Annotated in this window: 54 protein-coding genes and 1 CRISPR repeat array; of the genes, 29 read left to right on the top strand and 25 right to left on the bottom strand. The window is 37.5% G+C overall.

The features are described 5' to 3' along the window. Positions 1–45: 45 nt before the first annotated feature. A CRISPR array of direct repeats spans positions 46–1,213; the repeat unit is 25 nt; unit sequence CTTTCTACTCCCTTTTGGGAGTTTC. 293 nt (positions 1,214–1,506) lie between these two features. The 4 genes from cas4a to cas4 are packed head-to-tail and all read left to right on the top strand — an operon-like array spanning position 1,507 to position 4,134. Further along, complete coding sequence (gene cas4a / locus QPL79_RS08500) at positions 1,507–2,295, top strand: type I-A CRISPR-associated protein Cas4/Csa1 (protein ID WP_285274388.1); 789 nt, start codon at positions 1,507–1,509, stop codon at positions 2,293–2,295. Then, the gene (gene cas1 / locus QPL79_RS08505) at positions 2,292–3,284 is read left to right on the top strand and encodes a CRISPR-associated endonuclease Cas1 (protein WP_285274389.1); all 993 of its coding nucleotides are present in this window, start codon (positions 2,292–2,294) and stop codon (positions 3,282–3,284) included. The genes cas4a and cas1 overlap by 4 nt, the downstream gene beginning before the upstream one ends. Then, entirely contained in the window at positions 3,281–3,565 is a 285-nt protein-coding gene (cas2, locus tag QPL79_RS08510; RefSeq protein WP_285274390.1) for a CRISPR-associated endonuclease Cas2, read from the top strand. The genes cas1 and cas2 overlap by 4 nt, the downstream gene beginning before the upstream one ends. A gap of 14 nt (positions 3,566–3,579) precedes the next feature. Continuing rightward, positions 3,580–4,134 (top strand): CRISPR-associated protein Cas4, encoded by a 555-nt coding sequence (cas4, locus tag QPL79_RS08515; RefSeq protein WP_285274439.1) that lies wholly within the window; start codon positions 3,580–3,582, stop codon positions 4,132–4,134. Between the two features lie 4 nt (positions 4,135–4,138). Here cas4 and QPL79_RS08520 read toward each other — a convergent pair whose 3' ends face one another. From QPL79_RS08520 to QPL79_RS08555, 8 genes are read right to left on the bottom strand one after another with little or no spacing between them, the layout of a single operon-like run. After that, on the bottom strand, positions 4,139–4,714 hold the full coding sequence (locus tag QPL79_RS08520; RefSeq protein WP_285274391.1) for a helix-turn-helix transcriptional regulator: 576 nt from the start codon (positions 4,712–4,714) through the stop codon (positions 4,139–4,141). Positions 4,715–4,719: 5 nt separating this feature from the next. After that, the gene (gene cas6 / locus QPL79_RS08525; RefSeq protein WP_285274392.1) at positions 4,720–5,529 is read right to left on the bottom strand and encodes a CRISPR system precrRNA processing endoribonuclease RAMP protein Cas6; all 810 of its coding nucleotides are present in this window, start codon (positions 5,527–5,529) and stop codon (positions 4,720–4,722) included. Positions 5,530–5,537: 8 nt separating this feature from the next. Beyond that, positions 5,538–6,320: a CRISPR-associated endonuclease Cas3'' gene (locus tag QPL79_RS08530; protein WP_285274393.1), complete on the bottom strand. Its 783-nt coding sequence runs from the start codon at positions 6,318–6,320 to the stop codon at positions 5,538–5,540. A gap of 9 nt (positions 6,321–6,329) precedes the next feature. After that, positions 6,330–8,051 (bottom strand): CRISPR-associated helicase Cas3', encoded by a 1,722-nt coding sequence (gene cas3, locus QPL79_RS08535; protein WP_285274394.1) that lies wholly within the window; start codon positions 8,049–8,051, stop codon positions 6,330–6,332. Between the two features lie 49 nt (positions 8,052–8,100). Beyond that, positions 8,101–9,204, bottom strand: a complete 1,104-nt coding sequence (locus QPL79_RS08540) for a hypothetical protein (protein ID WP_285274395.1) — start codon at positions 9,202–9,204, stop codon at positions 8,101–8,103. Positions 9,205–9,217: 13 nt separating this feature from the next. After that, positions 9,218–10,000 carry a type I-A CRISPR-associated protein Cas5a gene (cas5a, locus tag QPL79_RS08545; RefSeq protein WP_285274396.1) on the bottom strand — a complete coding sequence of 261 codons (783 nt, stop codon included), beginning with the start codon at positions 9,998–10,000 and terminating at the stop codon, positions 9,218–9,220. 2 nt (positions 10,001–10,002) lie between these two features. Beyond that, positions 10,003–10,974, bottom strand: a complete 972-nt coding sequence (locus tag QPL79_RS08550) for a DevR family CRISPR-associated autoregulator (protein ID WP_285274397.1) — start codon at positions 10,972–10,974, stop codon at positions 10,003–10,005. Between the two features lie 10 nt (positions 10,975–10,984). Then, positions 10,985–11,296, bottom strand: coding sequence for a hypothetical protein (locus QPL79_RS08555; protein ID WP_285274398.1), 312 nt, complete (start codon positions 11,294–11,296; stop codon positions 10,985–10,987). Positions 11,297–11,462: 166 nt separating this feature from the next. On the opposite strand from QPL79_RS08555, the gene QPL79_RS08560 reads away from it, so the two are divergent. The 3 genes from QPL79_RS08560 (at position 11,463) to QPL79_RS08570 (ending at position 14,469) form a co-directional block, all read left to right on the top strand. Beyond that, entirely contained in the window at positions 11,463–12,098 is a 636-nt protein-coding gene (locus tag QPL79_RS08560; RefSeq protein WP_285274399.1) for a hypothetical protein, read from the top strand. A 168-nt stretch (positions 12,099–12,266) separates the two neighbouring features. Beyond that, positions 12,267–12,971 carry a biotin--[acetyl-CoA-carboxylase] ligase gene (locus QPL79_RS08565; protein WP_285274400.1) on the top strand — a complete coding sequence of 235 codons (705 nt, stop codon included), beginning with the start codon at positions 12,267–12,269 and terminating at the stop codon, positions 12,969–12,971. Positions 12,972–13,065: 94 nt separating this feature from the next. After that, complete coding sequence (locus QPL79_RS08570; protein WP_285274401.1) at positions 13,066–14,469, top strand: L-fucose/L-arabinose isomerase family protein; 1,404 nt, start codon at positions 13,066–13,068, stop codon at positions 14,467–14,469. Between the two features lie 57 nt (positions 14,470–14,526). On the opposite strand, the gene QPL79_RS08575 is transcribed toward QPL79_RS08570, so the two are convergent. Continuing rightward, positions 14,527–14,931 (bottom strand): transcriptional regulator, encoded by a 405-nt coding sequence (locus QPL79_RS08575; protein ID WP_285274402.1) that lies wholly within the window; start codon positions 14,929–14,931, stop codon positions 14,527–14,529. 1 nt (position 14,932) lies between these two features. Next, the gene (locus tag QPL79_RS08580; protein WP_285274403.1) at positions 14,933–16,258 is read right to left on the bottom strand and encodes a DUF438 domain-containing protein; all 1,326 of its coding nucleotides are present in this window, start codon (positions 16,256–16,258) and stop codon (positions 14,933–14,935) included. Positions 16,259–16,512: 254 nt separating this feature from the next. Between QPL79_RS08580 and QPL79_RS08585 the strand changes: the two genes are divergently transcribed. After that, complete coding sequence (locus tag QPL79_RS08585; RefSeq protein WP_285274404.1) at positions 16,513–16,848, top strand: rubredoxin-like domain-containing protein; 336 nt, start codon at positions 16,513–16,515, stop codon at positions 16,846–16,848. Positions 16,849–16,958: 110 nt separating this feature from the next. On the opposite strand, the gene QPL79_RS08590 is transcribed toward QPL79_RS08585, so the two are convergent. The 4 genes from QPL79_RS08590 to QPL79_RS08605 all read right to left on the bottom strand — a co-directional run bounded on the left by QPL79_RS08590 (position 16,959) and on the right by QPL79_RS08605 (position 20,776). After that, entirely contained in the window at positions 16,959–17,822 is an 864-nt protein-coding gene (locus QPL79_RS08590) for an SPFH domain-containing protein (RefSeq protein ID WP_285274405.1), read from the bottom strand. A 37-nt stretch (positions 17,823–17,859) separates the two neighbouring features. Continuing rightward, positions 17,860–19,104 (bottom strand): NfeD family protein, encoded by a 1,245-nt coding sequence (locus tag QPL79_RS08595; RefSeq protein ID WP_285274406.1) that lies wholly within the window; start codon positions 19,102–19,104, stop codon positions 17,860–17,862. A gap of 143 nt (positions 19,105–19,247) precedes the next feature. Continuing rightward, a complete protein-coding gene (locus tag QPL79_RS08600; RefSeq protein ID WP_285274407.1) occupies positions 19,248–20,474 on the bottom strand; it encodes an MFS transporter in 1,227 nt (408 codons plus the stop codon). 107 nt (positions 20,475–20,581) lie between these two features. Then, on the bottom strand, positions 20,582–20,776 hold the full coding sequence (locus tag QPL79_RS08605) for a hypothetical protein (RefSeq protein WP_285274408.1): 195 nt from the start codon (positions 20,774–20,776) through the stop codon (positions 20,582–20,584). 425 nt (positions 20,777–21,201) lie between these two features. On the opposite strand from QPL79_RS08605, the gene QPL79_RS08610 reads away from it, so the two are divergent. After that, positions 21,202–22,206 carry a DUF7343 domain-containing protein gene (locus QPL79_RS08610; RefSeq protein WP_285274409.1) on the top strand — a complete coding sequence of 335 codons (1,005 nt, stop codon included), beginning with the start codon at positions 21,202–21,204 and terminating at the stop codon, positions 22,204–22,206. 126 nt (positions 22,207–22,332) lie between these two features. Continuing rightward, complete coding sequence (locus QPL79_RS08615; RefSeq protein WP_285274410.1) at positions 22,333–23,031, top strand: peroxiredoxin; 699 nt, start codon at positions 22,333–22,335, stop codon at positions 23,029–23,031. Between the two features lie 17 nt (positions 23,032–23,048). Here the strand turns inward: QPL79_RS08615 and QPL79_RS08620 are convergent, their stop codons facing one another. Genes QPL79_RS08620 through QPL79_RS08630 form a run of 3 tightly spaced genes read right to left on the bottom strand, consistent with a single transcriptional unit; the run spans position 23,049 to position 26,926 of the window. After that, on the bottom strand, positions 23,049–24,272 hold the full coding sequence (locus QPL79_RS08620) for an Nre family DNA repair protein (protein WP_285274411.1): 1,224 nt from the start codon (positions 24,270–24,272) through the stop codon (positions 23,049–23,051). Between the two features lie 30 nt (positions 24,273–24,302). Continuing rightward, entirely contained in the window at positions 24,303–25,385 is a 1,083-nt protein-coding gene (locus QPL79_RS08625; protein ID WP_285274412.1) for a radical SAM protein, read from the bottom strand. A 44-nt stretch (positions 25,386–25,429) separates the two neighbouring features. Beyond that, the gene (locus tag QPL79_RS08630) at positions 25,430–26,926 is read right to left on the bottom strand and encodes an alpha-L-fucosidase (RefSeq protein WP_285274413.1); all 1,497 of its coding nucleotides are present in this window, start codon (positions 26,924–26,926) and stop codon (positions 25,430–25,432) included. Between the two features lie 284 nt (positions 26,927–27,210). Here QPL79_RS08630 and QPL79_RS08635 point away from each other — a divergent pair, with 284 nt between their 5' ends. Together QPL79_RS08635 and QPL79_RS08640 are read left to right on the top strand one after the other, a co-directional pair. Further along, positions 27,211–27,555, top strand: coding sequence for an NADH-quinone oxidoreductase subunit B family protein (locus QPL79_RS08635; RefSeq protein WP_285274440.1), 345 nt, complete (start codon positions 27,211–27,213; stop codon positions 27,553–27,555). Continuing rightward, positions 27,548–28,207 carry a proton-conducting transporter transmembrane domain-containing protein gene (locus QPL79_RS08640; RefSeq protein ID WP_285274414.1) on the top strand — a complete coding sequence of 220 codons (660 nt, stop codon included), beginning with the start codon at positions 27,548–27,550 and terminating at the stop codon, positions 28,205–28,207. The genes QPL79_RS08635 and QPL79_RS08640 overlap by 8 nt, the downstream gene beginning before the upstream one ends. Positions 28,208–28,253: 46 nt before the next feature. Here QPL79_RS08640 and QPL79_RS08645 read toward each other — a convergent pair whose 3' ends face one another. Further along, a complete protein-coding gene (locus QPL79_RS08645; RefSeq protein ID WP_285274415.1) occupies positions 28,254–29,120 on the bottom strand; it encodes a DMT family transporter in 867 nt (288 codons plus the stop codon). A 184-nt stretch (positions 29,121–29,304) separates the two neighbouring features. Between QPL79_RS08645 and QPL79_RS08650 the strand changes: the two genes are divergently transcribed. Further along, the gene (locus tag QPL79_RS08650; protein WP_285274416.1) at positions 29,305–30,315 is read left to right on the top strand and encodes a nucleotidyltransferase domain-containing protein; all 1,011 of its coding nucleotides are present in this window, start codon (positions 29,305–29,307) and stop codon (positions 30,313–30,315) included. A gap of 70 nt (positions 30,316–30,385) precedes the next feature. Next, entirely contained in the window at positions 30,386–30,898 is a 513-nt protein-coding gene (fae, locus tag QPL79_RS08655; protein WP_285274417.1) for a formaldehyde-activating enzyme, read from the top strand. Between the two features lie 13 nt (positions 30,899–30,911). Here the strand turns inward: fae and moaC are convergent, their stop codons facing one another. Next, positions 30,912–31,364: a cyclic pyranopterin monophosphate synthase MoaC gene (gene moaC / locus QPL79_RS08660; RefSeq protein ID WP_285274418.1), complete on the bottom strand. Its 453-nt coding sequence runs from the start codon at positions 31,362–31,364 to the stop codon at positions 30,912–30,914. Positions 31,365–31,406: 42 nt separating this feature from the next. Here moaC and QPL79_RS08665 point away from each other — a divergent pair, with 42 nt between their 5' ends. From QPL79_RS08665 to QPL79_RS08680, 4 genes are all read left to right on the top strand, one after another. After that, positions 31,407–31,901 (top strand): hypothetical protein, encoded by a 495-nt coding sequence (locus QPL79_RS08665; RefSeq protein ID WP_285274419.1) that lies wholly within the window; start codon positions 31,407–31,409, stop codon positions 31,899–31,901. Positions 31,902–32,018: 117 nt separating this feature from the next. Then, positions 32,019–32,336, top strand: a complete 318-nt coding sequence (locus QPL79_RS08670; protein ID WP_285274420.1) for a hypothetical protein — start codon at positions 32,019–32,021, stop codon at positions 32,334–32,336. Between the two features lie 302 nt (positions 32,337–32,638). After that, positions 32,639–32,863 (top strand): type II toxin-antitoxin system VapB family antitoxin, encoded by a 225-nt coding sequence (gene vapB / locus QPL79_RS08675; RefSeq protein WP_285274421.1) that lies wholly within the window; start codon positions 32,639–32,641, stop codon positions 32,861–32,863. Then, on the top strand, positions 32,860–33,246 hold the full coding sequence (locus QPL79_RS08680) for a type II toxin-antitoxin system VapC family toxin (protein ID WP_285274422.1): 387 nt from the start codon (positions 32,860–32,862) through the stop codon (positions 33,244–33,246). The genes vapB and QPL79_RS08680 overlap by 4 nt, the downstream gene beginning before the upstream one ends. Before the next feature lie 51 nt (positions 33,247–33,297). On the opposite strand, the gene QPL79_RS08685 is transcribed toward QPL79_RS08680, so the two are convergent. Further along, positions 33,298–33,864: a GNAT family N-acetyltransferase gene (locus tag QPL79_RS08685; RefSeq protein WP_285274423.1), complete on the bottom strand. Its 567-nt coding sequence runs from the start codon at positions 33,862–33,864 to the stop codon at positions 33,298–33,300. Positions 33,865–33,969: 105 nt separating this feature from the next. Between QPL79_RS08685 and QPL79_RS08690 the strand changes: the two genes are divergently transcribed. Together QPL79_RS08690 and QPL79_RS08695 are read left to right on the top strand one after the other, a co-directional pair. Then, positions 33,970–34,953, top strand: a complete 984-nt coding sequence (locus QPL79_RS08690; protein WP_285274424.1) for a DNA double-strand break repair nuclease NurA — start codon at positions 33,970–33,972, stop codon at positions 34,951–34,953. Between the two features lie 8 nt (positions 34,954–34,961). After that, entirely contained in the window at positions 34,962–36,440 is a 1,479-nt protein-coding gene (locus tag QPL79_RS08695) for an ATP-binding protein (protein WP_285274425.1), read from the top strand. Position 36,441: 1 nt separating this feature from the next. On the opposite strand, the gene QPL79_RS08700 is transcribed toward QPL79_RS08695, so the two are convergent. From QPL79_RS08700 to guaA, 3 genes are all read right to left on the bottom strand, one after another. Next, on the bottom strand, positions 36,442–37,071 hold the full coding sequence (locus QPL79_RS08700) for a TATA-box-binding protein (protein ID WP_350309105.1): 630 nt from the start codon (positions 37,069–37,071) through the stop codon (positions 36,442–36,444). Between the two features lie 161 nt (positions 37,072–37,232). Next, entirely contained in the window at positions 37,233–38,000 is a 768-nt protein-coding gene (locus QPL79_RS08705; RefSeq protein WP_285274426.1) for a metallophosphoesterase, read from the bottom strand. Between the two features lie 102 nt (positions 38,001–38,102). After that, positions 38,103–39,665: a glutamine-hydrolyzing GMP synthase gene (gene guaA, locus QPL79_RS08710; RefSeq protein WP_285274427.1), complete on the bottom strand. Its 1,563-nt coding sequence runs from the start codon at positions 39,663–39,665 to the stop codon at positions 38,103–38,105. 327 nt (positions 39,666–39,992) lie between these two features. Between guaA and glnA the strand changes: the two genes are divergently transcribed. Both glnA and QPL79_RS08720 read left to right on the top strand, forming a co-directional pair. Then, positions 39,993–41,378 (top strand): type I glutamate--ammonia ligase, encoded by a 1,386-nt coding sequence (gene glnA / locus QPL79_RS08715; RefSeq protein ID WP_438839358.1) that lies wholly within the window; start codon positions 39,993–39,995, stop codon positions 41,376–41,378. A 105-nt stretch (positions 41,379–41,483) separates the two neighbouring features. Then, the gene (locus QPL79_RS08720; protein WP_285274429.1) at positions 41,484–41,858 is read left to right on the top strand and encodes a glutamate synthase-related protein; all 375 of its coding nucleotides are present in this window, start codon (positions 41,484–41,486) and stop codon (positions 41,856–41,858) included. A 108-nt stretch (positions 41,859–41,966) separates the two neighbouring features. Here QPL79_RS08720 and QPL79_RS08725 read toward each other — a convergent pair whose 3' ends face one another. Beyond that, the gene (locus tag QPL79_RS08725; protein WP_285274430.1) at positions 41,967–42,335 is read right to left on the bottom strand and encodes a hypothetical protein; all 369 of its coding nucleotides are present in this window, start codon (positions 42,333–42,335) and stop codon (positions 41,967–41,969) included. A 57-nt stretch (positions 42,336–42,392) separates the two neighbouring features. On the opposite strand from QPL79_RS08725, the gene QPL79_RS08730 reads away from it, so the two are divergent. Both QPL79_RS08730 and QPL79_RS08735 read left to right on the top strand, forming a co-directional pair. After that, positions 42,393–42,680, top strand: coding sequence for a hypothetical protein (locus QPL79_RS08730; protein WP_285274431.1), 288 nt, complete (start codon positions 42,393–42,395; stop codon positions 42,678–42,680). Between the two features lie 39 nt (positions 42,681–42,719). Continuing rightward, positions 42,720–43,979, top strand: a complete 1,260-nt coding sequence (locus QPL79_RS08735) for an RsmB/NOP family class I SAM-dependent RNA methyltransferase (RefSeq protein ID WP_285274432.1) — start codon at positions 42,720–42,722, stop codon at positions 43,977–43,979. A 34-nt stretch (positions 43,980–44,013) separates the two neighbouring features. Here the strand turns inward: QPL79_RS08735 and QPL79_RS08740 are convergent, their stop codons facing one another. After that, positions 44,014–47,136, bottom strand: coding sequence for a beta-galactosidase (locus QPL79_RS08740; protein ID WP_285274433.1), 3,123 nt, complete (start codon positions 47,134–47,136; stop codon positions 44,014–44,016). A gap of 390 nt (positions 47,137–47,526) precedes the next feature. On the opposite strand from QPL79_RS08740, the gene QPL79_RS08745 reads away from it, so the two are divergent. The 5 genes from QPL79_RS08745 to QPL79_RS08765 all read left to right on the top strand — a co-directional run. Beyond that, complete coding sequence (locus tag QPL79_RS08745) at positions 47,527–48,519, top strand: ABC transporter permease (protein ID WP_285274434.1); 993 nt, start codon at positions 47,527–47,529, stop codon at positions 48,517–48,519. Next, positions 48,516–49,451, top strand: a complete 936-nt coding sequence (locus QPL79_RS08750; RefSeq protein WP_285274435.1) for an ABC transporter permease — start codon at positions 48,516–48,518, stop codon at positions 49,449–49,451. Before QPL79_RS08745 ends, QPL79_RS08750 begins: the two co-directional genes overlap by 4 nt. Further along, on the top strand, positions 49,448–50,422 hold the full coding sequence (locus QPL79_RS08755; RefSeq protein WP_285274436.1) for an ABC transporter ATP-binding protein: 975 nt from the start codon (positions 49,448–49,450) through the stop codon (positions 50,420–50,422). Before QPL79_RS08750 ends, QPL79_RS08755 begins: the two co-directional genes overlap by 4 nt. A 5-nt stretch (positions 50,423–50,427) precedes the next feature. After that, positions 50,428–51,402: an ABC transporter ATP-binding protein gene (locus tag QPL79_RS08760; protein WP_285274437.1), complete on the top strand. Its 975-nt coding sequence runs from the start codon at positions 50,428–50,430 to the stop codon at positions 51,400–51,402. 122 nt (positions 51,403–51,524) lie between these two features. Next, a partial coding sequence (locus QPL79_RS08765; protein ID WP_285274438.1) for an ABC transporter substrate-binding protein occupies positions 51,525–53,696 on the top strand: 2,172 nt, incomplete at its 3' end.

Genomic DNA, 53,696 nt, shown 5'->3' on the forward strand with positions numbered 1-53,696 from the left:
CTAAGGAGCTCAAGGCAGAGGTGGAGGAGGCTGAGGAAAAGTATGCTTTCTACTCCCTTTTGGGAGTTTCCTTTGGTGCTACACCAATTGTTGTGAGCACAGGTTTTAACTTTCTACTCCCTTTTGGGAGTTTCTCATAAAAACTGTGTTGGTGCTTGGCATGGGGATTTAGAGATTTAAATCTTTCTACTCCCTTTTGGGAGTTTCAAGTTTGAGGATGGATGGGTAATTAAGCAGGCTAAGGATGTTGCACTTTCTACTCCCTTTTGGGAGTTTCCTGGAGCAAAGCTTTTTATTCAGCTTAAGCAAATTTTCTAATCTCTTTCTACTCCCTTTTGGGAGTTTCCAAATCATACACAATATTCAAATCGCCTGTGACGGGAAGGATATACCTTATCCCATCTTTCTACTCCCTTTTGGGAGTTTCAGGCGTTTTGCGGGAGTTGATTGGATGACGCTGATTAGCGGAATCTTTCTACTCCCTTTTGGGAGTTTCAAAATAGAGAATGGTCTCCTAAGCGTTTTGCAGCCATGGTGAATTCTACTTTCTACTCCCTTTTGGGAGTTTCTGTGTAGAATGTTCTACAGGTTCCACATCTACCACCTAGCCCCTTTCTACTCCCTTTTGGGAGTTTCTTGAGTATTTAAGGAATTTCATTGAGTCTCACAAGAATGAAATTACTGCTTTCTACTCCCTTTTGGGAGTTTCAACACTATTGCATAATCAGATGATTCATAGTAGAGAACAACATATCTTTCTACTCCCTTTTGGGAGTTTCCAGTAGGTTACATCAGTTGATAGAATTTTTGTTCAACAAAATCTTTCTACTCCCTTTTGGGAGTTTCTTGTTCTACACCTTGACTCGCTTCCAAGTATAAACAAAAGCATTTTTCTCGGGTTTGACCTTTCTACTCCCTTTTGGGAGTTTCTACAAAACAATCAATATGAAGCTAGATGATTACATTGCATCTAGACTTTCTACTCCCTTTTGGGAGTTTCTTTCCAATTCGTGGAGATGACCTTAGAAAAACCTTGAATCAAATAGCTTTCTACTCCCTTTTGGGAGTTTCTTGACAAGTATCATGCCCAGGGGGCTCCTAGGGGTGGTGGTGCAGCTCTTTCTACTCCCTTTTGGGAGTTTCCATATGCAAACAATGCTAATGCAATGCCCCAATCACAGGATCCATCTTTCTACTCCCTTTTGGGAGTTTCTGGTTTTTGCACTATATAAAATATTTATATGTTTTTCTTTAAAAGTTTTGTTGAAATTCTCAAGAACATTTGTGGGAAAAGCAGCAAAATTTTTCTTGAGTGTTCTTATTGAAAAGAGTTGATGTAAAAATCCTGTTCTGAAAAATCTATGAAAAGAATTGAATGGATATGTTCTAAAGAGAATGAATTGAAAACAGCAAAAACAAAGAGTTGAAAGAGAGCAGCGAAACTAAGCAGCAACTCAGCAAAACATCTATAACCCTGTGGTATTACCTTGTTTCTGTGGTGATAATATGCTTCCTAGGTGGATTTGGGATTTTGTAAAGGTTGTTGGTGGTGATGTTGTTGCTGATGTTAGGGGTTGGAGGTTTGATGTTGTTGGGCCTAGGTTTTTGGCTAGACCTAGTATTTCTGATGTTACTAGTCCTTGTCCTGAGAAAAGAGATGTTTGGATTAGAAGGGTTATGAGGATGAAGATTGATTCTGATTTGTTTGTTTTGGGCAGGGCTGTTCACGAGGTTTTTCTTTACCCATTTAGGCGTAGATATGATTCTTTGTGGGATGTTTTAAGGGGTTTTGAAAAGCTCTTGGCATCTTTTGATCCATTGGCTAAGCGTTACAAGGAGCAGTTTGTTAAGCTGTTTAGAAAAAGCTTTGCTTTTGCTCTTTATAGTGTTGAAGAGGGGATACCAATATCTGTTGAGCCCATGATTCCTGCAGCATCTATTGGTTTGTCTGATTTTGTTAAGCCCGATCTCCTCGTTGGGTTCTTGCCTGTAGATATTTCTCTTGCATCTAATGAGAAGAATTTTGAGCGAAAAGAACTTGCCTTAACCGGTTATGCCCTTGCCATAGAGTCTTGGATTGGCCATCCAATAGACTTTGGTGTTGCAATCTATGTAAATCTTTTTACTGAGCCTATGCTTACTTGGAGAATTATTAGAGTTGATGATAGTCTTAGAAGAACATTTCTAGAAATGAGGGATAAAGTTGCCATGATTTTGGAGCATCCAGATGAACCACCTCCTGTTTCTAGCAACTGTCCACAGTCATGCCCATATATAGAGGTGTGCAAGAAGTGAAGATATTTTTTGTTTCTAACCCTGGAAGCAAAATTGTTGTTAGAAGAGGAGGTATATACATAGTAAAAAGAAACAAGAATGGTGTTGAAAAAGTTGTTGTTCCACCAGATGTTGATTCAATTATTGTTGCATCCTCAAAAATTGGAATATCATCCAAAGCCATTAGACTAGCAGCCTCTAGAGGAATAGACATTGTTTTTCTAGACTTCAGAGGATATCCAATAGCAAGAGTATATCCAACAATAATAAACAAAACTGTTGTTACAAGAATTGCGCAATACAATTTGTTTCAAAAAGACTATGGAGTAGAATTGGCAAAGGAATTTGCATATCTAAAGATTGTGAACCAGGCTGAGCTACTTAGATACCTAGCCAAAAGCCTTAGAAGAGAAGATGTTAGAGAAGCTGCATATCAAGTAGATTCCGTGGCAACAGAACTTAGACTTGCTGAAGACACTAAAATCTCCATTGACGAAATCAGACAGCTAGAGGCTAGAGCAGCCAGAATCTATTGGCAAACAATAGCCTCGATACTTCCACCAGAACTTGGTTTTTCTGGAAGAGATCAGGAAGCCAAGGACATTTTTAACATGGCTCTTAACTATGGCTACGGAATACTGTACAACACATGTGAAAAATCTCTTCTTATAGCAGGTCTAGACCCATACCTAGGTGTTTTACACACAACAAAAAGTGGAAAACCATCTCTCACACTAGACTTTGTGGAAATGTTTAGATCTATAGCTGTTGACAAGCCACTAATAATAAATGTTAAGAGAACAAAACTTGAAACGTCTGGGGATAGACTAGACTACGAGTCTAGGAAAATAGTTGCCAAAATAGTTCTAGACAATTTATCGCATGCACATATGTACAACAAGATTGGTAGGAGAGTCCACCTAAGCGAAATAATAATGAGAGAGGCATGGGAGCTGGCATTGAGTATTAGAGAAGGCAAAAAATATAAGGGTTTCAGGGCTGTGCTATGACAACATATGTTGTTATTGCCTACGACATATCCGATAATAGTAGAAGATTCGAAGCCTCTGAAAAACTTAGGGGGCTGGGTTTCGTCAGAATTCAGAGAAGCTTATACATAGCAAGAGGAGGTTATACACTAGCTAAGGAAGCTTTCAGAACACTTCTAAGGGTTATAGACAGGTCTAGGGATAGCGTATTTGTTGTTGTTTTGTCAAAGGAATCATTTGAAAAAGCCTTTATCCATGGAGCTGCAGTTGACTTAGGTGAAGAATCATCAAAAATACTTTAGCAAAGCCAATAACAATAGTTAAAGAATATGTCTACTGCCCTAGAATAGCCTATTTCAAGATGTTTAGTGTATATGAACCACCTACAGAGTCAATGCAATACTCAAAGAATTTAACACTGAAATACAATGAAATTGTAGAAATTGTTAATCAAAATCTGGGCAGCGGATACAGTGTTTTCGTTGAGGTTTTTGTAAAATCTAAGAAAATAGGTGTTGTGGGAAAAGTCGACGCTGTTGCAATAAACAGTTTAGAGGCTGTGCCAATAGAAGTAAAGCTCAATACCTCGCCAGAGAAACTAAAGAAAATTGCTTTGCATCACCTGGCACAGTGTATAGCTTACTGCATAGCTGTTGAGGAAACATTTAAGAAACAAGTTAACAGGTTTTTGCTAGTATCCCTAGAGCCTAGAGCTGTTTACGAAATAAAGGTAGGGGTGGCACTTAGAGAGTTTATCTATAGAATTTCCAAGGAAATAGATAAGATGATTGCGGAGGAGAAGATGCCTACTCAAACACCATCTAAAAGAAAATGCGCAGCCTGTTTCTACAGGAAAATATGTATAAGGTAACCATCTATAGTTTTGCAAAAGCCTTTCCAACTTCAGTTAAACAGTAAATGTTTCTCCTACCCTTTTTAACACTATAAGCAAGACCTTGTCTAACCAAGCTGGAAAGTCTTCTTCTAACAGTTGACACTGGTATATCTGTAGACAAAGAAACCTCATAGCTATCCACACATCCACCACCAAGGCTCCTCAATATAGACAAGCCCCTTAAGCCGCCAATACATAACCTAGGCCTTAACTCATATTCATATACCCTACCACTAACCACACTCACAATAGGTGAAACACCCAAGCCAATTAAATCCTCAACAGAAGTTAAAACAGTGTATGCCAACAAAAGAACAGCGCTTTGAAAACTCTCCTCACCAAATAAAACAATTTTTATATTGTTAAAACCCTTGGCAAGAGAAACCACATTAGCTACTGAGCCTGGCAAATCCCTTGGATCAGCAGCTAAAATTTTGTACCCACTGCCTCTACATCTATACCCAACCAAGGCAACTTCCGTGTTCTCATCAACGCCAACATACCTAAAAACTCTATCAACATCATCAACACAGTTTATAAGAAGAAGCTTTCCCAAAATCCTCACCTTTTTAAAATCTTGAATCTGTAAAAGCCAAAGCCTATGCCTCTCGACTTTCCTATATTTATTTTTCCACCAAAGTTTAGAAGGTCAATGAAGTCTCTTAGATTCTCCAAGCCCTTCACTCCATAGACTGCTTTCCCCATAAAAGCTTTAACAACTCTATTCCCACCTATATCTACGCTAACCACCCTAGTCTTGTTGTGCACAAGCTCAATAGCTCTAGACAAGGTTCTGGCTCTCTTCTTAGCAAGCTTTGGGTTAACACCAAGAAGCTCAGCAGCTGATTTTGCTAAGCCAAATACAAGTCTCTGTGGAGATGGGTATAAAACTCTCCAACCATGGAAAACAAATATTGTTGGGTAGAAGAACACCTCGACCAAGCCCCTACCACTAGCATCAACATATCTAAAATAGTTGCTAGCTAGACTAGATGAAAACTCGGAAACAACCTCAAACTCCAGTTCAGAAACATTAAATGGTCCAACAACACCACTTGAAAGCTTCTCAGCAATTTCATTCGGAAAATCCTTGCTAACTATAGAAAATGTGAACCAGATTCTAGAACCTGCATCCACCACCTCCCTAAACCCATTAACACCGCTTAAGACAGCTCTTTCTACTCCCTTTCGGGAGTTTCCAATAAACAGTGGCGAAACAGCCAATTTACTCACATCAACACCGCCAATAACATTATCTCTGATAACAGCAGATACAAAAGAACCACTCCAGCCAATTAATGGTCTGCTCTCAGTCAAAAACCCTATAACCTTAAAGACATAAATTTTTCTATCCCCTTTTGGGAGTTCCATCACCACATCTAACCTCTTTTTCTAGATCTAGAAGCTGCAAAACCATCGCATAAATTTATCAAACCACTAATAGATTCAACTATAACTTTGCCAAGCGTGACAGAATTTATTTTGAGAGACTCCTCTATGACGCTCTTGAAAAAGTTTTCAACAAATATCTTGCTGGTGTTGTATTTATCACTGCCCTTGAGTCTATCAATAGACACTAAAACATTGTAAAGCATATGCATAAAATCCTTAAACACGTTTATTTCTGCATAACCAAGCATTTCACTGAAGCAATCTAGGCAAGGTCTATGTATAGTTGGTTTGTCGAGAAACTTCGAAACAGCATTGTGTTTAGATGATTCGTAGCTTAAATATCCACGAACCTGATGATAATGATGCGTAATCACAGGCAAAACTATGAGTAGTGCTAGCACCTTGTCACTTGCCAATTCAGTGGGGTTATACAACAGAAATTTAACTGCATCCCTGCTATTCAAATAAATTCCTTTAGCATTGAATGCTAGATGCAACAAGAATGCTGAAACCATGTAGTGTCCTTCAAATAGCTTGCAAGTGTTTTTGATGCAATCAATTTGATAAATTTCTGCTGCTTTGCCTATATCATGTGTAAGCGCTGCAACAATTATTGCCTCTTTCACATGGTTTTGGCCAATTCCTAGCAGCTTTGAAATTTTAGCTGATAACGCATCGAGTTCCCATCTATGCAAACAATAGTTTGCAGTCTCTTTCATATGCTCTATAAGAGCTTCGCTTCTCTCACCATCTCTATACGCAAAACACATCTTAATCACCTAGACAAGGCCAAGACCATTTGAATAACAATCTTCCTTCAAAACATAGCCAGAGAAGACAATACTCCCTCTATACCTAGAAGCTAACTCTGCACATTTTCGTTGAAGTTGAGACCAGCTAGGACTGTCGAGCTCTTCAATAATAACATGACCATCTTTTTCTATTATGCAAACAGATTTCTCAACACATTTTCTATACTGCTTCAAAATCTCTAGTGTATATGTAAATGAGCCTAAAATCACATCAAAAACGTTCTTAGCCTCGCTAATTCTTTGACCTCCATAAACATAGTACTGTGTTAAAGGTTCTTTAAGCAGGCTATAGCTCATATCCCAAAGAGCCGCGTTGATATATCTCGATGGAAGAGCAACAGGTGTTGCAAGTGCTCTAAACAGCTTTTCCACCTCTGGGTTCTCATTAATTGAGACACTGCTTATTTCCAGCACTTCTGAGTATCCCCTGACCTCAACACCATTCTCGATGTAGTTAAACGGTGATCTCCAGTTAATGATTTTGTGTGTTTTCACAAATTCTATGATTTCTACTCCCTTTTTGGAGCTTCCTCTAATCAAATAAACAGTGGCATTGCAGTTACGTCTATGCCTACACACACGCCCAAAAACCTGTATTAATGATGGGATATTTGTAGCATCTCTAAATCCCACATCAAAATCCCAGTCAACACCAGCCTCAACCACAGGTGTTGCTACAACAACCTTGGCTCTAGCTATTTTTTTGAAAGCATTTTCTCTATCCTTTAAGCAAAGCCTGCCATGAATCAAAACCTTTTCATCATCACTTAAATCAAGTTTTTTGTAAAGATCAACAGCATCAGAAATCCTATCTCTAACAACCAGAACCTTCTCACCCATTCCAACATGTTCCATAACCTTGGAAGCAACATCGAATTCCTCAACTATTCCCGTTCTCCAACTTACAGACTTTGCAAATTCCTCAAACTCTCTATCCCTAACAAATACAACAGAATCTCTCTTTTCATCAACATTGGAAATAGCGAAAAACATTGCTCTACCACTGCTCCACCTTCTTATACTCTCTCTAAAGGCATTCCAAAGTGTTGCTGTTGACAATATTAATGGAGTTGATGTTGCAAGACTGAACTCTACCAAGATTTTTAAGAAAGATATAACTCTTTCAGATGATTCATCCTCAAATCTATTAAGCATATGAACCTCATCAAGAAATATTGTGGATGTGAATATTCTAGCCCTTGGTGTAGCATAGTGCTTAATCTCTCTAAATATCTCCGTTACTGGCACCCTCAGAAAATTATATGCAAATGAGTCTAGCGTGGATATAACTAACTTTGCATCATATGTGGGCTCCTTTCTTCCAATACCTTTTAACATGAAATCAAAACCCATTTGATAAGCAACATCATTTTTGTCTAACCCCATCACCTCCAAGGCTTTAGAGAAAGCATTTGGTGGTAAAGCCCCACAACTTTCAGCATCAATATTCTCACCAAGCGCATACATATATTTGCACATATATATATCTTCAACTATGGATCGCAGTGGAAGAACATGAATAAAGTTAAAGGAAAACCCCTTTAAATAATTCAAAGCAGCAATAACAGAGGCTCCAACAGATTTTCCATATCCTGTTGGAGCTTCTATAACAAAAATCCTGTCAATTCTATCTAAATTCCTAACTTCATTTTGAAACACATCAATTAACTTTCTACCTGTTTCAAACATTTTCTACACTCTATTCTCTACCTCCTTTTGGAATTTTTCCTTCGAAAAATTATGCGATTAGGTTTTCAAGCCTTGAAAACATTTCTCTAATCTCAACCCAGCTAAGCTCTTTATCCTTTTTAACATACCACTCCCTTCCCTCATTGTTAAGTTCATCAGAAGTCAGAAATCTTAGTATTTCATATATGTACTGCGGTTTTCTCAGTGTCTGAAACTTGATCAAGTTCAATGCAGTAACTTCTATAAATCTTCTGAGAGAATTATACTTTTCTAGTGGATATTTTCTGATCATGCTGTAAACAGCTTTTGCTATACCCCCTCTTCCAACAATTTTAGCTAGCTGAATCAAATCCACTGTGTCATATCCCTTAATCAATATTCTATTACGTGTACGTGTAGTTCTAAGAAAGCTTGCTACAATGTGACCATCGCTTCTCACAATATCTCTCATAAACTTTCCAATTGCAAGCACAATTGCGGCTGATATACCCAGAATCATTACGTTTATGCTACCATCATTTCCTTTAACACTTTGGACAATCGCTTTAGACATTAAATTTGCTTTTTTAACACTATCCAAAGCCAGTGTGTATGGCACTATATCAATAAATATGTAGCCATATTCATCGTCAACAGCATAGGATCTAGACAAGTAGGCTCCTATCAATGCTAATGCTAAAACACCTTCATCTATAACAAATATTTCTCTCTTTGCTTTGCCAGGACCCATAGAAGCTCTGGTGTACTCAGCGAATTCCAGCGAAAAGGCTTGTGGAATTGGTGTTGACCTGCTTTTTGCACCCATAGAAACATCAAATAGTGTTTTTTGTGCATAACACAAATTCATCTCATCTGGCCCTGGATCATTACCTGTACGAGGCACAGGCACAAGCTTGCAAATTTCTACCCCCTTTTTGGAGCTTTTCTCTATCTCATTCTTAACACAATTAGCTACATCAATCAAAATGTTCTTAACAGTATCGCTATTCAAATCACTTAAATCCTTACCCGAACAAAGCTTGATTGCTATTTCCGAAAACCATGCAAATAAATACCCTCTGTACCTGGGTAAATCCAGTAACGATATCTCTCTACTCCCTGTCTTTTTACTTCCTTTTGGGAGTGATGCTTGTTTTCTACCTCTACTACTCATTTTCTTCACTCTCTTAGCTTTCTATAACCTTGCGCGGCACGGGAATTTCAAAGACCTTGTTATCTTCAATACTAATTCTCAACACAACACCATTCTCATTTAGTTCAACAGTAGCTTTTCTAAATGTGAAGGGTTTTGGCAAAACATATTTCTCCACAACATCACCTTTTTTCAAAAAGTTTTCTTTTCTTAGCACAGGAAGATCTATCTCCATCCACAAATCCTTAGGAGAGTAATCACTTGCTATATTTAGTGGAAAGTAAAAGCCTGTTTCACATGTACTGGACTTTACAACAACCTTCTCTATTGGTGTAACAAATACACGTTCTACAGAAACAAGAGATTCTTTTCTACCAAGCCTCGTTATTCCATATCCATATCTTGCTACATCCTCTCTGCTCAGTATGTAGAATAGCCAAAGCCTATCAAAAATAGTAATTGCGCGAGCACCTATTGTATATGCCATCTTTATGTTTCTCCAGTGCTGAGTTCTTAAATAGATCTGTTGATACACTTTCTCTATGGAGTGTGAAACCGTGTATGGCCTCTCTATACCAGCAGATGCGTAGAGTACCATGCCATTCTCCACAAGCTCTAATGCTGGAGACGAGCCATCTTCAGCTAGCTCCTTGAAATCGCCTAGGGATCTTTTATAGGCATATGCCAATGCCCCTACAAGTGTTGTTGGTGGAGGTAAAGGATATGCATTTGAGGATATCGAGGAGTATGGTGTGTAAACAGCTATGGGCCCAAATAATGATATCTCAACAAGTGCTGCATAAAGATTTTTAATCACATTCAATCCCTTAGGCTCTTCTCTATAACTTCAATAATTTTTAACACAAGCTCTGATACGTTATCAGCCTTGGTTATATCAATATTCTCCGCCTTTACCTCACCAACAACATTTTCTTTGTCCATGTAAAACAGCTTAATGGTTTCCTTAGCATCGCTAAACAGTTTCACATAGTTTGAAGCCCTCAACACAGTTTTTGTTACATAGTCCATGTCCTTGGATATTCTAGCTGGTGAAACCATAAACGGCACTGGATGAGATATTGCAGCCACTGCCCCAACAACATCATAAACTGGTAGATACCTAGCTTTTTTCGCTCCAAAGCTAAGACCCTCTAGAAGATGTGCTATGGCCTGTATAGCTGTTTTTACTCTCTCAGCTCTATTGGCAACAACAATTTTTGGCTTGCCATTGCTATCAGGAACAACACCTATCTTGTCTATGTCTAGAGCAACTCCGAGAACATATATAGCTGTTCCTGACTCGACTTGAAATGGTTGTGGCTTCTCACCAGGTTTAGCTGCTCTAACATGGAACTGGGGGTCTATTGCAACATCTGAGCTATCTATGTCTGGGGTCATATAACTGAACTGTATTGCTGATGTTCTTCTAACTTCAGCCTTTGCTATCATGAAGCCTGTAACATCCTCAACTATACAGCTTCTAACCAAATTCTCGAGATCACCACTAGTATCAGTACCATGCTTTACAAACCCGCCCTTAGACTCATAGTTTCTGCATTGATCACATATTGGCAAATTCTTTTGCTGTGCTAGCTCCACTAAACTCTTCATATATCCAAATGCTATTGCTTGTCCAGAAACAGCAGGGGCTATGACCAGTCTGTAGCCCTTTCCGTCTCCCCTAGGTTTAAGCAGTGACACAGTTCTGTGCCTGCTGTACGCACCCATTGCCTCAACCATGTTAAGAGCTTCAACCTCTGTTCTAAGCCTAAAGCTCATGGATAGAAACATTTACTTCACCCTACTGAGATCCAGATTCTGGAGACTGTAGTTTTGATGCTGAGGTTAGAGCAATTGCAGCTATTTTCTGTGCAATTCCAAGGTTTTTCTCAACTTCATTTAGAAACGCATCCACTTCAGCATCAGATGGTAGAGCCCAGCCCTCTGTAACACCAACTCTGAGAGCATCGTAAAGAGCAATTCTAACCATGTCTGCTGTTAAGGCTCTTGCAAGCCTGTCTATTGGTCCATATCTTTTGTTCTCCGCTAACTTCTTGAATATTTCAACTATGCCTGGATACTTCTGGGTTATGGATTTCTGAGCTGCAGACATATTGAATCGCCACCACACTTTCTGGAGTATCTTATATATAAAGCTTTCCACTATCCAGTCACAAAAAGTAACCATAAAAATATAAACTAGAAAGAAACTCTCTAACTTATACACAAAAATAGCAGTGCAATTAGAAGTCTCTAGAAGTAACCAGGTGGATAAAAATTTGAGCGTAATAACAACATTAGGATTTGACATATCCCACACACTCTTAGTTATAACCAAAAGCGGTATTAAACCCACGAAAATAGTGGCGCTTGTGGGAACAATAAAAGGGGAGGTGGATCCAAGGGCTGAAACAGCTTATACAATGTTAAAACAATTTGCAAATATGATAGGTGCTGAGGTTGAGAAAATACATGTAGATGTTACTGACATTCAGGAAGCCGTAAATAAAATTTTCAAAGTTTTAGACGAGAACACACCAGCTATTCTAGACATAGGTGGTGGGCTGAGATTACTCGTTATAGAAACTTTTATGGCGTATGAGCTTCTAAACCCATCGAAAAGGAATAGCATAACTGTTTACATTGCTTTGGAAGGTAGAAACGAGCTAATAAATATAGATGTTAATTCCATAAAAAGAAGATTTGATGAGACAAGAAGATTGGATAATCTTCAAAAAAAGATTCTAAAGATCATAGAAGAAAAGGGTGTTGCAACACCAAAGGAGATACTACATGAGCTAAGCAATAGCGGAACAAAAATCTCTAAACAGCAACTAGCAAAAATACTAACAAAACTTCTTAACATGGGCCTAATAGAAAAAATTGATAGAGGAAAATATAAATATAAACCATAGATGTGTCTAGTGAGAACAAAATACCCAAATGTTTCTAATTAATGTTCTTGAGAATTTCAACAAAACTTTTAAAGAAAAACATATAAATATTTTATATAGTGCAAAAACCAGAAACCCCCAAAAGGAGTAGAAAGAGAGGGGGTAGAAATAAGGTTTTCTATTCACTATGTGGATGTTTGTGATTCTACTCAAGACGTTGCTTTCGCTCTTGCGTTGAGTGGTGCTTCTGAGGGTGTTGTTGTGGTTGCTGAGGAGCTTAGGCTTGGTAGGGGTAGGATGGGTAGGCGATGGGTTGCTTCTAGAGGTGGTTTGTGGATGTCTATTGTGCTTAGACCGGAGAGTTTTAGAAATATGCAGTTGCTTAGCCTCGCCTCTGCTGTTGCTGTTGCTAAGGCTATAAGGAATTTGCTTAGTGTTGATGCCAGGGTTAAGTGGCCAAATGATGTGCTTGTTAATGATAAGAAGGTTGCTGGAATACTTGTTGAGGGCTATGCAAAAACTAGTTACAATTTCGTGGTTCTTGGCATAGGAGTTAATGTGAACAATGATCTTCCCCCAGATTTGCAAAACACTGCAACAACACTTAAGAGTGTTGTTGGAGCTGAGGTTTCGAGAAAGTCACTGCTGCTTAAAATACTTGAGAATATTGATGAGGTTTATGCAAAGCTTAAACAGGGCATGGCTAGTGATATACTCAATGAGTGGAGAAAATACTCATCAACACTAGGAAGAATGGTGAGGGTTGTGACTAGAGATGGGGTGTTGGAGGGTTTTGCGGAAGATATTGAAGATGATGGGGCTTTAAGAATTAGAACAAGAGAAGGTGAAGCAATTAGAGTTTATGAAGGCGACATTATTCATTTGCGCACCTAGACATTGTTTTGCGCCATGTGGAACATGAGATTGACATTTCTAGCAAATTTTTTATAGCAACCAGCTAAATTTTGTTTTTGTGGGGGTGTGAGTTTTGGAGAAGATTAGAATTGGTTTTGTGCCTTTGCATAGATACCCATTTGATGAGACATGGGCTCAGGAGCTTAAGAAGAGATTCATCAATGTTATTGAGCAGAGGTTTAGAGATTTTGTTGAGCTTGTTTATCCAACAGAGAAAGATGTTAAAATGGGTCTTGTTACAGATGATGAAGATGCTGAAAAAACTATTAAGCTTTTTAGAGAGAGGGGTGTTGAGGGAATTGTTCTATCAACTCTAACATTTGGAGATGAACTTGCTGGTGCTAGAGTTGCTGAAGAGTTTAGAGGTGCTCCAATAATTGTTTTTGCAACTAAGGAGCCTGAGGCTATTCCTGGTGGTTTTAGAAGATCAGATTCGTTCTGTGGCACACTATCCCTGGCCTCTGCTCTCTACAGAAGGAAGATACCGTTTCTCTACGGAGGTATAGTATTTCCGGAAGATAAGGAATTTGTGAATAGTTTCGATAACTTCATTCGTGTTGTTTCCATATACAGAAGATTTGTTGGTGCTAGAGTAGGTATTGTTGGTCCAAGGCCAGAGAGATTTGAGACTGTAACTTTCAACGAAGCTAAAATGGCTGAGAAGTTTAAGCAGAGAGTTGTCCATATAACACTACTTGAGGTTGTTGAAGAGACTAAGAAGCTTAGTGATGATGATCCATCTGTTCAAAGAATAGTGAGTGAGATAAGTAGCTATGCAGACACATCACAAATTCCAAGAGAGGCTCTTTTGAAAATAGCAAAGCTTGAGACTATTCTGAGAAGATTTGCTGAGTCGAAGAAGCTTAGCGGTATTGGTTTTAGATGCTGGACAGAAATTCAGAGATACTACGGTATTTCGCCATGTCATGCAATGGCGAGGCTAACGCAAAGTGGTATAATGACTGCATGCGAAGTTGATGTCTACGGTGTTTTAACAATGATAATTCAGTATGCTGCTTCACTAGAGCAAACACCGCCATTCTTCATAGACTGGACAATTAAGCATCCAGAAAAAGACAATGTGTTTTTAGCATGGCACTGTGGAAATGCGCCACCAGCACTATGTGCAGCAAAATGTGGTTTGCTTTATCACAGCATAATGTATAGAGATGTTGGTGTTGAGAAAGCCTATGGAACTTTTGAGGGTAGGCTAAAACCAGGTGTTGTAACAATATCTAGACTTGTTGAATATGATGGAGAGTTCAAGCTCTTCATAACAAAGGGCAGGGCGTTAGAAGATGAGAAGCCAAGTTTTAGAGGTAGCTGGGTATGGGTTGAGGTTAGTGATCTAGACAAAGTCTATAGAACATTAATTGAAGAAGGTTTTGTTCACCATGCAAGCATGATATATGGAGACTATGTAGAGCCTATAACACAATTCGCTAAGATTGCTGGAATAAAAGCTGTTGTGGTATAGACCTCCAAAGAAGGAAATAGAATTGGTAAGGTTTTTGAATAATCAAATCTTTTTATATCAAAAATCGTTGCTGAGTTGATATCTGTAGAGCTCTGGGCATATATTGCACTTTGTTATATCTATACCTGGCTCAATTCGGCTGTGCAAACCACATAGATATTTCTTTGCCATGAAAATCATTGCTATTCTATCTATTTCCCTCGCTACTTCATATGCATTCAGACTGTTTCTAGCTATTCTACTTGCTAATTCTTTGACCATGTTTGATATGTCCTTGTAACTACTAATGTTTATTGAGTTTCCTCTTTCACCTTTCAAATACCTTGTTACTAGCGATGGTGATAAACCCAGGGTTTTCGCTATCTCTACCTCCATAAAACCCATTTTAAGTAGTTCTAAAACAAGTTCTCTTTTTATTGCTGGTACAACATATTTTGATGCCAATTCGTATGTGGATTTCAATTTAGAGTACCATAATTTTCTTTTTTATCTCATCAACATTGTTTATAACATCTGTAAAGTCCTCAACAATTTCTGCAGTACCAAGATACTCACCATTCTCATTCTTTACAGCAACTATGAGTACTCTAATTATTCTATCTCCTAGCCTTGTCCAAAACTCTTTGTAGTTTGCTTTGCCAGTCTTGAGCTCATCAACAGTAGCGCGAACAAGTTTTTCTAGTCTTGGTGGATGGCAAAACTCTATTCTTCTACCAAGAATTGTTTTTGTTCTAACAAAGCCTTTAGCAAATATGCTTTCGCTAAAGAATGTTACTCTATCATTTGAATCAGCATATGTTATTTCTAGTGGAAGTGATTTAATCAAAGACTTGATCTCGTCAACACTTAGATAACCTGTGTCAAGATCAATGTCGCTAAAGCTTCTAATTTCATATGTATCAGGCTTTAAACCACCTTTGAGAGCAGCTTCTCTAAACTCTGGTGGAAGCTTTTCTGCCTGCTTTGGATCTATAGATGCAGAGATCTCAAATGGCAAAACAGGTTTTGCACTTGGCCTCCACTCTCTATCCCTAGCATCAACTATCCACCCAATTTTGTCAGCAATTTCAGCTATAGCAGCCCACTCACCCTCGCTAAACAAAGTCCATATAGCTGGAAACAGTATTTTATTTTCTCTAAACACAAGCTCGCCAATATCTTTTGCAATTTCCATTCCAAGTTCTCCAACCCTCTTAACATCATCAATACTTTTGCTTTGCTGAGCTTTTGCAATTTCTTCAAACAATTTTCTAAGCTTTACAATAACCTGGTCCTCCCTACCCCACAAAACCCTTGGAACAGCAACAATCCCTCTTCTCTCAAGATATGGAAACACAATCATTTGAATCTTTCTATAGTGCATTCTCAAAGCCCTAAGCTGAGTAGCCAAACTAGCAACAGTGCTTAGCTGCTTCAAAGCATCTTCAACACTTTGCATTCTCAAAAGCAGAGATGAGTATAGACCAAGAGCCTCAGCTTGTTTCAAAATCCACTCATTCTCCTTCAAGAGCAAATCTAGTGGATGACCCTTTGGCACATTAGAAAGCTCTCTGCTAGCAAGATACTCTCTAAACAATTCCACATGAAGATCACAAAGCTTTAGTATATCATTTATTGATATTCCTTCTGAAACAAGTTGCTGTTCTATCAATGGTATTTCAAATGGTGATACCTGTGCCAATACACTACCAAACTTCTTTCTAAGCTCCTCAACACTTTCACCTCTATGAATAGCTTTCAACAAATTCTTTACCAACTCAATCTTTTTATTCATATCCAAATTTGACATGTGTCAAACACTGTATAGAGTAAACAATGTTTCACAATAAAAAGCTTTCCACAGATACAAACACATTGATTTGATGCAGAAATTCACTAAAGAAATCTTTTATTTATAAACTTAGCAAAAACGATGTTTCTTAACTAAATTCGTCAATCAATTCTTATCCAATAACAACTCTTAATATGCTACTTAGCATTATTTATTTTCATCATAGAAAAACTTATATATAAGTGATAACAAAATTCTTTATTGTGGTTGACATGCCACTTTGGAAATGTCAAGTATGTGGATTTGTGTATGAAGGACCTCAACCACCAGATAAATGCCCAAAGTGCGGTGCTCCAAAGGAGCAATTCAAGCAGTTATCTGATCAAGAAGCACAACTCGTTTTAAGGTCTAGAAAAACAAACTATTTACACATGAAGGCATTAACACTTCTAAGAGAACTTTTAGCTGTTGCTGAGGAGATTATCCAAGATAACTTAGATCCACCATGTGTTAAAATAGCTAATGAGGAGAAAGAGTTTGCATTAACAACAATTCAAAAGATTATGGCTGAACTTGAAACACATATGAAGAAGGGTAAGTGGGGCTAGCAACCATCTTTCCAAATACACTACACATTTTTCATTTAACACCTCTTTCTTTGTTATGAAACAAAAACTCTGTTTGCCAATTAATGCAATTTGCCAAGTATACAAAAATCCTATTCTCTTTGCTCACTTTTTCCAACAATACGTGTTAATGTTGTTAAAAGCTCCAATGGTATAACTATTTTTGTTGATGGTGCTTCTGCTATTGATTTCAACGCCTCCAGGTATTGAAGCAAAATAGCATTTGATCCAAGCTTTGCAGCTGCCTCATTTATTAGCTCAAGTGCTTTTGCCCTGCCCTCAGCAACAAGTATTTGATATTGCTTCTCACCCTCACCCTTCTTTATCATAGCCTCTCTCTGGCCCTCAGCCTCCAAAATAGCTGCTGTTCTTTTGCCATCAGCCTCAGCTATCATTGCTCTTCTATTTCTTTCTGCAGCCATTTGCTTTATCATTGCTTCTTGAACTTCCTTAGGAGGCTTTATCTCCTTTATCTCTACCGATGTTACTTTTATTCCCCATCTATCAGTAACTTCATCAAGTCTTGCTCTAAGAGTTGAATTTATGTACTCTCTTCTCGCTAAAACATCATCTAAAAGCATATCTCCCACAATTGCTCTTAGAGTTGTTATTGCTATTCCAGTTGCTGCCGTAACATAGTTTTGAACTGCTGTAACAGCTTTTACAGGATCAAATATCTTCATATAGACAAGCAAATCAACATCTACAGGTGCATTGTCTTTTGTTATACATGTTTGTGGTGGTATGTCAATAACAAACTCTCTTAAATCTATTGAAATCCCAGTGTCTATTATTGGCAAGAGAAATACTATCCCAGGTCCCTTCACACCAACAAGTCTCCCAAGCCTAAACACAACAAGTCTTCTATACTCTGGCACAACCCTTACTCTAGATGCTATAATAGCTGCAATAATTATTAGAAAAATTATGAGTAGTATCATTGAAGCAACATCCATTCTGAACACACCAACCTTAGACTTCTAGACCTCGACCTTATATCTCTTTCTGCTCAACACTCTCCACATAAAGCTTTAAACCATCAACTCTAACCACTCTCACCTTCGAACCTGCTGGTATAGATCCCTTAACAGAGTAAGCTGTCCACTCCTCACCCAACACATATACAACACCAGGCTCCAACTCCCCAATACTTGTCTTGGCAACACCAATTGATGATAGAAGCTGTTGCTCAATAGAAGGTCTTCTCATTCTAGATACCTCAACAGCTTTATAGGCTATGAAAACCATTACCGATGATAAAACAGCTATTCCTCCAACAACTGTGTAAACCAATTGTGTGCGCAGCTGTGGTGGCACTAAATAGAGTTGATATGCAGCACCAGCTACAAGCAATACTGCTCCACCAACTCCAAAAACCCCGAAACCAGGTGTAAACATTTCTATAGCTATTAGCACCACACCTGAAAGCAGCAGTGTTAACGCTACTATGTCTGGGGGTATGAGCCGCATAGAACTTAAGGCTATTGCTATTAGGATTGCACCTGCTATTGCATATCCCTGAAAACCAGTTGTGAGAATCTCAGCAATTATTAGAATTGCGCCAGCAACTAGAAAAACAGCTGATATAATTGGAAGAGAAGCTACAGAAACCAGTCTATCCCATAGGCTAGGCTCCAATCGACTTGTAATAGATGCTCCAATAAATTTTTCAACATCATTTATGGAATTAGCTTTCTTTGCAAACCCAATTGATATAGCCTCATCAGTTGTTAGAGTCTTTCCCTCTCTAACCATGGCTTCAGCAATGCTAGCAAGAGTCTCATTGTTGCTGAAAAGTCTTTGAGCAAGAGACCTGAATCTAGCAGCAACATACTCAACAATCTTCTTATCATATGGAGCAGGAATAGCATCGCCAATAACAGCACCAGAACCCATGAAAATACCTCTACATGCCAATGCAATCATGGAGGCTGCTGAAACTGCGTAGCCACCTGGAGGAATCCACGCATAGCATGTGACATTTCCATCAATAATCATATTAACAATCTCATCAGCTATAGTCAAGTACCCCCCATAGCTATTAATTCTCAAAATAATAATTCTATTCCCAACCTCATTCAAAACTCTTTGAAAAAATGTTAGTGCCCCGCCATCAACAGACATGCTAAAATCTACCAACACAGCTTCCGAAGATTTGGAGCCTTCTAAAATGGTTGCGACAGAACTTGTTAATGTGGAAAAAGCAATGATTAAAGCAATAATTCTCAACAATTTCATGGCCAAGCCCTGAAGACACGAATTAATTTCATCAATTCCATCTGCTGGATCTCAATCTATGTATGACAGAGTTAATAAATATTTCAATTAGCGAAGAATTCAATGAAAACTTTAACAATAGTCATTAATTCATCGAATTCTCATTAATTTAACCGAGAATAAAATTTAAGGTGTTGTACAATCACTATGAGTAGAGCTGCTACGAATGCTACTAATGAAAGCAATGCTGATAGATATGCTGTGGTTATGAAGGAGCCTGTTAAGTCTCTTGCTAAACCACCTATTACTGGCCCTATAACAAGAGATGTCATAACAACTGATGTTTGCATTCCCAGCAGTTTTCCAATGTTTTCCTGGCCAAAGAGTGTTGGTATTAGAAGCATGTGCGTAACTGGTTCTCCACCAAATGCGAAAAACCTTAGCCAAAGCATTGCAATAGCAGTTTCTAGACTATGTTTAGATAATTCAATTGCTGTAAACATTGTTGTTGCCTCGAAGAAATAGAGAAGTGGAAGTGTTTTTAAAGCTCCTATGTGCATTGCTATGAATCCCCATGTGAAAGCCCCTAGGGTTTGAAAAACACCAGAAACGCTTATAGCAAAAGGTGTGTGATGCTGCAATGCAGTAGACTCTTCTATACCAAACATTTTATAAAAATCTGTTACTATTTGTGCTATGAACTGTAGAAGCATTGTTGATGAAAGAGCTATGAAAAATATTGGAATTAGCAGTAATATGAAGAGTTTTGGAATTGAATCACCATACTCTATTTTGTTTTGTTTACGTTTTTGAACATTACTGAAATCACCACAGATTTTAATGCATAAAATCATTGGTGCTACAGATACTATTGAGAGAATCAGAAACACTGTGAAAACATCCATGAAGCTAACTAGCTTTGTTATTATTGGTGACCAAAGTGTTAAGGCCAGGTAGCTGCTGCTTTGAATAATTGCTAGTGCTATGTCTAGTCTTCTAGAGAAAATCCTCATTATCATGGGGTTTATGCTTAGCATTAACGATGGAAACCCCAAACCAGCAACTCCATTACCTATATACCACAGCCACGCAGCAAAACTCCAGGGATAAAACCTCATTAAATAAATAATAATCGATGAAAAAAGCTGTGTAATCACACCAATGTATAGTACAGTGGAAATACCTTTTCTATCATATACAAAGCCAAGGAAATATGATGAGAAAATGGATACAAAAGCCGATATTGTGAATCCAATTGTCAACACAGTTATTGTACCAATGTTGTAGTAGCTCATTAGATGTCGATAGAAGATGGATATATTCATTCTCCAACTACCAATAAGCATAGCTAAAGCCCCAACCACTATATACAAAAGTCTCTTCTCAACCATGAAACCACCTCAAAATGCATTGCTCTTGAAAAGCTACATTTTTAAAGTTTTTGAGTACCATGCATAGTATTGGTTAATCCATAAACAATTTCAGATTAGCTAACAACTTATTCAATGATTCTTCTAGTAAATCTTACAACATTTTTTGGTATATCACCAACATTGAAAAACATGCACTCCTCAACACCATCTTTAAACAATTTATGTAAACTATTCACTAAAACAGCTACTGGACGCGAATTGCATATAGATGGTAGATTCCTCAAATCAACTTCCACAATCTTCTCTACACGTATTTTCATTCACAGTTACAAGAAAGTATTTTATAGAGTTGAAAATACTTGACTTTTTCATAAAGGGAGATAAATCTGAAAACTAGCAACTTTTTCTATGAAAAATAAAGTTTTTTGCATCAGTATTAAGATGATGAGTGCACGTCAGATTGATTAGTGGATGATAGAACAGCCGTATTCTGATTTTCTAAGAAGTAATGCTATGTTGATGAATTGACACTTTGTATTCAGAGCGTATGACGCACATCATTATTAGTTCAATCCGCGACCTCTTTCATCATCAATGTACAATAATAAGCAAATAGCTAAAAAGATTTTATACTCAACTTAGCATAAATTGTAGTGAGTGTTTTAGGATTCGTCAATGGAAAACCCCATCCAATAGAACAGAGATTAGAATCCAAAAATGGAATTGAAAGTTGAGGCTGTGTAGCATGAGTATTTACAAAAGTGTTCTAGACATTTTGTCTAGGCATCCAGATGGTGTTCCACAATCGTTTTTATATAGAGCCTTACCTGTTTCAAAATCGTATATAAGCATTGTTCTGAGAGAACTTGAGGAAAGAGGTGTTGTTTACAGAATAAGAATTGGTAACACATACATTGTTAGGCTTGCTAAGCCGTTTTCAAATAGATTCCATGGCAAGAAACTTGTTATAGGTGTTGTTTGGTCAAGTGAGTATCTTTTTCTTGGGCATTTCGCCAAGTTGCTTAGAAATGTTCTTTCAATGGATTTGGATGTGAAGGTGTATCCAAATGCTGTTTCAGCAACAGTTTCGCTTGCTCTTGGTGAGGTAGACGCTGTTTTGAGTCCTCTTATTACACAGCTTTACCTGTACCCAATTCTAAAGAGTTTTAAAATTGTTGGTGGTGGTGCAAGTGGTGGTGGATTCATATATGAAGTGAGTAGTGGTGTAGGTGATGCTGTAGCTTCTAGTGAAATGTCTACAATGGATTTGTGTAGAGCTGTTGCAACCGAGAAGAAAGTTATTGACACAAGAAATGTTGTGTACTTTAGCAATCCACAGCAACCAATAGAAATTGTGAAAAAGAAAAGTGCGAAATATATTGTTGCATGGCATCCAATAACACATGAAATAGAGAAGCTCAGCACTAAAATGATTGCTGATTGTTTTGAATTTGAGGAAATCAAACACTGTTGCACACTGGCAATATCGAATAGCATACCTCTGGAAACAGTAGACAAGATTGCAAATATTTATAGAAAAGCGATGAACGATTTCAGAAAAGAACCTGAAAAATTCCTCGATTGGTACTCCACCACAACAGGAATAGAAATAAGCTTGCTAAAGAAGGCTTTGAGTATATACCAATACAATGAATACATTGATCGCAAAAACATAGACAAGCTCTTGCAATTCATAAACATAAAAATTCCGCATATAAGCAAATTAGAAGAAGTTTTTGTTCAAATATAGTTTTTCTAATTACGTTGATCCGTTAAAAATTTGCCTATGTAAAAAGTTTTAAATATTCATTTAGTTTTTCACTATAGAAAAATTTATTTTTCAAAGAACCAAAATAATATTTTAGAGGTGCAAAATATGGAAATTAAAACCGCTCTTCAAATCGGAATGAAATTTCCAGAAATGGTTGTTGTAACAAACCATGGTCCAAAGAAGCTACCAGATGACTACAAGGGTAAGTGGCTTGTGCTATTCAGTCACCCAGCAGACTTCACACCAGTGTGTACAACAGAATTTGTTGCTTTTACTAAGAGGTATGAGGATTTCAAAAAACTTAATGCAGAGCTTTTGGGCTTAAGTGTTGATAGCACTTTTGCTCATATTAAATGGGTTGAGTGGATAAAGGAAAAACTTGGTGTAGAAATACCGTTTCCAATAATAGCTGATCCAACTGGGGAGGTTGCTTCAAAACTTAACATGTTTCCTATTGGAGGAACACACACCATTAGAGCTGTGTTTATAGTTGATCCAAATGGTGTTATAAGAGCAATGTTATACTATCCAGCTGAAGCTGGTAGAAACATAGATGAGATTCTTAGACTATTAAAAGTGCTTCAAGTAAGCGATAAGTATGGTGTTGCCCTACCTGCTAACTGGCCAAACAATGAGATAGTTGGTGAAAGAGCTATTGTACCACCAGCAACAACAGTTTCAGAGGCGCAAGAGAGATTGATGAAGTATCAGTGCTTTGACTGGTGGTTCTGTCATAGAGAAATCCCGAGAGAGGAGGCTGAGGAGGCTAGAAAATTCCTTGAGAGAGCAGCCAAAAAGGTCTAAGCCAAAAGCTTTTATGATTATCTGAAATTGAAGTATAAATCCAGTTTTTTATTTTTCAATAAAAATGTTAAAAGCCTTGACTTTTTAACCCATGTTTTAGAACCTAGAGCAGAGTATTTATCAACTATTTTGAGTGCTTCCTCCAAACTGCTAACTCTATATGGTTGCTGACTATACATTGCTCTTAGCTGCTCTCTAACAAACCAAACACCAATTGGTATGTCGAATCCTGGGTATATCTCTCTCAAAACAATTGCTATAGCTTGTCTAGATATTTTATTGAGATACTCAGCTGTTGCTAGTCTCGATGCATAGTAACATCCACCTATAGAAGCATAATCCTCTCTTGGTTTGAAAAACTCGTAGTCACCCTCAATAGCCACTTCCACACCACCTGGGTTCCATGTCGAGTTGGGAAACCACGCCTCCATCCACTCAAAGCTCCACTCACCAGGAACAAGTATGGATATAAACAAGTTCTTTGCATACATCCTCACAAAAACTTGTATTTCGCTCAAATGCTTGAAGAATCTTATTCTCTCGTTTATCAAATGCTTTGAGATGATATCATCAACAGCTGTTATAGCCCATCTAGTTGGCACAAGCCTTCTTCTCTTAGCATTACCCAGTGCTCCAACACTAAAAATTTTCTGTATTTGCGAAACAGGAACACCACCTCTGTAAAGCTCGATAACAGCATCAGTTGCTGATACATCAACATCGCTATACACCCTCTCAACGACTCTGGCTGTTGAAGGCATTGAAACTATTTTCAGTTTCTCAATAGGTGCTCTAGGCCCCATTGGAGGCTCATACTCACTAAAGCTGAAACCAGTTGGTTTTTTAGCAAACTTCATCTCAATATCAACAGGTCTCAAAACAAGAACAAGTTGCTGAAGATCTTGAACAAATCTGTCATCAACATTTTTAACACTAACAGTTTTCCTACCAAGAAATAGGCCAAGCCTCATAGAAACTATATCATCAATTGGCTTAGAAACCCACAACTCTGGAAAATCATAAATAGATGTTTCCCCAGTTTCCATAGGGGCCATGGGACCTGCAAAAACAGTTGGATAACCAATTCTCCCAACAAAAATGGATGGAGGAGAAGAGCCGAAGAGCTCATCAGAAACCTTAGCAACTTTATATAATACCCTAGTCTTTGCAAGAATAGGGCAATATGCTTTGCCACAAAGGTATTTTGTGCCTCTACATAAAACACATAGGCTACTACTCATAGCAGCTCCTACTCAAATTAATTTCAACACTTAAACAATTTTTAAATAGTGGTCACCAAAACTATTATGGATTCTAACCTCAGATTTCAATGGCTTTGCAATGTATATACCATCCTCATTAGATATAATCTCTACCCTCAGCTTTTTACCAGCAATGTTTTCAACCCACTGAATACCAGCAACAGTTATTGTTGTATCAAAATCTTTGTCAACAGCTATAACCTCATTCCTTAGCCAACCAGGAGAAACAATTATAACTTCTAATGCATCGCCTTTTCTATACTTTATTGGATATCTCTTTGCAGGTTTTATACCAAAGTCAAGCTTCTTATAGTATAGATTAACACCATATTTTTTCTCCAAACGCTCAAGAAACTTTCTAAACACACTCCAAGAAACATCTTTCACACCTGGAATCTTTCTACCATACTTGTGAATCTCATACTTTTGAATACCAAAAGGTGGAAAAACCTTTCCAACACCTACCCTAAGACCCCACTCAATAATTTTCTCGATATCCTCATCGTTTACTCCTGGAATCCAAACAGGTGTTAGGTGAACATCTATTTTAGTATTTTTAACAATGTACTCAACAATCTCCATAACCTTCTCCGGATTGTACCAGGATACGCCTTGAAGCATTCTACTCTTTTGAGGATCTAGAGAATCTATGCTTATATTCAGTCTATCTAAACCAGCATTGTCTAGAGAGTCTATAAGGTTTTTTGTTAATGTATACCCCCTACTCTCCATGGCCACCCTCGGAAAAATCTTCTTGAGCTCTGCAACAATGTCAACAATTCTTGGATGTGTGGGAGGCTCACCAACACCATCAATAAGAGCTTCTAGAACATCACCTTTAACATCTCTAACATGCTTTGCCCACTTAACCAAATGCCTCCAATCAACAACGTACTCAGATTGCCTATGAACAGATTTTGGACCTGCGTCAACACTACAAAAAATACAGTTATATGGGCATATAGTTGTTGGTCTTATCTGCAAAACATTTGTTCCTCTATCAATAACACCAAATGCTATGTGACCAACAAGAGGAATATCATCAATATAGATGTAGTATCTATTCACTGTTTTGCCTATTAGCTTTGGCATTAAACACCATTACCAAAACTGTTAACTAGAAAAAAATCTTTTGTTTATCCTTCGCTAATTAGAATTCTTAGAACTACAGGTTTCTTCATTCTTGCAACACTTGGTATTTTCACTCTCAGCCCATCCTCAGTCATGCTCCAATCAATTTTACCTTCAAAATTTGGTATATCAACATGGATAATGTGTCCATCAACTTGCTTGAAAAGCTTTAGTGAAAACTCTTGCTGTGGCTCACCCAGTATAGTTGCATATACTATCTCCTTTAGCGGATATGCATGCTTAGCTGTATACCTTATGTCACTACCTGTGAAAATAAGTTTTCTCTCTGTGAAGAATCCGCCCTCAACTTTTGTTGGTCCTTCACCAAATGATTTCCATGGTTTTGAGCCATAGACTGCTTCTCCATATGTTTCAAGCCAATCCCCAATTCTAAAGAGAATTCTCTTTTGCTCTTCTGGTATTGTTCCATCTGGTTTAGGCCCTATGTTTAGTAGAAACACACCGTTTTTACTAACAACATCTATCATGTGCTGTACTATTGTTTCTGGTGTTTTGTACTCAGCATTCTTTATATAGCCCCACGACCTATAGTCAACAGATGTGTCTGCTAGCCATGGATATTCCTGAAGAGTTTCAACAGTGCCTCTCTCAGCCAAGTCAGGCACAGCTGTACCGTCTTTGAAAGCACCATGCTTATAGACTATAACAGGTTCTATGCCCCAGCTCTCACATCTGTTGTAGTAGTATGCTGCAAATGCTTGGAGATATGGCTCAAAAGCTGGGTTTGCTATCCACCAATCAAAATACACTATCCAAGGTCTGTACTTCTCAACAACTTCAACAATTCTTAGAAGCCAGTCCATTAAAAAGCTTTGATCTGGAGGAACATTGTTTGGCGATGGAGGAGCTCTAGGATCTAAAGAAGCTGGTTTTGCAGGACCATAGAGATCAAAGTACTTCGGGTCTTTAACATCAGACTCTATTCTTGTTCCTGTCTCGAAAAACCACCAGTGCTCAGCTCTGTGATACGATACACCAAATATTAGCCCCCTATTCTCAACAGCTAGCTTAAGCTCCTTCACAATATCTCTCTTAGGACCAATTCTAGCTGCACACCACCTTGTGTAGCTGGAATCCCAAAGAGCAAAACCATCATGATGCTCAGCAACAAGAACAACAAATTTTGCACCAGCTCTTTCAAATGTTTTTGCCCATTCATCAGGATCCCAATTCTCAGCTGTAAACATTGGAATAAAGTCTTTGTATCCAAATTCTGTGTGAGGCCCAAAGTTCTTTATATGATACTCGTACTCTGGTCTAGAAGGATCATACATGTTTCTTGGGTACCACTCATTTCCAAAAGCAGGAACAGAGTAAGCACCCCAGTGAATGAATATACCAAACTTTGAATCGGTAAACCACTTAGGTGCTTTGTATCCCTTTAATGAATCCCAAGATGGTTGAAAAGGTCCTTTGGTAGGAGCTGGAATACTTGCCAAAATTTTGAATGGATTAGACATTTTTGCAATTCCAAGTTTCATAACTAATTTTGATTTAATAAGTTTTGCTGAAAATCTTATTCAAGTAAATTACTCATTAAAGTATTGTTTGTAGTAATAGGTGAAAAATAATGGAACAATGTAAGTAGTACTGATCTTTGTGATTATAATCCAACACTTTTAGCCTTTTTTGGAATAGGAAGTATCTCTGACTAAAATTGTTCATCAGCAGTTAAATGATTATGGGAGTGATTAAATGAGTTACTTTAGACGAAAAAGCATTTTGGGTTTACCACTTCAACTCGGGTGGATGCAATGGATGTGATATAGAGTTTGTTGCTGCCTTAACTCCTAAATACGATGTTGAGAGGCCGGGTGTTCAACTAGTTTCTAGTCCTAGACATGCTGATGTTTTGGTTGTTAAAGGGCCTATTACAACTTTAACAGTTCGCCCACTTAGAATCATATATGAGCAAATACCTGAGCCAAAGAAGGTTATTGCGTTTGGCACATGTGCTTGCTCTGGAGGGGTTTTTGATGGGGGTTATAATGTTATTGGTGGAGTGGATAAAGTTATTCCTGTCGATGTGAAAATACCTGGTTGCCCAGCTCATCCAGGGGTTCTTCTAGAGGCTTTAGCTAAATTAGCAGGTGTGAAAAGCAGTGGGTAGTGGAATAATATCGAGTAAGATCTATGTTAATGCGGAGAGCCTTGGTGAGGAAATAGAAAAGTTTATGCATCAGGGATTTAACCATCTCATAACGATTACAGCTATGGATAGAAAAACATATATTGAGCTAATTTATCATTTAAGCAATTTGCAAGGGAAGGTGCAACATCTATCAGTTAGAATAAGCAAGGGAAAAACCAGTGATGCCAGATATTTCAAATATTATTCCAGGTGCAAAGATTTTGTCTTTATATTGGTTAGTGTACTGAAAAAACTTTACTCAACTGCAGATATTAGGGAACTTCAGAAGGTAGATTCAGAGAATGGATTTTTAAAATTTGTATTTGCAGTTTCAATGCTTGGATTAGCTGGGATGCCACCATTTATTTCCTTCTGGGCTGAGTTTTACATGAGTTTAGGACTACTTGCAGCAAGCACATTAATTGGTGTATCCTTTTTAATGCTATTGATATTAAAAGCATCTGTATTAGTGCTAACAACATTTATTTTTGCTGGTAGTAGTAGTAAATCGAAAAACCATGTAAAAACACCTTTAATTTCAATTGGCGCAGCTCTTGCACTAAACATTTTAATGATTATTCTCTTCCCATTTTACCAACAGATAATGGAACACTTCATTGCAAAAACATGACAACGCTTTGCTCTATTTGCATCTAGCCCATTTCTATACGCATAATTCATAAATATGTTATTGCAACACCCAATGTCACAGCAATTGATCCTGCAATGTTTCTCATCGATATTTTTTCATGTGATATTGTTTTTGTTGTAATTTGTGATATAACCGGTGTTAAAGCTGTTGCTATAGCAGCTAGTGATGCACCCATTACACTAATTGCATATATGTATAGATACATTCCTATGGTCCACCCCAGAACACCTGTTATTGTAGCAGCTTTCATCACATCTCCCACAAGCTCTTTGCTATACCAACCCTCAACACCATAGCCAACTAGCAGCAAAGACAAGGCTATTATTATTAGCCTAACTGCCGTAAGAACTACCACATCCGGAATATAGCGAAGACTTATTTTAACCAATACTGTTCCCAGCCCCCATGCAACAGCTGTTCCAAGACCTGCTAAAAATCCAATACTCATCTCCTTTACACCAACAACTTTGCTATGCTCTTTGCCAGAAACACTAATTGCTATACCCATAAAAGCTATGAAGGCTCCAGCAACTGTTTTCAAACCCACAATCTCATTAGCTAGAATACGAGAAAATATTTGAGTGAAGAAAATATATGTATAGCTTATTGTAACAGCTAGTGAACCGCCTATTGTCTTAATTGATAAAGCATATAGAGAATCCCCTATACCAGGCCCAATTATTGCTGACAATGCAATAACAATCCATGCAAGTAAATCAAGCTCTAAACTTGTGTTCCTAGAGAAAAGCAGGGGAAGCAAAGGTATTAAAGCTATTGAAGCTCTAATACCTGTGAAGGTTAATGGCTTAATAGCTCTACCATACCTCGATATAACAGCTGGGTTGAAACTCCACAAAAGAGATGCTGTTACTATTGCTATGATTCCCCACATAAGCATCACTACATGATAGGCTCTACAGCCATGTTGCAAGCCTAAAAACCTTCTATATTGTGTTCAACATGGGTTATAACTTAGATTACAACTAGTTTTTAATCACAAGTGCTATGAAAAACTAATACCCTAAATTCATTAAGTGAAATTGAAAGCACTAAGCGAATTGTGGAAGGTGTTTAAAATGGTGTTTGACATTGTTGAAGGGTTTTACATGATTTTGAAAGACAAGTCTATTTTCTATGCCAAGGGTGTTTCACATCCACCGAAAAAGCTGGTTGCTTTTCCAAAGTATGTTCCTAGCCCTAGTGGTGATAGAGTTCACAGCTCTGGATTTAGATACTTGAAGATTCCCGGTGTTGATGCTGAAATGGATTATGTTAAGAAGCATTATCCACACTATATTGTGTATGATGATTATTTCTGTAGATCTGTTCCAATGATTCCTCTAAGCGATGTTGAAATGGTTTTGAATCCAGTTGAAAAAGCTAAGGAGATTTTGAATTCTACAAGAGTTGTTGATAGTGTTATTAATGATATTAGAGATTTTCTAGTGCTAGCTTCTGAAATTGGGGGTGTTAGAAACATTGGTGTTTCAGGTTCTGTGTTAGCTGGGTTACATAAAAGTGATTCTGATATTGATATTGTTGTTTATGGCTTTGAAGACTCCATTAAAATGTATAGATTTTTGAGTGATGCGATTAATGATTGTAATTTGGGTTTCTCCAAATACTCTAGAGAATCTCTTCACAAACTCTACAGAGAGAGAATTGCTGAAACACCAATACCATTTGAAAAATTTGTTGAGGTAGAGTCTAGAAGGGTTTTGGAGGGCTTCTTCAAAGGAAGAGAATACTTTGTTAGACTAGTTAAAGAACCTGATAAAGATGATGTTTACGGTGTTTACAAATGTAGAAAAATTGGTGTAGCAACACTAAGGCTTAGAATTGAAGATGACTCACAAGCAATTTACACTCCATGCAGATACAAAGTGCATGTTGAAGACGTTGTAAGTGGTGTTAAGACTAATGTTGAAGAGGTTTACAGTCTTAGGGGAAGATTCAACGAAATTGCTAAAAAAGGTGAAGTTGCATTGGCCAGAGGTTCTGTAGAGCTTCTAGAGTATGGAAGTGGTATGCAAAAATACAGACTCTACATAGGAGACCCTGGGGACTTTATCTATCCAATAAGATAATTTAGTAATTAAAGCAATTAAACTATAGATTTTTATTCAAAAAGAGGTTATAGTATTCTAGGGTGAACCCATGCCCAAAATCGGTATAAGATTTGGAGAAGCTCTAGTTGGTGAAGAACCTGAGATTGCCCACATAGATTTGATAATTGGCGATAAGGATGGGCCTGCTGGAATAGGATTTGCATTTGGCTTAGCACATCAAACATATGGGCATACAAAACTCTTTGCTGTGCTAACCCCGAATCTACTGGTAAAGCCAGTTACTTTGCTTGTTCCAAAGGTAACTATAAAGAATCTTAAACAAGCTGAGCTTGTCTTTGGAGCTGCTCAATATGCTGTTGCAAAAGCTGTTGCAGATTCTGTTGCAGAAGGTGTGATTCCAAAGGATATTGTTGAAGATGTTGTTATAATATGTGGAGTCTTTGTTCATCCAGCAGCTAAAGACCCTGACAAAGTGTTTAAATACAATTATGAGGCTACAAAACTAGCTATTAAGAGGGCCATGGCTGGAGAACCAAAAATTGATGAGATTCTAGCTAAGAAAGATACTGTTGAGCATCCATTCTATAAACCTAAAAAGTAGCTCATAAACCAATTCAATATTTTTCAACATCTTTTTTCAACTTTTCAACAACTCTAATAAACTCTATAGCTGTGTATGGATATTGCCCATTCTCATTCTTTTCATACTTTTTAACCATGTCCCAAACATTTAGAAGAGCAATTGAAACAGCTGTCAATGCCTCCATTTCAGCACCTGTTCTCTCACGTGCTTTAACCAGTACCTCTATACAGAGTCTCTCATCTTCTAGCCAAATCCTTGGCTCCACATAATCTATTTTTATTGGGTGACAGAAGGGCAGTAGGATATGAGCTAGTTTTGCAGAAGATATTGCAACTATTGATGAAGCTGTTAAAACATCTCCTTTCTCAACCCCACCACTCCTAATCCTATCAATAGTTTCTTTTCTAAGCTTTATACACCCCATTGCAACAGCTTCTCTAAAAACATCTGGTTTACCACTAACATCAACCATTTTTGCAGACATAGACTTAAACCCTCTGCAACAATGCTTACTTTTGTGAAGAGCATGCTAATATCCTTTATAAATGCTAGAAATGGTCTACATCTTTTCGAATACCTCAAGAAGCTTGGATGTGTAATTGAGGAAGAAGCACACACAGTATTACCAGATTCATCAGAATATGGGTTATACACATGCAAAAAAGACAATGATATAAAAGCTGTTTTAGCTATGCACTACATAGACCATCACTATGCAGCACTAATGGAGCTTAGAGATGATGCAAGTGATAGAAAAGTTTTAGAGGCTTTGATAAAGGCTAAGCAAAAAGGCATTTGGATAGCACCTGTTGAGCCTGTGATTTACATGTCAAAAGATTATGAAATTGTGAAGAAACTTAGTATGAACTATTCAGATGAAATACCACCTGAATCAACAAAATATTTGGAGAAATACTTTAAAATACAAACAAAGTGGAAAAATTTCATCGAAGATATCATAATCAGTTTAATTAAGTTTGCTGAAAATATTAGAAATGCTAACGACTTTATTGAGATTTAATTTTTGAGATTTGAATTTAAGAAAAAGGCTTTATGTAAAAAATTTATATGTGAAAAATTTAAAAGTTTTAGACGTGATAAATCTAATTAGAGAGGTTTAATTAGGGCGAAAAGAGCTTTGAGTCAAAGTAGTATTCAAACACTACTGGATGTAGCTAAAGAGATATGTCTAAAATACAATGTGCTATGCATTAATATTAAAGATTCAACAGAATCTGAAAAATTATTAATGTTATCGATGACGTGGATTGAAAACTTTTTCTATATAGATCCACAGATATGTATCACAGATTTTGATTGCGTTGAGAGCTTAATTAAAATGCATAAAGAGGTTTTTGAATATGCCCAGAGAGGAGAGTACATAATTAATTTAGATAAGGAAAGATTTTTAGAAGCAGTTGAAAAACTTCTCAAGCTGAGTCAGAACCAAGGCTAAGTAAATCATTTTTCAAAAAATCTATATTCACTAAAACAGCTATTATCAACTTGTCAATACCATTCTTATCATAGCTATAGATTTATGGGGATTAATATAATATTTAGGATATGTCGAAGCTTAGAACACTTAGCATTGATGATTTTGAAATGTGTTGAGAAGTTTCAAACTGTTTTCAGAGTAAATGTATACGGCAAAATTTGTTAGAGTTGCTACGAATATTTTTCTAAAGCTCATCTACGAATATGTAGACCTAAAATGTTTATATATTTTGTAGCTATGTATTGTTTATGGTGTAAGTAGTGAGTGTTGTGATAAGTGTTAGAGTTAGGGAAGATGTTAAGAAGTTTTTAGAGGAAAGTGGTATAGATGTGTCTGAGGAGATTAGAAGATTTCTGGAAGAACTCTATATTAAGGTTAAGATGAGGAAATACATTGATAAATGGGATAGGTTGCTAGATAGTGTAAAGCCTAGTGAGAAGGGTTTTTCAGTAGAATCTGTGAGGGGGGATCGTGAGAGTCATTGACTCTTCTGCTTTGGGTTAGGTATTTTAGTCGTGAAGAAAATTGGGAGAAGGTTAGGGAAATAATGCTTCAAGGTGTTATCTCACTAGATCTTGCTGTTAAGGAGCTTGCAAATGCCTTGTGGAAGAAGGTTCGTAGAGGGGAAATGAATTTTGAAGTTGCTAAAACAATTCTTAGGGATATTACTGAGGAAAAGCCCATTCCTATTGAATATGAGGAGAAGTATCTAAGTAGAGCGTTTGAGATAGCTATGGAAAATGGTTTAACTATATACGATTCACTTTTCATAGTATTTGCCATGGAGAAAGGTTTGGAGCTTGTAACATGTGATGAAAATCAAGCGAGAATTGCACGAAAACTAGGGGTTAAGGTACTTGTCCTTTAATATTTATATCGACAAAAGCTTTTATCATTTTAGCCAATCTAAAATTGCAGATTAGTGGATTTTTCTAAGCATTTTCCATGGCTTGTAGCACAGCTCTCTCCATATGTAATCTGCAACAACTTTGTTTATGTTTTGCGATGCGATATACTCTAAGTTTATAGCTCCTTTATACAAAACAATGTCGTCTTCATAGGAGCAAGTAATTTTCTCAACAAATTCAGCTACATCCTCACTAAGATGCTCAAAAGGTATTTCAATATAGCCCAAATCCCTAAACATTTTTCTCGATGGAAAATTACTTCTTTGTGTAGTTGCTATATACAGTCTGTTTTCCAGTAAATACTCAACTGATGATACAAGAGCTTTTCCTACACCCATTCCTCTATACTCTTCAACAACAGCTATATAGTACATTGCAGCTAGTTTAATTGGATAGGTTGAGGCTTCGTAAAATACTATAGCCCCTATTTCAGTATTGTTGTTTAGTGCTACTAGTGCTCTGCATAAACCTATTTCTACGCATGTTGATGCAAAGTATGAGTGGTACCACCCCATATAATTCATGAAAATGTTTCTAACAGTATCAACACATTCTTTGCCACATTCAATTATCTGCACTTTCAACACACCTCATATATTTTCGGCTATCTCTCTCCTTTATAACCTTCTACTCGATTAAGATACTACAGTAGTAACTCGCAAATATTACCATGGCTGATAAATGTGCTTTCACAAGCTCTAGACCTTGTGCTTACAAGTTTTGGCATTATTAGAAGTAAAGTTGATGAGGTAATAAGCTTTGATGTAGCTAAGAATGTTAAGTCTCAGTGGATTTTCTTTAAAGCTTTTCAAAATCCATATCAGAAAAGATTCAGAGTTTCAGCAATTGATAGTGGCTATAACTATAGAGAGTTTAGGGGGTATGCTCTATACATTCAAAACACTGTTTGGGTTGCTATTGATGTTGATGGAAGCGAGTCTAGCAGTGGTGTTGTGGATATAGATGTTACATCTAGTAGCAATATAGACTATGAGCTATCCCTTCTTTCAACTATAAGAGAAATGGATTCTGTATGCAATCTTGTTAATAATTTCGACATTGTTTTAGTTGATGGGAGTTTAATAGCTGTATTCTCCAAGATTAGAAGAGCATTGCTTGATGGAGGTGGGGAATTGTTACAATCAAAAAATATGAATATTAAGGATTCTCTAAACAATTTCCTAATAACACTTTCTCTATACCCAAGCAAAATAGTGTTTATTTCAAAGAATTCAACAGCAAAAGATGTTCTTGGACTTGTTAAAGGGGATATATACTACTTTGAAAGATACACTGATGGCTTACCTGGATATACAAAGCCACTGGATCTCACAAAGTCTAGGCACATAGGTATTGCAGCTGCTGCTAAAACCTTTAGCCACACAATCAAGAATGTAACAGGGTTGAGCAGCACAATATACATGTCTTATGTTAGATTTGAGCCCTTCTCCAGAATATACAGAGTTGAGTTTGTTAGTGAAAAAGGTGAGGATGTGGAGCAGAGAATTAGGCATTTGATAAACACTTTATCGTCATATATTGTTGCTGGCTACCCCTACCCACTTATGAGAGCAGATCAAATAGCGCGTATTAGTTATGATGATGTTGATAGGGTTGCTATTGTTCTTGGCATTTCCTCTGACCCCTATGATAGAGAGCCTCTGTAGGTGATGCAATGACTTTTCAAAAACTTGTTGAGTTTAAGAATTCTGTAGAGTATGAGGTTGTTGGCTATGTTGTTGGAGAGTCTAAGCCATACAAAGCAGAGATTCTGGCTTTTAGACCTCTTGCAATGGGTGAGTATCTTTACATGGAGTACCATGGGTATAGGGTATTAGCATTTGTTGCAACATCAATTACTGGAAGCACTATTATATCAAGAGATCTTATTGATCCAAGAGATGTTGAGAGACTTGTTAAAAGTGTTAGAGTTGGTGAAAGGCTCTTTTATCACAGAGGTGTTGTGAAGATTCTTGGCTCTGTAAATAGTGATGGCTATAAGCTTCAGATACCCTCTATACCTCCTCCACCAGGGACAGAGGTTTATAAAGCACCTAAAACAGTTCTTGAATCTGTTTTTAGCCCAAGAAAACGTAATTATGTTGGTGTTGGAGTTCTTTTGAGAGAACCTGAAGTGGAGGTTAAGGTCAATATAAACAAGATTGTTTCTAGGCATTTAGGCATACTTGCGATGACCGGTATGGGGAAAAGCAATCTTGTTGCCTTAATAGCTAAAAGAGTTGAGGAGCTTGGTGGAACCATAGTTATTTTTGATTATCATGGCGAGTACACATCGCTTAAAAACATTGTTTTGATAAAACCTGTTCTAGATCCCCTCAAACTTACATTAGATGAGCTTGCAAGGCTATTGAATATTCCGAGAAATGCAACTAGGCAGAGAATGGTTTTAAAGGAGTGTTTAGATTCAACAGATTTTGGTTCTGCTAAAGAGTTTTTCAACTCTATGAAGAGATGTGTACAAGGTAGAATAGCAAGATATGGTGCTTCAGCTCAAAAAGTTTTGGATTCTCTAAATGTTTACGAAGGTTTTTTGAAGAAGGTGCTGAAGGAGGATACAGGTGATGTTATAGAGAGAATAGCTATTGGCTCTATAAACGTTGTTGATTTAAGCGAGCTTCACTTAAATCATGCAGATGCTGTTATAGCACATTGGCTCTCAAGACTTTTAGAGGCTAGAAAAGCAAGTGTGTGGAGCAATGGTGAAAAAGGTTTTCCAACACCCCTAATAGCAGTTATAGAAGAAGCTCATGTGTTTCTACCAGCAGACGATGAAACATCTACAAAATCTAGTGCTTCACTAGTTGTTAGAGAGGGTAGAAAATTTGGACTGGGGCTTGTGGTGGTATCTCAAAGACCCAGAGGACTTGATCCAACAATTCTTAGTCAACTAGGCAACTTAGCAATTCTCAGAATTGTTCATCCAGAAGACCAAGCATATGTTGCTAGATATTGTGAACCTGTTATGCAGGATGTTATGGAGGAACTACCTGGTTTAAATGTTGGTGAAGCTATTTTGCTTGGTGAATGGGTTCCAATACCAGCTGCAGCAAAAATTGATTTGGTAAGCGAAAAAGTTAGTGGAATGGATATTGACGCTGTTGCTATTTGGGGTTCGTATCTCAACAAAAAGTAGATTATATCTCTAAATCCTTCAAAGTTAGTTTTCTTCTACCTCTCCCACTTTCTATACTTTCTAGCTCTTCACTAATGATCTCCTCTTCCCTCTTCACCTCTCTCAAACAACCAAGATCCTTAAGCTTTGTATACACATTTCTAACAGCTAGAAACACCTCATCCTCGCTTTTAGCACCAGTAATAACCATTTTTCCACTACTGAAAATCAGCAAAACAACATGGGGATCACTCATTCTGTATATTAGCCCTGGGAACTGCTCTGGTTCATACATGGTGTTTTCAAGTAGAAACGCAACTTTTTCCAGCATAACCTCAGAACCTATGTTTGCAGATGCAACAATGTTTTGTATTTGTATTCTTGGTTTCGATGTTATTGTTACATAGTATTTGAGAAGCATTTTTATTATTTTCTTCACAGCTCTGATAAGCATTGGAGTGCTTTTAGCACCTGTAACAACCATTCTACCAGATCTAAACACAAGTGCTGTAACCTTTGGATTATCTAGTCTAAGTACAAGACCTGGAAACTGCTCTGGGTCATACTCAACGTTGGGAAGCACCTTGTCCAAGTAGTCCAAATCTATGTTTTGTCCTATGGACACTGTTGCAACTATGTTTTCAACTTTCACATTTATAAATGGATTGTTTAGATCTAGGAGATACTTCTCATAAAATTGTTTATAGTAGGAATCTAGAGATGAAATAATCTCACTCTCAATCCAAATTTTTAAACTTAGGCTTATATACTCTTTACCGGGTTTATAAGCTCTTTTTAAATTCATGGCAAAGACTAGAACATTGCAAGAAGATCCTCAATAGCAGAAAGTGTTGGAAGTTCAAACAAACCCTCATTCTCAACAATTGCAAATGGCTTAGCCTCTTTCAAAACACCATAACCTCTTATTATTGGGGATAGGTAGCTTTCAGTAGATGTTGAAACAGATGTCCCACTTTGATAAGCACCTGCTGCAGGCAAGACAATTGCTGTTGAGCCATTTTGAAGTGGTATTTTTAGAAAGCATTGAAGCTTTGTTACAGCATCTGTTATCGGATCTTTCAACACGATACTTGGATGCTCATGACCCATAATCAGAAGATGGAAGCTGTTTTCTAAATCAATGTTTTTGTGGCCATGAACAAACAAAGTGTTTCCCACTTTGATAGATTCGTAAAACTCTATTCCATATCTTTGGGAAAGAGAATATATGAAGTTGTCATGATTACCTCTAACAAGAACTACTCTACCAAACTTTTTCTTAACATAAACAAGAAATTCGTGCAAATCTCTAGACTCTCTTCTACCAAGCTTATCAAAAAGATGCTTAACATCACCAACAATAATTAGAGTATCTGCATTCACAGTGTTTAAAGCTTTTTCAATAATATCAATTGCCTTGCTTAGCTGCATTCTTGGAACATAAACTCCTTTTGTAGCCATGTACTCCTCAAAACCGAGATGAATATCAGCAACAACCAGCGCCTTTAAATCACTAGACACAAAATATGCTACAGGAAGGTCATCAACTCCATAAACACCACTATAAATCTCGTAAAGCATGCACACACCTACTGAAAATAGCAGTTAAGTGTATTTTTATTGCTGCAAAATCTGGATAGTGCTTAACATGCTAAAATGTTTTAGAGTAATAAAGCTTTGTTTTCAGCAAGGCTCTATAGTTGATGGTGGCTTTGACGATATTGCATATGTGACCATGGTTACATCAGGTATTTCACGAGTTATCCTATTGGAGATTCTCTCAAGAAGCTCCAAAGATGCTTTAAACCAGTCTGCTGTCATGCCATCTTCGCTTACAACAATTCTTATTGTTACTATGTAGCCTAGCTGCCTCTTATCACCCTTTACACCAACCCACTTATCATCCCCAACAACAGCAAAAGCTTGCCAAATGTCTTGGTAAAGACCCTCCTTCCTAAGCTCCTCCTCAACAATCTTCGAGGCTTTTCTAACAATCCCCAGCTTCTCTTCAGTTACTTCACCAATTATTCTAACAGCTAGTCCAGGTCCCGGGAATGGGTGTCTCAATGCCCATTCCCTAGGAACTCCAAGCTCTATTGCAAGTGCTCTAACCTCATCTTTGTAGAGATATTTGATAGGCTCTAAAACCCTTAGATTCAACCACTTGGGTAATCCAGCAACATTGTGATGACTTTTGATTTTATCTGCTCCAACAACAGCTCCACTCTCAATAACATCTGGATATGTTGTTCCCTGGGCAAGCCACTTTATGTTTTTATCGCTTTCCGCAATATCCTTGAATATTTTTGCGAATAGCTCTCCAATTATCTTCCTCTTCTCCTCACAGTCTTTAACACCTTTGAGAGCATTTAGAAATGTTTGTGAAGCATCTATGTATATAGGATTTATACCCAGTTTTTTGAGTGTGTTGAGAACTTCAACATCTTCACCTTCTCTCAAAAGCCCATGATTAACAAACACAGCAACAAGTCTATCGCCAATAGCTTTTCTTAAAAGCATTGCAGTTACTGTTGAGTCTATCCCCCCACTTACAGCACACAAAACCTTCTCATCTTCCCCAACCATCGATCTAATATCGCTTACTATTTTCTCAACTATGTTACCCGGGCTCCAGGTTTGCTTAGCTTTTGCAATACCAACAACAAAATTCTCTATAAGCTTTCTACCCTTTGGAGTGTGAGAAACTTCTGGATGAAACTGCACACCATAGACAGGCTTATCAACAAGTTTGAATGCCGCTATATAGCCTGTTTCAACTGATTTTGCCAATACAACAGCTTTTTCCCTGGGTATATCAGCAACATAGTCACTGTGAGACATCCAAACATATTCCCTCTTACCCCAGCCACTAAACAGCTCATCACTATTAACAATCTCTATATTTGTTTTGCCATATTCGCCAACACCCCTCTCAATTCTACCACCAATTAGATAAGCCAAAAGCTGGTGACCATAGCAAATACCGAGAACAGGTATGCCAACATCTAAAATCCAATTGCCAATCATTGGAGGATTGGGAGAGGATACTAAACTGCTTGGACCACCTGAAAGAATCACCGCCTTTGGCTTAACACTTTCAACAACATCCATGGAAAACTCCGTATAGTTAACAATTTCGCTATAAACTCTAAGCTCTCTAACTCTTCTAGCTATCAAATGAGCATATTGACCACCAAAATTAACTATGATAACAGTGTCAAATTCTTTGAATGGTGCCCAGCTCATTGCTGCTCAACTCCAATATAATTTTCATAAAACAAGGTCTAAAAATGTGTTGTTAGTTTTGCTATGTTAAAAATCAATTAGTTTCATTTTCAACAAGATTTTTATAGACAGAGAAGCTAATTTTTCTCAGAAACTCAGCAACACTCTAGCTATTAAGATTGTGATTATTTGTGTACAAATGTTCATGTAATAGCAATGATTTTGCTACACTTGTTCAGCATGATTCCTTAAAACAATTGAAAATATGTTGAAACATGTTTTACTTGTTTTTTACAGGTAAAAATATATTTAGAGCTGTATAAATGGGTTGTAATAAGGTAAAGCATGATGAGTGAGGATGTTATTGAGAAGATGGATAAGCTTAAAGTGAAGTGGGTGAATCTACAATTTACGGATGTTGTAGGTATTTTACGCCAAGTTACTGTGTCAAGAAGATTGTTAACTCATGAAGCTTTTGAGAATGGTCTTGGAAAACTTGATGGAAGTAGTGTTAAAGGGTTTACAGGTATTGAGGAAAGTGATCTTAATTTAAAGCCTATTAAAGAAACTTTTGCTGTTATTCCATGGCTTGATGGAGTTGGTAGAATGATTTGCGCTGTGTATAGAGGTGATGCCAGATTCCCAAAGGATCCTAGATACGCTGCTGAAGCTTTAGACTCAATGCTTAAAAGCAACGACTTGAAAGCTTTTGTTTCGCCAGAGCTAGAATTCTTCATATTTGATAAAGTTACAGTTGCTATAGATACTTGGAAACAAATTGTTGAAATTTCGAGTTCGGAGGGTCACTGGATATCCTCAGCACCATTCAATGCGCTAAAGGAGGGTTACTACGTCACCTACCCAAATGACAAGTTTGAGAAGCTGAAGAAAAGCATTGGAGAAACTTTAGAAAACTTCTTTGGTATAGCAGTTGAGGTGTTTCACCATGAAGTTGCAGGTGCTTCTCAACACGAAATAAACTTCAGAGGTGGTGATGTTACCAGTACTGCTGATGCAGTTCAGACAGTGAAATATGTTGTTAAGGCTATTGCTAGTAAAGAGGGATATATAGCAACATTCATGCCAAAACCTCTCTACGGAGACAATGGATCTGGTATGCATGTTCATGTAAGTATTTGGAGAAATGGGGAGAATCTATTCTATGACCCAAGCGACGAGTATGCTGGGTTAAGCCAGTATGCAAGATATTTCATAGGAGGTTTGATAGAGCATGGAAGAGCATTATCAGCAATTGTAAGCCCAACTGTAAACAGTTATAAGAGGCTTGTTCCAGGCTATGAAGCTCCAGTCTATTTGGTGTGGAGCAAGGCAAATAGAAGTGCTGCTATAAGAGTTCCTGCATACCACAAGTTCAACAACAATTCTAAGAGAATAGAATATAGACCACCAGACCCAACAGCAAATCCATATCTAGCACTTTCAGCAATTGTGTTAGCAGGCTTGGATGGAGTCAAGAAGAAAATAGATCCTGGGGATCCGGTAGACGAGAACGTGTATAAAATGGATCCGCGTAGAAGAAAAGAGCTTGGAATAAAAGAGCTTCCAAGATCATTGGACGAGGCATTAGATGAGCTGGAAACAGATAACGAGTGGCTAAAACCCATCTATTCAAATGAATTAATAGAGACATATATAGAGCTGAAAAGAGAGGAGGTTAGGAAGTTACAGTCATACCCATCACCAGTGGAGATATTTACATACATAAACTATTAAACATCTCTATACATTTCTATACATAAATACATAATAAGAATTTGTTAAACATGTTTGCATTAACAACTCTGATAGGTAAGTATTTTAAAGAGGAGGACTTGTAACATGTGCAGTGCTGACATAGCTGAGCTCGTAGCTCTTGGAGCTGATGCTGTTGCCATTGGAACTCCGGTTTTGGTTGCCATGGGATGCACTATGTGTGGTCTTTGCAACACGGGTAGATGCCTCTATGGAATAGCAACGCAAAACCCTGCTCTGAGGAAGAGACTAGATATAGAGAAGACTGCTAAAGCCGTAGAAAATCTTTTACATTCAATGATAAAAGAGCTTTGCATGTTCACACAGCTTGCTGGAAAGACATCGCCTAGGGGATTAGAGAAAGAAGATCTTAGAGCATTAACAGTAGAAGCATCTCTCATGGCTGGAATAAAGCTAGCTGGATTAGAGAATGTGCCAAGTAAATGCTTAGACATTAGTTAACATGTTTCATTATAGCGTAGGATACGCAAAATAAATTTCGTTTAATAACAATGAATTAAAAATGAATATTGTTGATGGTTGTTTTAATGAGGCTTTCAGTGATAAAGCTTACCGCGCTGTTTTCGTAATTTGCTTCTCAACAGCAATTCTCTTTACTTCTGGAACCTTGGCCAAGTATTTCTGAACCAGGATTATACCGCTCCACATGGCAACAACTGCAACACTCATTGCTGTTCCAGCTACAGCTATTTCATGTAGTGCTGTTGCCCATTCTTCTGGAGTCTTCATTGCTGTGAGGAATGGTGGCCATGGAGTTATCTCTCCATGCCATAGATGCTCAAATGCTAGTAGTATTGCTCCTCCCCATAGCATTGCCTCTAAAAGTCCTAGGTTAAGTTTTTGGCTAATACCCTTAAACACTCTTCTCGCTATTGAAACTATTATGGCTAAAGCTGTTGGTGCTAGGAAGCATGCCATGTTGTGCACACCAAAAATTTTTATTCTGCACCTAGTATAAAAGCTTTTGGTGTTTTTATGTGGCTTTTGATACTGGCCTACGCAGCTGCAATATCAACTATGCTGTGGTACAGCAAGGCTGAGAACGACGTCTATGGATATAAGTACTTGTCTATGATTTTGTGGGGTGCAACAATAATGGTTTTCATTGATCATCTATATGGTTATTTCACAGAGGGTGGAGAGTTTATGGAGATATCAGTTGATGCTGCTGTACTAGGCTTTTCAATGCTTTTGATAGCAATCCTCATATGGATTCTCATAGTTTTTGTTAAAGACCCTAAAAAGGTTTTGCATAAAAGGTAATGTTTTTAGTTTTGCAAAACAATATTTTTTCGATTTCAAATGAATATCGATGTTATTGTGTCTGTACTTGCAAATGTGCTTTACACAATTTTGAGGAAGAAGGTTAGTAGTAGAAAGGCTTTTTCATATACTTGCAAAAGGTTTGGTTGTGGAAAAGCTCTTTTGGAGAGAGAGTTTCTGTATAAACTTAGCCAAGAGTTTGTCTCTAACTACTACAAGCTTTTGTACATTGTTGAGAGAAGCAGCAAAGTTAGGAATCCAAGCCACAGGTTATTGGCCAGAGCATTTATTTATATGTGGCTTGTTGAAAGAGGGGAAAGAGTTGATTCCAAGCTTAGAAAAGCTATTGAAAGAGATTTTCCAAGAATCAACGAGTTTATGCTTAACATTGATGAACCTTGGGCAATGCTATCATACCCCAAGTGGCTTTTTGACAAATTATCAACTGTTATGCCTATTGATGAAGTTGTTGAAATGTTGAAGGCTATGAATAAAAGGGTCTTGTGGATAAGAATAAACACTCTCAAAATAGATGTTGACAAGGCTTTGAAGATTCTTAGTGATGAGGGTGTTGAGTATGAAGCTGATAAAAATATTCCATTTCTCGTTAGAGTTGTCAAAACCAAAAAACCCATTAGAACACTTGAGCTATTCAAAAACGGCTCTATAATTATTCAAGACAAGGCAAGTGTTTTAACAGTGCTTGCTCTCGACCCAAAACCAGATATGCTGATATACGACTTTGCCGCTGCTCCAGGCATTAAAACATCTCTCATAATGCAGCTAACAGAGAACAAGGCAAGGGTTGTCGCATTTGACTTGTCTAGAAGAAGACTAGAAGCAATGAAAATGCTTTTGAACAGATACGGTGTTGACACATCCAGAATAGAGCTGGTGCTAGCTGATAGCACAAAGATTGCTCTTAGCAAAAAAGCTGATGCAATACTTGTTGACGCCACTTGCAGCAGTAGCGGAGCAATTTCAAAGGATCCAGCAATAAAAATTATTTTGAGAGATTCCAGAATACCACAGAAAATGAGTATTATACAAACAGAAATGCTTCTCAATGCATTGAAGCATGGGGAAAGAGTTGTGTATGCTGTTTGCTCTATCCTACCAGATGAGGGCGAGGAAGTAGTGGAAAAAGTTTTTTCAAAAGAAACAACACACAAACTTGTAGATCCTCAAATACCTGCATCAAGAGGATATCCAAAGTACAGCATATGGAACAAAGTCAGAAGAACCTTGCCACATATAGACAAAAGCGAAGGCTTCTTCATAGCAAGATTAGAGAGGTAAGTATAAAAAGAATTGAATTGTTAAAAATTTAGTCTTACTTTAGAATTGCAATTGTTTTTGCATGAACATAATATGGTTCAATACTTATGCCATCTACAGATGCTTTGCTACTTATTATGTGTAGCATTATTGCTATTGTGTTACTTCCTTTTTTAATCAATGTCTCTGGAATGTAAAACTCTGTTTGCGGACCCTCGTCAGCGTATCTACCAATGAATTGGCCGTTGAAGTATATCAATGCTCTAACACCACTAGCTCTAATCACTAGTTTAAGTGGTGCAACAGCATTTGATGGCTCTATGTGTACTTTGCCTCTGATCCAGACTATGTCTCCCTGTTTATTAACAAATGTTATTGGTAGTGTTGAGGAGTTCCAGGAGCTGTCATTGAAGTTTTCGCTAAACCACTTCTCATCTAGTCCCTGAGTACCGTATTTAACTTTCCAAGAGCCGTTCACAACTTTTTGATAAATCTTTATAGATGGGTATAGAGCGGGTCCCCACTCAATGGCTATAACCACTTCGTTTTCTCCTTCAACAAGATAATTCGTTATATCCACAGGGCCTGTGTATATACCAACAAACTTCTTGTTTACAAATAGCAATGCTCTTGGATAGTAATTAGCGTAGATTGCTTTTCCAAGGTCTAGTATGTATCGCCCAATCTTTTTATCTATGCTAAATTTCTTGATGTATACCCCTCCACCACGTGTTAGAGCATCAACAGATATTGCTTTCTCCAAAATCTTTCCACTTTCAATAAGCTTTTTGAGATCCTCTGGATTGTGTAGATACATAGACATGCTGAAGTCTTTTCCATATGGAGGTCTATACTCGGCATAGAGCCATTGTGTTAGCGGTATTTCAGCCACTTTCCCAAGATACACCATTCCCACAACTCCATTGGGGATATATACAATACCATCGTTTGTATGACCCATGGATTCTAAAACTATGTGCAACTTGTTCACACCCTCCTTCAAAGCAGTAGAAGCATCAACTTCAATACTGTGATAGTCAGAGGCTAGGGGAACACCATTCACCATGGCCGTTGCATAGTCATTGAAGTAGCTTATGTACATAAAACCATTTTTCAACTCCTTGAGATCGTCTCTACTCAAATTGAATTCTATTTCATATATTGAATATCCGTTGAACAGCATATTGTAGTACTCCAGTGGTTTTCCAGGCTCTATAGATACCCAGGTTTTTGGAATCTCCTCTCTAGCTACTCTCCACATACTATCAACACTTATCAACGGCTCCTCAAAACCTGTGCACAAAGCTGTGTCAATTGTACTTTCATACAATATTCCATACACATTAGCTACAGAGAATTCTCTATTACCTGAAACAATTTTTGATATTGGCTTGGGGGAGATAATTAGTAGTGGTCCACAGCTAGCATTATCAAGTTCTAATTCAATTGACAAACTGTTTTCAGTTCTTACAGCTGCGCCAACAAAATACGTATTTGAAACTAGAATTACTGGTGGCGCAACATCGTCTAGATACCATGTTCTATCAGCTCTGCTTCTAGAAACAGCTATAATGTAAAGCTCGTAGTCTCCAGACCTTAGAATAGCTATTCTATCGCTTTCACCATGAACATAGCTTAACACAATACTATTGTTACTTTCCTTCAATACATGCACATCTCTCACAAATGCAGCATCAATAGGCTCTTTAGATACAACAAGCATCTCACCAATTTCTAGAGAATCTCCATAAACTATCAAAACACTTCTCTTCTCAAATGATGCAATCATTAGAGGTTCTGATGATGTATAGGCTATTGTGAATGGTGTTCCTCTAACCTCAAAGTTTATAAGCATAATCTTTGCATTTCTCGCGGGTATTCTAACAACGTTTTGCTTTGGATACTCCCTACCACCATAAACTACCTTAGCTAGTTTGGGATACTGATCCAGGTTTCTCAAAACCACTAGAGCAAAGCCATCATCTCCTACTCTTGTAAACACATCAACTCCTGAAACCGTGGCCCTTGCACCATTCTCAACGGGCTTTGTTTTTGTTATGAAGTCATTGAATGTTTTTACAAAGTATGCAAACCTCTTTATTGTGTAGTATCTTTTTGAAAGCTCTCCCCACTCCCTTATAGCAGCTTCATAATCATATGTTGTTGTTATATACTTACCTGTGTAGTAACCCGGATTTGTACCACCATGATACATGTATATGCTTATACCATTTATCCCCATGCCAAAAGCTGTTTTCAGCAAAACCTCTGTCCACTCAGCTGGAAAACTACCTCTGTTCGTTGGTAGTGGTGCACCAAATGTTGAGAACCACCCACCCTCAAGCTCCATAAACATTTTTGGCATTCCTTTCTGCATCTTAAGATAGTTTTTAATCTTGTTATCAAATCCCTTCACATCCCACGGGGATGGATAATCATCAATTGTATTAATTATTGGTGTTCCCTCAACATACCAATCCTCATTAGTTATTATTGGAATATCGTTAACATATTTTCTAGCAATTTCATAGAGCTTCATCAGGAATTTTGTATCTCCCCAGAAATACTCATTCTCTATCTGAAGAAGTGCCACAGAACCTCCTCTAGGTACGGTATACCTGCTTATAATTGGCAAAACAGTTGAATACCACTTTTCAGAATACTTAATGTAGTTCTCATCCAAAGACCTTAAAATAACGTTTTTTGTATAAAGCCAGTTTGGATGAGCACCACTATCCCACTCAGAACAGATGTAGGGACCTGGTCTAGCTATGAAGTACATTCCAAGAGATTGAACAAGCTTAATATAGCTCTCCAAATCCCTGCTAAAAGCATTTGACTCATATGGCGATGGAGGCAAAGAATCGTTGAATATAACCAAATTCTCAACAGGTTCATGCCAATTCCAAGCAATATAGCTAGCAATACAATTCAAACCAGCTCTTCTAGCCTTCAACAACCTATCAAACCACAAACCCTTTGGAACCCTAAAATAGTGCACCTCACCACACATAAAATATGCTCTCTTTCCATTAACTGTGAAAAATGAGTCCTCGTATCCTACTCCCATAGGACCTCGCCTGTAGCTAACAAATACATACCCCAGGATTACAGCTATCAACAATGTGAATAGCAGGGAGACATATATAAGCTTTTTTGTATTCATATCTAGTTTCATCTACACAATCACCTATTGCATAGAACTGCATGTCTACAGATAAAAATTGTTATTAAAGTATTATATGGATTATTTTTTAAGGAACTTCACAAATGCATATCTCTAATGCTATAGTAGAGGAGACATAGATTCAAAACCTATGCAGTGCTAGAAGAATGCTAGATTGATGTAAGTATTTTCAATTCAATCTTAAATTAGATAACTAAGTTATTTTAATGCAGATTAAGTTATTTACTTCTTGTTATCTTTCACTAAATGTTATCTCCACAATTGTATGAACTACATCCTTATTACCTCCACACTAAGTTTTGCTTATTTAGACCAATACGATGTTACTTCATTAAACTTTTTAAGCAATTCTGTATAGCTGTAATGGTAAGGTGTAATAATTTGCATTGGATTGTAAAGAAAACATTGTTTGCTGCAATAACATGGTTTTTAGCAATAAGCATATCAATTTTGATTATTGTCTTAGCTCCTGGAAACCCTGCTCTCATGCTACTTACACAGTTTCTTCAAAGTGGCATGTCATATGATCGTGCACTACAAATGGTTGTAGCATACATAGGTTATTCACCTAATGAGCCTTGGTATAATATGTGGATGAAATATTTAAGTAATGTTATTACTGGAAATCTTGGTGTATCAATTGTTTATAGAACTCCAGTAGCTCAAATGATTGCTGGTGCAATTCCCTGGTCAATATTTTTTGTAAGCTACTCATTATCAATAACATTGGCTATAAGCATTCTATTAGGTTTAGCCTTGACATACTATAGACGCAACATTCTATTCACACGAACTACTACATCAATTTTAACAATATTAAATAGCATCCCTAATTGGATCTTGGCTGCAATATTCTTTGTATACATTGGTGCTCGGTGGAAGCTATTACCATATATGGGCCCATATTCTTCAAATGTGGTACCAGGGCTCAATGCACCATTTATACTAAGTGTATTACATCACTACACATTACCAATGTTAGTCATGGTTTTAACATCTCTTCCTGGCTGGACATTTGGCATGGCTGCTATGTCGTCAAGTGTTATTAGAGAGGATTATGTTGTAGCGGCAAGGGCAAGGGGGCTTCCTAGTAGAAGAATATTGACAGCATACATAGCAAAGAACTCTATACTTCCCATTTATGCAAATATAGGTGTTACATTTGCGTGGCTTTTGGTTGGCACAGTTTGGATAGAATCACAATTTCTATTGCCAGGTCTTGGAACACTGTTATCTGTAACCTCCTCTGCAAGAGATTACCCAGTAATGGTTGGAACATACGTAATAGTGATTACGGCTATAATTTTAGCTAATTTCCTTACTGATATCACATATGGACTAATAGATCCTAGGGCTAGGGTGGAAGAGCAATGAGCATAACCTCATTTTACAAATCTGATGTGATATCATCATTGAAGCCAATACTCAAAATATTAGCAAGAGGTCCTGCAAGAATATTCAGCCTATTCATAATATTATTGTATGTAGTACTTGGTATAGGGGTTGTAGTTGGGTTCATTCCTTCATTACCACCATATAAGGGTGGTTTAGAATATGTGTATCAACCTCCATCTACACGCGACTTTCCATGGTACATACTAGGAACAGAATACACAGGAAGACCATTGCTATTAACGCTAATACATGGTATTCCAAAAGCATTATCAATAGCATTTCTTGCTGCTATAATTACTGTAAGTGTGGGTATGGTGCTGGGTCTTGCTGCTGGTTATATAGGTGGATGGGTTGATGAAGCAATTTCTGTTGCTATAAATATTGCTCTCACTATACCAACCTATCTTCTAGCACTAATCATCCTCATGGTCATTCCAGAAGAGCTTAAGCAAAACATATTCATATTGGCAGGCATCTTAAGTATAACTGCATGGGCTTCTCTTGCTAGAGCTGTTAGAGCTCAGACTCTTTCTCTGAAGAGAAGAGAGTTTGTGGATGTAGCTAAAACTCTTGGTTTTAGCACATGGAAGATAATATTTGGTGAAATTATTAGATTCATTGCACCATTTCTAGCAATGAACCTGGTTCTTGGAATGGTTGGAGCAATATATGGATACACAGGACTGGCATTTCTAGGCTTTATGCCGATGACACCAGATAACTGGGGTGTTCAAATATACATGGCTATAAGAGGTGGTGGAGCTCTCTACTCTGATAAAGCAATTCTAGCTTTGTGGAGCCCAATAATAACTATTGTCCTACTTCAATACGCTCTCATAAACATAGCTGATGCCCTTGGAGAGGTCTTCAATCCAGCACTAAGAATAGGATTGAGAGGTGAAGAAACATGAGTACTCCAATACTAGAAGTAAAGAACCTAAGTGTATACTATAACAATGTAAAAGTTGTGTCAAATGTTGATATCAAAATATTTAATGGTGAAGTCTATGCCATTGTAGGTGAAAGTGGCTGTGGAAAAACCACAACAGCTAATGCCATACTTAGAATCTTGCCAGAGACAGCTCGAATAGATAGTAATTCCAGTATATTTTATAGCAAGGATAAGAAAATGATAGATATTCTTAAAATACCTGAAAAGGAATTCTCTCAAGAAATTAGATGGAGAGAAATTTCAATGGTTTTTCAAGGAGCTCTAAACTCTTTAAACCCAACCATAAAAATAAAGGACCACTTTATTGAAACAGCTTCTGCACATGGAATTAAAGACAAGAAGATTGTATTGGAAAGAGCAAGAAAATTACTTGAATCTGTGAAACTCGATCCAGATAGAGTCTTAAATCTGTATCCAATTGAAATGAGCGGTGGCATGAAACAAAGAACCTTAATAGCCTTGGCACTACTTCTCAATCCAAAGCTTGTAATACTAGATGAGCCAACAACGGCTTTGGATGTCCTGATACAAAGAGAAATTCTGCTCTTACTTAAAGAATTGAAGGAAAAAATGAATCTAACATACATCCTTATAACACATGACATTTCATTAGTTGCTGACATAGCTGATAGGGTAGGTATTATGTATGCTGGGAGAATAGTTGAAGAGGGGAACGTATATGACATTTTCTATAATCCTCTGCATCCATATACAATTGGTTTACTAAAATCTGTTCCAAGACTCAATGAATTTAAGGAAAATATTGAGACTATCCCAGGTAACCCACCAGATTTTAGGAGACTTCCACATGGATGTAAATTCCATCCAAGGTGCCCACTCGCTATGGATATTTGTAGAAGGGAAGAACCACCACTAATGGAATTTAGAAATGGTCATTTTGTTAGATGCTGGCTATATGCAAAGAGGTGAATGCTATGAGTGACAATGTGATAGAGGCTAAAAATATTGTTGTCAAGTTTTACATAAGAAGGGGGCTTAGAAGGATAGGGTTTGCAGCAGTAGATAATGTTAGCATAGCGGTTCCTAAGGGATCTATATTTGGTTTGATAGGTGAGAGTGGTTCTGGTAAAACAACATTGGGCAAGGTTACACTAGCTCTTATAAAGCCAACAAAAGGTGAGGTGCTGTTTCAAGGAAGAAACATTTTTGATATGGATAAGAAAGAGTTTAAGAAGTATAGAGTGAATGCACAGTACATACCGCAAGATCCTTACGCTAGTATAAATCCATATAAGAGAGTTAGAGATATTCTTACTGATATTGCTAAATATCATAAACTGGCGTTGAACAATAAAGAAGCTTTAGACATGGCTATAGATATTATGAATAAAGTTGGTTTAAATCCGCCGGAAAGATATTTAGACAAATACCCATTTCAGCTAAGTGGAGGAGAGAGGCAGAGAGTATCAATAGCAAGAGCATTAATGCTTAAACCAGCTTATATAGTTGCTGATGAGCCTGTTACAATGCTTGATGCATCTTTGAAAGCATCCATAGTTAAGACAATAAAGGATATGGTTAGAGAAATAGGCTCTTCACTACTGTTTATAACACATGAAATAACTCTTCTCCAGTTCTTCGGGCCATCAACACTTGTAGCAGTAATGTATCTAGGTAAACTTGTTGAACAAGCAACACTGAAAGAGCTGCTAGAAGAGCCTTTGCATCCATATACACAAGCATTGATATCAGCAATACCAGTACCAGATCCAAAAGCCAGAGAAACAAGAAAATTAATTCTGTCAGGTACTACACCATCTCCACTAAACAAACCACAGGGATGCCCACTAAGCAACAGATGCCCCTTCGCAATGGATATTTGTAGAAAAGAAGAGCCACAACTTAAACAAGTAAGTCCAACACATTTTGTTGCTTGTCACTTGCGATAGAAGTAGCAGCAAAATAAATAGTTTTAACGGTTCTATTTTTGAAGTTAAATTAGTTTAAATAATTTAAATTAAGAAAAAAATTTAAGGGGGTGCAAAACAACACCTATTATAGTGTGATAAAAATGTTAAAAAAGAAGAAAATGAAGTATCCAATAATAACTATAGTAATATTAATAATGGCTGTTCTTGCTGCACCTCTTCCCCTATTAACTGCTGAAGCTGGTGGCACATTTCATTTAGTTGCTTGGTATGTGCTGCCACCAACAATAACATGGAATCCGTTTGCAAGTGGAAGCGCAATAGGTGGTGCTCAGGGGCTTATAGGATCTGCATGTATAGCTCCTCTATATGTTTTCGAGGCTTATCATGGCTATTTGTTACCCATTTTAGCTAAGGATCTAAGCATTAACTTGGCTGAGGGATATCTCGAAGTTAAGTTATTTAATGACAACAAGTGGTTTGATGGCAAATCCACATATCCGTTTACAGCAAAGGATGTGTGGACATATTATACGATTCAATGGAAAATATTTAGAAACTTCCTTCCATGGCTTTTAGACGTTAGGATTGTAGATGATTATACCATTAGATTCTACTTCAATAAATCAATGATTTCAATTAGAGCACCATTATATGATCCAAAAACAGCAAAAGTTGATACATCTAAAATCTATGACTATAGTTTCACAACAAACTTTTGGTATCAAGGACTTTTCCAGTTGTTGACATGGGGAGTCTCAACACCATATACAATCTTCGGAAAATATGCAGAACAAGTAGCTGATATCCCCATTAATGAAATACCGACTAGACTTAACTTAACAAAACTTCAAAACGATATTAGAAACATGCCTATGGATACACCATGGTGTAATGGCCCATTCTGGCCAGATCCTGCGACATTAACAACAACTGGTGTTAAAGTAGTTAAGAATCCTGGTTATAGATGGTCTAAATACATCAAGTATAGTGGGGGTGAAATACTATTTGCCAGAGCTGAAGAGCAAATGGTTGGCTGGTTGATGGAAGGAAAAGACCTGTTGACATGGCATGGCATATCACCACTAGCATTAGCAGAAGTGGATAAGGCATCAACTGTGAAGGGAGCTTATCTAGAGGGTTTGGAGGTGCAAGGAATATGGTTCAACATACTAAAGTATCCATTTAACATAACAGAAGTTAGACAGGCCCTAGTACTACTTATAAACAGAACAGAGGCTGCAAAAGCATTTCCACCTGTAACATTAGAGTACAAAGATTTGGTTACAGGTATTCGAAGTTCTGCAGAATTACCTGATTGGATTAGGGATAATCTTTATGATTGGAGCTATAATCCTCAGAAAGCATATCAGCTTTTGCAAAGCGTAGGATTTAAGAGAGGACCTGATGGAAAATGGTATACACCAGATGGAAAGCCATTCCACTTTGAGGTAATGTGTGTATCTGCATGGGCTGATTGGGTATCACAAGCAAGCAATCTTGCTGCTCAGTGGCAAGCACACGGTATTGATGCTGTAGCAAATTGTGTAGATGTGGGTGTCTACAATACATTATGGAATAATCTCCAATTTGATGTAACACTACATTGGGATGTGATAAATCCAGCATCAATAGCAATGGCATATACAGGCTACTTAAATAGATATTGGGTTGCATGGTCTTATCTAGGTCAAATGTACATGAACTATACATGGCCAGTGCCGCTAAAGAATGGCACAACCATATATGTTAATCCATGGTTCGAGCAGCAAAAACTACAAGCACTTGTTCCAGGAACGCCAGAGTTTTGGAGCACTATAGCAAAGTTAACCTGGTTCTGGAACTACTACATGCCAACATACCCAATATGGGTATTCAGAAGAGGTTGGCAAGTAAGCATAGCAGAATCAAACTTTGCTCAATTATTAGGAGCACCAGACGACAAATTAGACGTTAAAGGGTACACACAGTATGCATGGGGTATAAGTAAAAGCTGGGTCGCTACAGCATGGTATTGGGGTATGTACTCAGTCTACGTATGGATGAGCTATGGAATACTAGAACCACCATCACAGCCACTTGCATGGCCTCCAACCACACCACCTCTAAATCCATATGAAAAATTACCATCGGAAGCAAAAATAATTAAAATTACAGAAATTGTGAAACCAGCTCCTACTCCTACACCAACACCTACACCAACTCCAACGCCAACACCATCCCCAACACCTACAATAGCACCTACAATAACAACAACTGTTACAACTGTTGTTACTCAAACAATTGAAAGAACTGTTACAACAATATCAACAATG

The sequence above is a fragment of the Ignisphaera cupida genome, assembly GCF_030186535.1.
GTDB lineage: Archaea > Thermoproteota > Thermoprotei_A > Sulfolobales > Ignisphaeraceae > Ignisphaera > Ignisphaera cupida.

Bases quoted from the DNA above. Each gene is read 5' to 3' on its own strand.
- cas2 (WP_285274390.1), top strand. From the start codon at position 3,281: ATGACAACATATGTTGTTATTGCCTACGACATATCCGATAATAGTAGA.
- QPL79_RS08760 (WP_285274437.1), top strand. From the start codon at position 50,428: ATGAGTGACAATGTGATAGAGGCTAAAAATATTGTTGTCAAGTTTTAC.
- QPL79_RS08650 (WP_285274416.1), top strand. From the start codon at position 29,305: ATGGTGTTTGACATTGTTGAAGGGTTTTACATGATTTTGAAAGACAAG.
- cas3 (WP_285274394.1), bottom strand. From the start codon at position 8,051: ATGTTTGAAACAGGTAGAAAGTTAATTGATGTGTTTCAAAATGAAGTT.
- QPL79_RS08530 (WP_285274393.1), bottom strand. From the start codon at position 6,320: ATGTGTTTTGCGTATAGAGATGGTGAGAGAAGCGAAGCTCTTATAGAG.
- QPL79_RS08590 (WP_285274405.1), bottom strand. From the start codon at position 17,822: ATGGATGTTGCTTCAATGATACTACTCATAATTTTTCTAATAATTATT.
- QPL79_RS08595 (WP_285274406.1), bottom strand. From the start codon at position 19,104: ATGAAATTGTTGAGAATTATTGCTTTAATCATTGCTTTTTCCACATTA.
- QPL79_RS08605 (WP_285274408.1), bottom strand. From the start codon at position 20,776: ATGAAAATACGTGTAGAGAAGATTGTGGAAGTTGATTTGAGGAATCTA.
- QPL79_RS08645 (WP_285274415.1), bottom strand. From the start codon at position 29,120: ATGTGGGGAATCATAGCAATAGTAACAGCATCTCTTTTGTGGAGTTTC.
- QPL79_RS08730 (WP_285274431.1), top strand. From the start codon at position 42,393: ATGTGGCTTTTGATACTGGCCTACGCAGCTGCAATATCAACTATGCTG.
- moaC (WP_285274418.1), bottom strand. From the start codon at position 31,364: ATGTCTGCAAAAATGGTTGATGTTAGTGGTAAACCAGATGTTTTTAGA.
- glnA (WP_438839358.1), top strand. From the start codon at position 39,993: ATGAGTGAGGATGTTATTGAGAAGATGGATAAGCTTAAAGTGAAGTGG.
- QPL79_RS08665 (WP_285274419.1), top strand. From the start codon at position 31,407: ATGCTAATATCCTTTATAAATGCTAGAAATGGTCTACATCTTTTCGAA.
- QPL79_RS08625 (WP_285274412.1), bottom strand. From the start codon at position 25,385: ATGCCAAAGCTAATAGGCAAAACAGTGAATAGATACTACATCTATATT.
- QPL79_RS08615 (WP_285274410.1), top strand. From the start codon at position 22,333: ATGGAAATTAAAACCGCTCTTCAAATCGGAATGAAATTTCCAGAAATG.
- QPL79_RS08755 (WP_285274436.1), top strand. From the start codon at position 49,448: ATGAGTACTCCAATACTAGAAGTAAAGAACCTAAGTGTATACTATAAC.
- guaA (WP_285274427.1), bottom strand. From the start codon at position 39,665: ATGAGCTGGGCACCATTCAAAGAATTTGACACTGTTATCATAGTTAAT.
- QPL79_RS08600 (WP_285274407.1), bottom strand. From the start codon at position 20,474: ATGGTTGAGAAGAGACTTTTGTATATAGTGGTTGGGGCTTTAGCTATG.
- QPL79_RS08555 (WP_285274398.1), bottom strand. From the start codon at position 11,296: ATGTCTGCAGCTCAGAAATCCATAACCCAGAAGTATCCAGGCATAGTT.
- QPL79_RS08630 (WP_285274413.1), bottom strand. From the start codon at position 26,926: ATGAAACTTGGAATTGCAAAAATGTCTAATCCATTCAAAATTTTGGCA.
- QPL79_RS08610 (WP_285274409.1), top strand. From the start codon at position 21,202: ATGAGTATTTACAAAAGTGTTCTAGACATTTTGTCTAGGCATCCAGAT.
- QPL79_RS08695 (WP_285274425.1), top strand. From the start codon at position 34,962: ATGACTTTTCAAAAACTTGTTGAGTTTAAGAATTCTGTAGAGTATGAG.
- QPL79_RS08580 (WP_285274403.1), bottom strand. From the start codon at position 16,258: ATGTCAAATTTGGATATGAATAAAAAGATTGAGTTGGTAAAGAATTTG.
- QPL79_RS08620 (WP_285274411.1), bottom strand. From the start codon at position 24,272: ATGAGTAGTAGCCTATGTGTTTTATGTAGAGGCACAAAATACCTTTGT.
- cas6 (WP_285274392.1), bottom strand. From the start codon at position 5,529: ATGGAACTCCCAAAAGGGGATAGAAAAATTTATGTCTTTAAGGTTATA.
- cas4a (WP_285274388.1), top strand. From the start codon at position 1,507: ATGCTTCCTAGGTGGATTTGGGATTTTGTAAAGGTTGTTGGTGGTGAT.
- QPL79_RS08705 (WP_285274426.1), bottom strand. From the start codon at position 38,000: ATGCTTTACGAGATTTATAGTGGTGTTTATGGAGTTGATGACCTTCCT.
- QPL79_RS08750 (WP_285274435.1), top strand. From the start codon at position 48,516: ATGAGCATAACCTCATTTTACAAATCTGATGTGATATCATCATTGAAG.
- QPL79_RS08740 (WP_285274433.1), bottom strand. From the start codon at position 47,136: ATGAAACTAGATATGAATACAAAAAAGCTTATATATGTCTCCCTGCTA.
- QPL79_RS08735 (WP_285274432.1), top strand. From the start codon at position 42,720: ATGAATATCGATGTTATTGTGTCTGTACTTGCAAATGTGCTTTACACA.
- QPL79_RS08585 (WP_285274404.1), top strand. From the start codon at position 16,513: ATGCCACTTTGGAAATGTCAAGTATGTGGATTTGTGTATGAAGGACCT.
- QPL79_RS08550 (WP_285274397.1), bottom strand. From the start codon at position 10,974: ATGTTTCTATCCATGAGCTTTAGGCTTAGAACAGAGGTTGAAGCTCTT.
- QPL79_RS08725 (WP_285274430.1), bottom strand. From the start codon at position 42,335: ATGGCATGCTTCCTAGCACCAACAGCTTTAGCCATAATAGTTTCAATA.
- QPL79_RS08540 (WP_285274395.1), bottom strand. From the start codon at position 9,204: ATGAGTAGTAGAGGTAGAAAACAAGCATCACTCCCAAAAGGAAGTAAA.
- fae (WP_285274417.1), top strand. From the start codon at position 30,386: ATGCCCAAAATCGGTATAAGATTTGGAGAAGCTCTAGTTGGTGAAGAA.
- QPL79_RS08720 (WP_285274429.1), top strand. From the start codon at position 41,484: ATGTGCAGTGCTGACATAGCTGAGCTCGTAGCTCTTGGAGCTGATGCT.